This window comes from Paraburkholderia sp. UYCP14C, from assembly GCF_004197395.1.
Classification (GTDB): domain Bacteria; phylum Pseudomonadota; class Gammaproteobacteria; order Burkholderiales; family Burkholderiaceae; genus Paraburkholderia.
In genome coordinates, this window is the sequence record NZ_SELS01000002.1 from 56,927 (window position 1) to 114,597 (window position 57,671).

Here is a 57,671-nt window from a genome sequence, read left to right on the forward strand (position 1 = left end):
CCGGGCCGTCCGGACATGAACGGCGGCGACCGTCGCGTCGAGCAGGCGGCCGGGGTTCGATACAGGTACGACGACGTACCGTTCGGCGGACCTCAGCCACGGTGACGGCAGCCCATCCCGCTCGCTCGTCACGATGACGGGCAACGGAGCGCAGGCCGGCCGCCCGGCCAGCACCTCCTGAAGCTGCTCGGGCGACATGCCGGCCAAGCCATCACCGTCGATCACAAGCGCATCTATCCACTTCGATGCCAGCTGGCGCAATACCTCGTCGCCCGAGGCGGCGGAGTCTATCGCGACGCGATCGTTCGCCAGGCGCTCGATGAGCCTGTCGCGCTCTGGAGTCGGTGCCAACGACACAAGCAGCCGACGCGAGTCCGCTTCGACGTATTTCATCAGGCTGCTCAACGCATCGTCGAGTTGATCGCGTGACTGGAGCGGCTTGGCAAGAAAGCCGAAAGCACCCAAATCGAATGCGCGCTCGCGCGACTCGTCGATGGAGATCACGCAGACCGGCATATGACGCATCGCGAGATCGTGCTTCAGGCGTGATAGCACGCGCCAGCCATCCATATCGGGCAGGAACAGGTCCAACGTGACTGCGTCGGGCTTGAACTGGTCCGCGAGCGTCAATGCGACCGAACCGAACGCCGTAACCAGACCCTTGAAGCCTTTTTCGCGCGCTGCATCCAGCAGGAAGTCCGCAAATGCGCGGTCGTTCTCCACGATCAACAGCACGCGATCGCCGAGCGCGATGTTGCCGCGATCGTCGCCTGCATCCTCGACGAGGTTGCCAACCTCTTCCACCGCTGCCGCCACGAGATCCTGCACGGCGGGGTCCCTCGCCGCCTGCAAACGCGCGGCGCGCTCCGCACCGGATCCGGAGCCACGCACGTCATCGCGGATGGCGCTCCTGCGCCCGGCTTTGGCGGAATCGCTCCCCGACGGGAGATACAACGTGAAGGTGCTGCCCTTGTCAGGCAAACTGACGATCCTGATTTCACCGCCCAGCAGCTTCGACAGTTCGCGGCTGATCGCGAGCCCCAGCCCCGTGCCGCCGTATTTGCGGCTCGTGCTGCCGTCAGCCTGCTGGAACGCCTCGAAAATGATCTGCTGTTTCTCGACCGAAATGCCGATTCCGGTGTCCGACACGGAGAACGCGATCACCTGATGCGCGCGGTTCAGCCCTTCATGGTCGGGGCTCCAGCCATTGAATGCCTGTTCGATCGTGAACGTGACACGCCCTTCATGGGTGAACTTGAATGCGTTCGAGAGCAGATTCTTGAGGATCTGTTGCAGGCGCTTGGGATCGGTATAGACGGACACGGGCAGTTGCGAATCCGTGTGAATCATGAAATCGACCTTGCGCGCTTCCGCGACATGGCGGAACGTTCGTTCGACGTACAAGGTCAGGTCTTCGATGCGATGCTCCGCGATGTCCACCACCACCGTCCCCGACTCGATCTTCGAAAGATCGAGGATATCGTTGATGAGCATGAGCAGGTCATTGCCTGATGAATGGATCGTCTTCGAAAAATCGACCTGCTTCGCCGACAGATTGCCGTCCGGGTTCTTGCACAACTGGTCCGACAGAATCAACAGGCTGTTGAGCGGCGTGCGCAGTTCATGAGACATGTTGGCGAGAAACTCGGACTTATATTTCGAAGTCAGCGCCAGTTGCTCGGCCTTTTCTTCGAGCGCCTGGCGCGCCTGCTCGACCTCGGCGTTCTTGCGCTCGACCTCTTCATTCTGGTGCGCGAGCAGCTGCGCCTTTTCCTGAAGCTGCTGGTTCGTGCGCTGCAATTCCTCCTGTCGGCTTTGCAACTCGTTCGCGAGGGTTTGCGACTGTCTTAGCAAGTCCTCGGTGCGACTGTTGGCCTCGATCGTGTTGATGACGATGCCGATGCTCTCCGTCAGCTGGTCGAGAAACGCCTGGTGCGTCGGATTGAGCCGCTCGACCGATGCCAGCTCGATGACGCCCTTGACCTTGGCTTCGAACACGACGGGAAGCACGAGCACATTGTGGGGCGCGACGCTGAGGAGACCCGACATGATCCGGAACGGCTCGGTAGCGGGCGGCTCGAGGAGGATCTTGCTTCTTTCGACCGCGCACTGACCGATAAGCCCCTCGCCGAGACCGACCTGCTTGCCGTGCGCCGCGCGTCCGCTCGATGCGTAGCTCGCGGTCAGTCGAAGCGAAGGCGGCTCGGACGCCGTATCGAGCACGTAGAACTCCGCGTGATGCACGCCGACCACGGGCGCGAGTTCGGACAGGATCAACTCGCCGACCGCGACGAGGTCCTTCTGACCTTGCAACATCCGGCTGAACTTGGCGAGATTGGTCTTCAGCCAATCCTGCTCCGTATTGACCTGTGTCGTGTCCTTCAGATTACGGATCATCTCGTTGATCGTATCCTTGAGCACGGCCACTTCACCCTGCGCTTCCACCGTGATCGAGCGCGTCAGGTCGCCCTGCGTGACTGCCGTTGCAACTTCGGCGATGGCGCGTACCTGGGTCGTCAGATTCGCGGCAAGCTGGTTGACGTTTTCGGTCAAGCCCTTCCAGGTGCCCGAGGCGCCCGGCACCTTGGCCTGGCCCCCGAGCTTGCCGTCGACGCCGACCTCACGCGCGACGGTCGTCACCTGGTCCGCGAAGGTGGCGAGCGTGTCGGTCATGCCGTTGATGGTATCGGCGAGCGCGGCAATCTCGCCTTTCGCGTCGACGGTCAACTTGCGATCGAGATCGCCGTCCGCCACGGCCGTCACCACCTTTGCGATACCGCGCACCTGACTCGTCAGGTTGCCCGCCATGAAGTTGACGTTGTCGGTCAGGTCCTTCCAGGTGCCGGCCACGCCCTGCACATCGGCCTGGCCGCCGAGCTTGCCTTCCGTGCCGACTTCGCGCGCGACGCGCGTGACCTCGGAGGCGAACGAGCGCAACTGGTCGACCATCGTGTTGATGGTGTTCTTGAGTTCGAGAATCTCGCCCTTTACATCGACGGTAATCTTCTTGGAAAGGTCTCCGGCCGCGACGGCCTTGGTCACATCCGCAATGTTGCGAACCTGGCTGGTGAGGTTGCCGGCCATGAAGTTCACGTTGTCGGTGAGATCCTTCCATGTGCCTGCCACGCCTCGCACGTCGGCCTGGCCGCCAAGTTTGCCGAGGGTGCCGACTTCGCGCGCAACCCGGGTGACTTCCGAGGCGAACGAACCGAGCTGATCCACCATCGTGTTGATCGTGTTCTTCAGTTCGAGAATCTCGCCCTTTACATCCACGGTGATCTGCTTCGACAGGTCACCTGCCGCCACGGCCTTGGTGACGTCCGCAATGTTGCGCACCTGGCTCGTGAGGTTGCCGGCCATGAAGTTCACGTTGTCGGTCAGGTCCTTCCATGTGCCGGCCACGCCCTGAACGTCGGCCTGGCCGCCAAGCTTGCCTTCGGTGCCGACTTCGCGCGCCACCCGCGTCACTTCCGATGCGAACGAACGGAGCTGGTCCACCATCGTATTGATCGTGTTCTTCAGCTCGAGAATCTCCCCCTTCACATCGACGGTGATCTTCCTCGAGAGATCGCCCGCGGCCACGGCCGTCGTGACATCCGCGATATTGCGCACTTGCGCGGTCAGGTTGCTGCCCATCGAGTTCACGGAGTCGGTCAGGTCCTTCCAGGTACCGGCTACGCCCTGGACGTTCGCCTGGCCGCCGAGCTTTCCGTCGGTGCCGACTTCACGTGCCACGCGGGTGACTTCCGAAGCGAACGAGCCGAGCTGGTCCACCATCGTATTGATCGTGTTCTTCAGCTCGAGGATCTCGCCCTTCACGTCCACGGTGATTTTCTTCGAGAGGTCGCCCGCTGCCACCGCGGTCGTGACCTCGGCGATGTTGCGGACCTGCGCGGTGAGATTGCTGCCCATCGAGTTGACGGAGTCGGTCAGGTCTTTCCATGTGCCGGCGACGCCTTGCACGTCGGCCTGCCCGCCGAGCTTGCCTTCGGTGCCGACCTCGCGGGCGACTCGCGTGACCTCCGAGGCGAATGATCGAAGCTGGTCCACCATCGTGTTGATGGTGTTCTTGAGTTCGAGGATTTCGCCCTTCACGTCGACGGTGATTTTCTTGGACAGGTCGCCGGCGGCGACCGCGGTCGTTACGTCGGCGATGTTGCGCACCTGCGCGGTGAGATTGCTGCCCATCGAATTGACGGAATCGGTCAGGTCTTTCCATGTTCCAGCGACACCCTGGACATCCGCCTGTCCGCCGAGCTTGCCTTCGGTGCCGACTTCGCGGGCCACACGCGTGACCTCCGAGGCGAATGATCGAAGCTGGTCCACCATCGTGTTGATCGTGTTCTTCAGTTCGAGGATTTCGCCCTTTACATCGACCGTGATCTTCTTCGACAGATCGCCGGCCGCAACCGCCTTCGTGACTTCGGCGATGTTGCGGACCTGGCTCGTCAGATTGCCCGCCATGAAGTTGACGTTGTCGGTGAGGTCCTTCCATGTGCCGGCGACGCCCTGGACATCCGCCTGCCCTCCAAGTCGGCCTTCCGTGCCGACTTCGCGAGCCACCCGCGTCACCTCCGAAGCGAACGAGCGAAGCTGATCGACCATCGTGTTGATGGTGTTCTTCAGTTCGAGAATTTCGCCTTTGACATCGACCGTGATCTTTTTCGACAGGTCGCCTGCCGCGACCGCCTTGGTCACTTCGGCGATATTGCGGACCTGGCTGGTCAGATTGCCGGCCATGAAGTTGACCGAGTCGGTCAGGTCCTTCCAGGTGCCGGCGACGCCCTGAACGTCCGCCTGTCCGCCGAGCTTCCCTTCCGTTCCCACTTCACGCGCGACGCGCGTGACTTCGACGGCGAAGGTGCCCAGTTGATCGACCATCGTATTGATGGTCCGCGCCGTGCGCAGGAACTCTCCCTGCAAAGCCCGACCGTCGGCTTCGAGCGCCATGCTCTTCGAGAGGTCGCCCTGAGCGACCGCGCCGATCACGCGCGCAACCTCGCTCGTCGGGTGAACCAGATCGCCGATCAGCGAGTTGACCGCGTCGATCGAGTCGCGCCAGAATCCGCGCGCTGCATGCAGAGCCGCTCGTTGATTGAGGCGCCCCTCCTTGCCGACGACCCGGCTCAGACGCGCGAGCTCTTCCGACAGACGCAGGTTGTGGTCGACCAGTTCGTTGAACACCTGCGCGAGCCTGCCATACAGGCCGGGCCATTCGGCCGGAAGGCCCGCGGTTTCGCCGTTCTTGAGCGCGGTCAGCGCCAGCAGGATCGTCTTTGCGCAACTGGTAGCGGGCTCGCCGCGCTGAATGATCGAATTGATATTTGCCACATGGTCCAGCCAGAAGCCACCGAGTGCTTCGCCGGATAAGCGCTGTGCGATGTCGCCGGAGGCTGGGACTGAAAGGTCGCTGGCAACATCGCGAAGCTGGAGCGACATCCGCCCGCATTGCGCTGCCAGCGAGTTGAACTCGGCAGCGACCAGACCTGCGGGCCCCTCCCAGTCGTCCGGAAGCCGCATCGATGCGTCACCGCGCCGGAAAGCTGCCAGCGTACGAGAGATACGCTCGAGCTGCGCTTCTTCGGTCGCTTCTGGAGTAGCCGTGCAAGTGTCCATGTTTCCTCCGCTCGGGTAGGAGAAGCTGAACGTCATTGATGGCAGGTGGCCCCATGAAGTCGCCACTGAATAATTCGCTGAGCGACACCTTTCTCACCCGACTCGTGGCCAATCCAGCCCAAGCGTCAAGCCGAGGCACAAGCGATGTGAGGACGCAAGAAACGGACCTGAGGGAAACATGCCGGGTCCGCGAAGCCGGCGTGGCCGCCGGATGCCTTTGTGGAAGGGCTTGAAGAGATGGTTCGTAGCTATGACCGTGCGTCCGGAACCGACCACGTGCGTGCAAAAGTTGCCAATCAATCGTACTTGGGACGCCGTTTTTTTCAGAGCTACTCATGAGGACTATAGCTCGCAGCAGCGTGATACCCCAGCGAGAAAAGCTGAAGTAACGTGGCGAAAGACGTGTCGTTGCCGCGATCGCGACGACCCGCGCAAGCCCTTTTTTAAGGATGCACCGAAGAGCAGCCACAGCGCGAGCGAACCCGTCGACACGGCGCCCAGCACGAGAAACGCGGCCGCGTACCCGAAACGTTGCGCGCACACGCCGCCGAGCGCCGGGCTCAGCGCCGCACCCATGCCCTGCACCGTCATGACCACGCCCTGTCCGACGTTCACGCGTCCAGTGCCTTGCAATAGACGAACGACGAGCGCCGGAACGGCCACGCTTTGCAGACCCGCGCCGATGCCATCGAGCGCCTGCACCGGCCACACGGCCCAACTCGTGATGAACATCGCCGCGACCAGCCCGCGCAGCGGCAGCGCGAGAAAAGTGATCAGAATCACGCCCCAGTATCCAATGCGCTGGACCAGCCGGTTGGCGAAGAACGCCGCGGCGACCATGACGAGCTGCGCGACCACGATCGTCTGCGCGGTGAAGGCGCTCGGATCGCCCTGGTGCGCGGCCACGACCGCAAGGCCGTAGAGCGGCACATCGCGGCATTGCCGAGACGGAACATCGCGAGCGCGCGCGCCAGTTGCGCCGGATCGATCACCGGCTGCGTCGTATAGGGCGGAATGTCGACGCCAAGTGCGATCTGGCGGCTTTCCGCCGCTGATTCATACGTCTGAATGATGTCGGTCAGCCACGCTTTCAGATCGACCTCACACGCACACACCGTGACCGGTTGCGTGAGCGCGAGCAGGCTCGTCACCTGCGACTCGATGCGCCCGATCTGCTCGATGATGGTCTTCAATGCGCGTTCGCGACGTGCATTGTCGCCCGCAAGTGCGTTTTCAGCCTTCAGGCGCATGGCACCCATCGGATTGCGGATTTCGTGGGCGATCTGCGCGGCCATTTTTCCCAACGCGCTGAAACGTTCGGCCTGGGCCAGTTGAGTGCTCAGTACGCTCGCCTCGCGCTGCAGGCGGGCGGCGCGTTCGACGTAGCGATTGAGTGCATCGACGACCTGGTCCAGATCTTTTTCGCCAAGCCGGTCGAGCCCCTTACCCTGCTCGAAGGGGCCGTCGGACGCGAGCGCGAGTTCCAGCCGCAAGAGATTGCGCTTCCAGCGTCTGAACGGACGGCCTGGTTCATGCCGTGGCGCTTCCTTTTGTAAAAGCCGGCAATACTCTTCAATTTCAATTGCGGCCCCGCCCCGTTGGCGGATTGCGTGGCCACGAAGAGGAAGATAATAGTAATTTCGCCCTCGTTCCACCCGTTCCTGAACCACGCCCGGGGTTTCAGGCAGCCCGCTGTTCGGCGGGCAGCTTTGTGTAAGGGACTCGCCGTTGCGATTCCTACTTTGCCTCCAACGTCGAAGCGCTTTGCCCCCTCAGACACACGCAACGAAGCAAGTGCGGGTAATTGGACATCTTTGCAGAAAGATGGAAGGTCCGGGCTCGGTGGGTCGCATCGCTAGGGCGACTGTTCTGAGGTGTGGCGCGGCAGTCGCACGGCGAATACCGTCCCGGTCTCGTCGGACCGAGCTTCGATCGCGCCGTGATGCGCTTTGACGATTTCGCTCGCGATATACAGCCCGAGCCCGAGGCCTGGGTCATCCTTTTCGTTCACCCCACCCTCGCCCCGGCTGAGCGGATCAAAGATTCTCTCGAGCGTCGGCCGCTCGATGGCGGGGCCGCTATTCCTGACCTCGAAGCGCACTTCCGCACTATCCGCTGTCACTACAACCTGTACCGGCGCGTCTGGCGCTCCGTACTTGATCGCGTTCAGCACCAGATTGCCGAGCACTTGCTGCAGACGCTGGCCGTCCCAAACTCCGTGCGTGTCGCCCTCTATGTCGAGATCAATCCGGCGGTCTGGGTGAACTGCGCGTAGCTGGTCCACCTCATCGGCAAACACTTCAGCCAGATCGACGTGGTCCGGCGTGATATTGATACCCAAACCCAATTTCGTTCGATTGAAATCGCACAGATCGTCCAGAAGCGTCTGCATGCGGGCGCCACTTCTAATCAGTCGGGCGGCGGCGTCCGATATTTTTTCACCGGCGTTCAGCGCCGCAAGATACGACGCGGTCATCTGAATGGTCTGCAGTGGGCTGCGCATATCGTGTCCAAGCATTCCGAGCAACAGGTCGCGAGCCTGCTCTACGCGCTCATTAAAAAAGCCCACCGATTCCGCAATCGCCTGATCAATTGCCTCGTTGAACCGGATCATGTCCTCCAGATCCGGGACACCAAGCACACAGTCGTCGATCCACAGGCGCAAGACGCTGGCACGAAGCGCTCGATACTCGGCGGCCAGCTGGTTGATGCTGAAGCCGCCTCGTGCGCGCAGCAGCGCATGTGTTTGTGCTGCTGTCTCCGGCGCATTGATCAGTTTGGGGGCTCGCCCCATTGATTTTTCGCGCTGTGCCTCCTTCGTTTGCGGAGTCGATATATCCTTGACCACGGCCAGCAGGATTTGCTGCGCGTGGTCGCGCAATGCGAGCGAGTCCATGCTGGCCGCAGCCGGCAGCAGGGTGGCTGCAAAGGCCTCCCATTGCGCCAGAATGGGCTCAGTATTCCGCACAATGAAGTCAGCCAGTCGCATGTCTTGACCACCTGTTTAAGTAGAAGACCCTACAGGTAACTAGTACAGTCTAGATTACGCGACCCGTGAATGGCAGGCGGAAACGGGTGCCGAGATGGTCGGTGCTGGAACCACGTCGGATGTACCGTGAACGTTCTATAGAGCTGACCTTCGAGTCTTCGACGACACCTTTCCAGTCCCCTCTCCTCAAAGCTTCAGCGAATTCTCTTTGCTGCGAAAGATCAGCGGCCGCTCGTCCATGGCTTTGGGATGGCGCGCCAACTGCACCGTTCGCACGACCTGTCCGTGATGCGCCGACTTGGCGCAGACGGGATCGGCCGCGGCCGGGTCGCCGGTCAACATGAAGGCCTGACAGCGGCAACCGCCGTGATCGGCATGTCGTTCATCGCAGTCGCGGCACGGCTCGCGCATCCAGCCGTCGCCACGAAACGCGTTGAACGCGTCGCTTTCATACCAGATCTGCCTGAGCGACATGTCACGCACGTTGGGCAGCACGAGCCCCGGCAGCGAACGCGCCGCATGACACGGCAGCGCGGTTCCATCCGGCGCGACACCGAGAAACACCGAGCCCCAGCCGTTCATGCACGCCTTCGGACGCTGCTCGAAATAGTCGGGGACGACGAACAGGATCCGGCAGCGCTCGCCAATCAGCTTGCGATAGCGCTTCACCGTGTCCTCCGCTTCGGCGACCTGCTCCGCGCTCGGCATCAACTGCTCGCGGTTGAGCATGGCCCAGCCGTAGTACTGCGTGTTGGCGAGTTCGAGGTAGTCGGCGCCAAGATCGAGCGCCATCTCGATGATCTGCCCGACATGCGGCAGGTTGAACCGATGCAGCACGCAGTTGAGCACCATCGGATAGTCGTGCGACTTGATCAGCCGGGCGACCGCGCGCTTCAGCTCGAACGTGCGCGTGCTCGTCACGAAGTCGTTGAGTTCGCGCGTCGAGTCCTGCAACGAAAGCTGGATATGGTCGAGTCCCGCGCGTTTGAGCCGCTCGATGCGCGCCGCGCTCAGGCCGATACCCGAGGTGATCAGGTTCGTATAGAAGCCGATTGCGCGCGCATGCTCGACAAGCGCTTCGAGATCGTCGCGCTGCAACGGCTCGCCGCCCGAAAAGCCGATCTGCGCCGCGCCTAGCTCGCGCGCCGCGCTGATGATCTCGATCCAGCTTTCGGTGTCGAGCTCCGCGCCGTGCCGCGCGAAATCGACCGGGTTGTAGCAGAACGCGCAGTGCAGCGGACACCGGTAGGTCAATTCGGCGAGCAGCCACAGCGGCGCGGATGGACGGGGATGGTCGTGTGCCATATCAGTCCAGCCAGCCGCGCAGCCGCGCGTGATCGAGAAAACGGTAGACGTCGGGCGCAAGCTCGGAGCTGCTGAAAAGCCGCTCGAGTTCGCCGATGATTTCGTCGAGCTCGTGCTGTCCGTCGCAACGCGCGAGGATCGCGCCGGCGCTCGTATTGAGCTTCACCATCCCTTCCGGATAGAGCAGCACGTAGGCGTCCTGCGCCACTTCCCACTGCAGACGGAAGATGCTCCGCAGGCGGGGGCGCAGCGGCACGCCGCTGTCCGCGTCATGCGTATTCATAGGGGCCAGGCCTTTTCGACCGCATCGAGGATCGACCAGAGAATATCGAGTTTGAACCGCAGGATCTCGAGCGCGCGCTGTTGCGCCTCGGGCGTACGGAAATGGTTCACCGTGACTTCGAGACCGTGCTCGACGTCGCGCTGCGCGAGCGGCACGCGGCTGCGGAAATACTGCAGCCCGTCCTGCTCGATCCACGGGTAGTGCGACGGCCAACCCGCCAGACGGTCGAGATGGATCTGCGGCGCGAACATCTCGGTCAGCGACGAGCACACCGCCTCCTGCCACGGTGCGCGGCGCGCGAAGTTCACGTAGGCATCGACTGCGAAACGCACGCCCGGCAACACGTGCTGCTGGCTCCACAGCTCGTCGGGATCCAGGCCCACCGCCTCGCCGAGGCGCACCCATGCCTCGATGCCGCCCTCGCCGTCGCGCTGACCGTCGTGATCGACGAGCCGCTGAAGCCAGCGCCGGCGCGTGGCCCGGTCCGGACAATTGGCGAGGATCGCGGCGTCCTTGAGCGGAATGTTGACCTGATAGTAGAAACGGTTCGCGACCCATCCGCGGATCTGCTCGCGCGAGCATCTGCCGCTGTTCAGGCGCTGGTTGAACGGATGATGGATGTGATAGCGCGACTCCAGCGCGCGCAGCCGCGCCTCGAATTGCGCCGGCGTAGAGGCCGTGTCGTGCGAGGCCGGCGAAGAGATCTGTGCGTTCATGGTCATAGCAGAAACATCATGCCGTCGTGCGCGACGGCGATGCCGCGTGCACGCAGTTGCGCATGCTCCGCGGAGTTCAGGTCGAGAATCGGATTGGTGTTGTTGATATGCGTGTGCACCTTGCGCGTGACGCGCGGCAACGTATCGAGCCAGTCGATCATGCCGCGGCGGCCGCTCTCGCCGCATTGCGCGAGATGCCCCATGTCGTCGGCGTGTTTCGTGGAGATGCCCAGCTCGATCATCTCCGTGGCCGTCCAGAATGTTCCGTCGACGAGAACGAGATCCGCCCCGCACATCTCGGCGTGAATTTCGTCCCGCATTTGCGCGAGGCCCGGCGCATAGAACGCGCGGGTTCCTTTGTTCCATTGCGGCAGCCCACCGCCCGCGCCCGATCCCAGGATCTTGATCTTCATGGTCGTTGGTTGCGTGCGCCGCCCGCTCCGCCACTCGGGCATTGCGGGCGGCACGCCGCAGTCCGCTCAGCGATTGGCGATATACATCGTGACTTCAAAGCCGAAACGCAGGTCGGTGTACGACGGGGTGATCCATTGCATGGCATGTCTCCTTGTTTGCGACTGGATGGAAGAACCGCACTCGATGCGCGGCCGTTCCCTTCAAAGCAAAGGACATGCCGATCTCAGGACGCGAGGCACACGAGGCGCGGTCGGCTCGCACACGAGCCTTCGCGAGGGTGTTGGCAAGGACATCGTCAATTCGCTGAGATAAGCGGGACGAACGCGTCGACGCACGACGCGTTCGGGAGACGGACAGTGTTGAGTTCTGGAACACTGCTGCTGCGGGACGCAACAGCGATCGCAACACCGTTGTGACAGCACGCTGGCGAAACAGGCGTGCCGCTGCAAGCGGCGCGGTCGGATCAGAAGTCGTCCACCATTCGATCCGGCTCGACCGCGGGCATCTTGCGGTAGATCGTGTTGCGCGACACGCCGAGCTCGCGCGCGGCCGCCGAAACGTTGCCGCCATGTCGCGCGAGCGCCGCAGCGATCACCGACACGGTCACGTCCTGCAGGCGCGCGCACTCCGGCGCGACCGCATTGCCCACGCCTCGCGCATCCGCCGCGCCGCCCGGCGAAACGCCGCAGCGCAGGTCGTCGAAGAAGTCATCGGGCAAGTGCTCGCGCCGGATCTCGCCGTCCGCGTCGACCATGGCCGCCGCGGTGCGCAGCAGGTTGCCGAGCTGCCTGAAGTTGCCCGGCCATGGACAGCGCTCGAACATCGCCATCACATCGGGCGCAACGTGAAGCGGCTGCCCGCTCGCGCTGGCGATCGATTCGCGCAGCAGCATCTTCTCGATCACGACCGCGAGATCGGTACGGTCGCGCAGCCGCGGCAGACGCACCACGAGGCCGTTGAGCCGGTAGTAGAGATCCTCGCGGAAGCGGTTTTGCGTGATCATCTCGCGCAGGTCCCGGTGCGTCGCGCAGATGATCGCGACGTCCACCGCAATGCTTCTCGTCGAGCCGAGCGGGTTGACGACGCGTTCCTGCAACACGCGCAACAGCCGCACCTGCAGCGAGTACGGCATGTCGCCGATCTCGTCGAGAAACAGCGTGCCGCCGTTCGCCTGCAGCAACTTGCCGATTGCGCCCTTGCGCCGCGCCCCGGTGAAGGCGCCCTCCTCGTAGCCGAACAGCTCGGATTCGATCAGCGTCTCCGGAATCGACGCACAGTTGACCGCTACGAACGGCCCGGCGCAACGCGGCGAATCGTTGTGGATCGCCTGCGCGAGCAGTTCCTTGCCCGTGCCGGTCTCGCCGTTGATCAGGATCGGAATGTCCTTGCCGATCACCCTTTTGACCTTCGCAATGACCGCGGCGACCTGCGGGTCGCCCGTGTCGAGATGGCTCAGACGCGAGAGCCCGGCAGCGGTCTGCGCCGGCTCCTCGCGCGCCGCCGCGCGCGCGCCCTCGTGCACCGCGACCGGGCGGCTGCCTTCGGCCAGCGAGGCGCGCCTGAACTGCACGCGCGCGCAGACCACCGCGCCGCTCGTCAGGTTGAGCATCAGATGCGGGTCGAGGCTCGCGCGCATGCGATCGATCAGCTGCGCGCTGGTAGTCTGGAACAGCGACGACAGCGTATGCGCGCGCAGCCCGGCGAGCGACATGCCGAGCTGGAACTGGGCACTCCGGTTGGCCGACAGAAAGCGTCCGTCGCTCGTGAACGCCACGATGCCTTCCATCAGCGTGCCGAGAAACTCAGGACGACTATGGAAGGACACTTGCAGCGTTTTGTGGAAGGTGGTCGTAAAGAGATGATTCTCGATCATCTGCACCGACATCCTGGCGAGCGCCATCGTGTGCTGGTGATAGCTGCGGTAGTCGCCCGTCACGTCGAGCACGCCGATCGCGTCGCCATACGGGTCGAGAATCGGCACGCTCGAGCAGGTCAGGAAGCGGTTTGCCGCGAGGTAGTGCTGGTCGCCGTGCACGACCATCGCGCAGCGCTCGGCCAACGCCGTACCGATCGCATTGGTGCCCTGGCGGTCCTCGGCCCAGTTCGCGCCCGGGCGCAGCGCGACTTTCTCCGCGCGCGCGAGGAAGTCGTCGTCGCCGATCGAATGCAGGATCAGCCCTTCGGCATTGGTCAGCACGATCATGCTTTGCGTGTTGGCGATCTGTTCGTGCAGCGTCTCCATCACCGGCATCGCGTGCGCGCACAACACCCGGTTCTGCTCACGTTTGAGCACGAGTCCCGCGTTCGAAAGTACCTCGTAATCCGGCCGTGCCGACGCGCTTAGACCAAACGTTTCGGACCGTTCGTGCGCTTTCTGGATTGCCGGCGCGGGAAAGTCATTGGACCGTGCGGCCGTCTGAGCCACGGCCGGGTGAACGTCATCGCGCATTGTCTCCCTCCTGGAAAGCCTGGTACCTTGCCAGACTTTTCTCCGTCTTCTTAAGCAAGCTCCGGGCCATCCGATTCAGCGACGTTGGCGATGCGCGCCCGCGCTCCGACTGTCCTCTTTCTCAACACTGCGCCGCCCGCGGTTGTACCGGGATGCAACACATGGAGCGCCGCGCGGGCAATGTGGACAGCCCCACATTTCAGGCGCGCCGCCCTTTCGCACTCGCTCGCAAAAATGGCATGCGACTTGCAGTAACGGCATCGCAACCGGATCGACACAGAACAAAGGGGCGACGCCTCTCCCGGCACTGCATCGACAAACACTCAGGAGACGACCATGAAGAACCGTTCGCCCGCCGCAAGCCGGTTGGCTATCCTTGGAGCGAGCATCGCGAGCGCGATGGCACTGAACGTGGCTCCGGTGGACGCCGCCCCGGATTATCCCCCCGTGACCTACGAGCGCCTCTCTCAAGCACAGAGCGACCCGGGCTGGCTCACCTACTACCGGAGCTATAGCGGCCAGTCGCATTCCCCGCTGAAGCAGATCGATGCATCGAATGTCGCCGGACTCAAGCAGGCGTGGAGCTATCAGTTCCCCGCGGATCTGAAGCAAGGCTTCGAAGCAACCCCGATCGTCAACGGCAGCTATCTTTTCGTCAGTACGCCGAAAGACAACGTCTACGCATTCGATGTCAAAACCGGCACGCAACTGTGGAAATACGAGCCGAAGCTCGGCGCCGAGTCGTTCAAGACCGCATGCTGCGACGTCGTGAATCGCGGCGTCGCGTTGTATGGCAAGAACGTCTATGTGGCGATGCTGAGCGGCGAGGTCGCCGCAATCGATGCGCAGAGCGGCAACGTCGTGTGGAAGAAGCAGATGTTCGAACCGGGTCTCGGCTACGCGTTCTCGCTGGCGCCGCTCGCGCTCGACGGCGCGATCGTGGTCGGCACGTCGGGCGGCGAGTATGGGATCCGCGGCTATATCGCCGCGCTCAATCCCGACGACGGCTCGATTATCTGGAAGCGCTACACGATCCCGAGTGCCGGCGAAAAGGGTAGCGACACATGGCCCGACGGCATGCAGGAACATGGCGGCGGCGCGGCATGGCTGACCGGCACCTACGACGCGGCCACGCAGACGCTCTATTGGGGCGTCGGCAATCCGGGGCCGTGGCTCGCGGCGCTGCGTCCCGGCGACAACCTGTACTCCGATTCGCTGCTCGCGCTCAACCCGAAAAACGGCGAGCTGAAGTGGCACTACCAGTACACGAATAACGACACGTGGGACTACGACGGCGTCAACACGCCGGTGCTCGCCAACATCAGCTACAAGGGCAAGAAGTATGACGCGATCATCCATGCCGACCGCAACGGCTTCTTCCACGCGATCGACCGCAAGACCGGCAAGCTGATCTACGCCGAGCCGTTCGTCAAGGCGCTGTCGGTGACGGGCTACACCGCCGACGGCAAGCCGATTCAGGATGCAAGCCGGTTTCCCAAGGCCGGCACGACGATCAACACCTGCCCGAGCTTTCTCGGCGGCAAGAACTGGTGGTCGACCTCCTACGATCCCGAGCGGCACATCGCGGTGGTGCCGTCGCTGCATGCGTGCATGAGCCTGTCCGGCAAGTCGGTCAGCTACATGGAAGGTCTGCCCTACCTCGGCGAAGGCTTCGAGATCCAGCCTGAACCGGGCAGCCAGGGTTATGGCGAGTTGCAGGCGATCGACGTCAATACCGGCAAGAAGCTGTGGGGTCACTGGACCAAAATGCCCTGGAACGGCGGCGTCGCCACGACCGCCAGCGGCCTCGCCTTCAGCGGCTCGCTCGACGGCCATCTGTACGCGTTCGACGTGACGACGGGCAAGGTGCTGTGGGAGAGCCCGCAACTCGCGAGCGGCATCATCGCGCAACCTTCGGTGTTCGAGGTCGACGGCAAGGAGTACGTGGCCGTGCTCGCGGGCTACGGCGGTGCGAATCCGATCTGGGGCGGCCCGATGGCCGACGTCGCGAAGGACGTTCCGCGCGGCGGCACGCTGTACGTGTTCGCGCTCGATCGCAGCTGAGCGCAGCCACCGCATCCGCATCCTTGCGCAACTCAGATTCTCTTAGCTGCATCTCTCCGCGCCTGCACGCAGATCATGCGGGCGCGGTGTTCCGCCATCACAGGAACGCACCATCATGAACATTCGACTCACTCAGGTTGCTCTCGCCAGCGCGCTGGTCGCCGGCGCCGCACAGGTTGCCGCCCACGCCGCCGCGCAGACGTCGTCCAGCGTGCGCGTGTGCACGATGCCCGGCAGCCCTTCGGCCGAGCTGGACAAGTCCGTTGCACGCGCGGTGTTGAGCACCGCGGGCATTGCCGCGACGTTCGCGTCGCGCGGCATCGACGATGACGGCGGCGACGACGGCATCTCCGCACACGAGCTCTCGAAATCGCTGCAGCGCAACTGCGATGTGATCGCGGGCTTTCCGCGATCGAGCATCGCTGACGGCTCCGATTCGCACCTGCTGTTTTCGCAGGGCTATCTGCACTCCGGTTATGTCAGCGTCACGCTGCGCGGCGCGCATGCGGCCAACACCGGCGCCGCGGCGCCGGACGGCAAGATCACGATTGCCGCCACCTGGTCGAGCCCGTCGCAACTGATCGCGGTCCAGCAGAAGAACGCGCGCTTCGATCTGGAAACCACCTCCGCGCTGACCGTCGACGCCCTCGCGAAGGGACGCGCGCAGCGCGCGATCGTCTGGTACCCGGCCGTGGTCGCGTATCGGCATGCGCACCCGCAGCGGCACTTCGACGTCGCCGCCGCCGAATCGCCGTATGCCGACTGGAATCTGGTGTTCGCGTCGGGACCCGACAAGCAGCCGCTGCAAAAGCGCATCGACGACGCGCTCACGCGCCTGCGCAATGATGGCCGGCTTGCGGCGCTGACGCGCAACTGGACGCTGCCAGCCACCATCGCAAGCGGCTCGGCGAGCACGCCCACTCCGCTCACCACCCACGCGAACCTCGAGCGCAATCCCGCGCGTTACCTCGACGGCCCGACGCAGGCGTCGCCGCGTGCGGACGTATGGCGCGTGAGCGGCATGCCAGCTGCCGGCGGCTTCATCAAGGTTGCGGCGACGACCGAGGCACCGTCGTTCGATCACGACCAGGTCAGTCACGGCGAACATCTGTATGCCGATTCGTGCGCGAAATGCCACGGCGAGAAGCTCGAAGGCAACACCGCGCCGTCGTTGATGGGCCCGGCCTTCGCGCCAGCGGCGAACTCGCATCTGACGATCGGCGGCATCTATCAGTACATGTCGACCAACATGCCCGCGGATCATCCCGGCAAGATGAGCGACGAGGAGTACGCCGATCTGATGGCCTTCCTGCTCTATACGAATGGCTACGACACCGGCAGCGCGAAGCTGACCGCGCAGGCCGCGCAATCGTCGAAAACACCGCTTAACGCCGGGCCGCGCCACTAACACGTTGCTTCCGATTGCATTACGACGCCACGCCGCTTCAATCGAATGCGGCATGGACGACCCATTTCTTTTCTCAGGGCATCATCATGGTCTCTCACAATCGCAGACACTTCATTCTTCAGGCCGCTGGCCTGTGTGCCGCGCTCGCCGGCGCCGACCTCGCGTTCGCCGCGCTGCCCCCTGTCGATGAAAACGACGCCGCGGCCGGCTCGCTCGGCTATCGTGCGAAAGCGAGCAGCGTCGACACCGCGAAGTTCCCCAAGTACCACGCGGGCCAGACCTGCGCGAACTGCCGCTTCTACACCGGCGCAGCGGGCGAGGCCTCCGGACCCTGCCCGATGTTCCCCGGCAAATCCGTTGCCGCTGACGGCTGGTGCAACGTCTATGCGCCACGAGTTTGAGCGCTGGTCGGTGGGTGCGGCGCGAGTCGGCACGCGCGCGACGGCGGCCGAGGCCGCCCCCGACGATACGGCGACCGTGCCGGCAGGCGAAGCGACGTCGCCCCCTCTCCAGGGGCTGATCGAACTCGGCCTCGCGCGCGGCTTCCTCACGCGCGGCGACATCGTCGACGCCCTCCCGCAGCATGCCGACGACGACGCGCAAATCGCCGCGGCCACGATGACGCTGCGCGAGTTGGGCATCGCCGTGCGTGAGGCTGCCGCCACCCAGCCGGCATGGCCGCCCGAGCGGCATTTCGTCAACGCCGACGCCGTGCCGGGCGCGCCGCTCGATCTGCTCGTGGGCCACACGAGCGATCCGGTGAAACTGTATCTGCGCGAAATGGGAACGACGCCGCTGCTCGAGCGCGAAGAGGAAATCGCGCTCGCGCTGCGTCTCGAGCGCGGACGGATCGCGTGCATCGAAGCGTTATCGGGCGATCCGGATGCGCTCGACGCGCTCGTGTCGATCCAGCTCGAGATCCGTGCGGGTACGACGCCGGCCACCTACTACGCGAGCGGGACCGTGAGCGCGCCGCTCGCGGATCGACCGTCCGTGTCGGATGACGAGGCGGCCGAACGACCCGCCGACGAAGAAGCGCCGCACGAAGCGACTCACGACAGTCAGGTCATCAACGAAGCGGTGATCGCGCGGCTCGAACCCGCCAGCCCGCTCGCCATCGCGATGCGCGACGCACTGGGGAGCGCCGGTCGCACCACGGGGGCCTACTGGTCGCTCAAGCGGCAAAGCGCCGGCATGATGCGCCCGTTGCGATTGAATTCCCGGTCGATCGAGCAGATGAGCGCACCGTTACGCCAGCGTGTTGCCGAAGCGCGCCTCCTCGCGCAGCGACTCGATGCGCTGCTGGCCGAAGCGGGGGTGGCTGCAACGACACACCCTGCCGCGCTCGTCGCGCCTTCCAGCGACGCCGACGCATGGGTCGCAACCTGCGTCGCGGCGTATCCGGAACGTCGCACGGCACTGCTGCGACGCGCGCCGGCACTCGCGGACGTGTACCGCGCGCTCGCGCGGCTTGCCGGTTCATCGAGCCTGCCGCTCGCGACGGCGTTCGCGCTCGACGCGCGGCTCGCCCGCATCGAACGCGCCGTCCAGGAAGCCAGACAAACGCTCTTCAGAAGCAACCTGCGGCTCGTCGTTTCCGTCGCCAAACGCCATACCGAGCGGGGCATGCCGCTGCTCGACCTGATCCAGGAAGGCAACATCGGTTTGATGAAAGCCGTCGATCGCTACGACGTCCGACGCGGCTTCCGGTTCTCGACCTATGCGACCTGGTGGGTGCGCCAGGCGATCACCCACGCGCTTGCCGACCAGGGGCGCATGATTCGTGTGCCGACGCACACCGCCGACGCGCTCGGCAAGCTGTCGAGACTCGCCCGCGAACATGCGCAGCGTGACGGCAGCGCGGCCGCGCCCGCCGCACTGGCTGCCCGGATGGGTGTGTCGGTCGACAAAGTCAGGGAGCTGATGAGCATCGTGAAGGAGCCGCTCTGCGCGGACCTTCCCGTTACCTCGGAAAGCGACCAGACCTTGACCGACACGTTCGCTGACCTGGATACGCCCACACCTGAGGACCACGCGAGCGCCGCGCAGTTGCGTGCCGCCGTGGCGTCGGTGATCGGCAGCCTGCCGCGTCGCGAGGCCTGGATTCTGCGCCTGCGCTACGGTATCGACGTTGCCTGTGAGCATTCGCTGCGCGAGATCGGCGAGCAGTTGCATCTGTCCGCCGAGCGGGTCCGGCAGATCGAGGCCGCCGCGCTCGAACGGATCCGGGGCTTCGACCACCTGCCGACGCTGCGCTCGCTGATTCGATGCGATCGCTGAACGACGTTCGTGCTCTGCTAAGCTACGGTCCGCCGCACCTATTCCTCGCGTCACCAACAAACAGCGGGATCATTTGAACCGGAGAAGATCGGTGTCGACTCCCTGGACGGGCCGCTGCCTGTGCGGCGCGGTGCAATACGAAGCTGGCGGCGATGCACTCGCGCAACTGATCTGCCATTGCCGCGACTGTCAACGCGCTTCCGGTTCCGCGGGATTGCCGGTCGTCGTCGTGAGCGCCGCAGGGTTTTCCTTCAAAGGCGAGATCCGGCCTTATACGTTGATCGGCGGCAGTGGAATGCCGACCACCCGCAACTTCTGCGCTCATTGCGGCAGCCTGCTCTTCGCTACGCCGCATCATGCGCCGGACATCGTGACTCTCTATGCCGGCACGCTCGACGAGCCTGCGCGGTTCAAGCCCGAGTTCGTTCAGTTCGTGTCCGAACGCCATCATCTGGACGCCCACCAGCCCGACATTCCTCACCATCCGCGAAGAGCGCCCTGACCCACGCAATCAAAGATGCCTCGTTTCCGCAGGCGGATTGCCCCAGTCGTTGCGCAGCCCATCCCGATAGGTCACCGGCGCATTCAGCGCCATGTCGAGATCGAGTTCATCGACGCACATGATGTTCACGTTGATATACGGATACCCGGTGCCGTTCGGCATATCGATGCGATCGAATACGTGGACCCCGCAGCGTTTGCAGAACGGATGATGCGCGACCGCATTGTTCCCCTGATATTCGCTCAGCGCGGCTTCATCGGAAAGCAGACGAAAGTCCTCCCGGCGAACCTGCACGTGCCAGAACCGCAGCTTGCTGCAGTAACTGCAATTGCATTTCGACGTGCCCGCGTCGAAATCGATGCGAGCCTCGAACTTCACGGATTGGCAGTGGCAACTTCCGAGGTACGTGCGCAGCATGGGGTTCTCCGGGGTTGAGGGATGCCGCAATTATGGACGGCACGACTTCGTGCTGCCAACGCACGAGCCGTCGCATCCCTCGCAGTAATGGCGGTCGCGCACCGCGCGATCCACGCGCCAGACGTTCTCCGCAACCGGCGTCGCCGTACCCGCCGAGCGCCCGTTTTCGCGCGCATGAAACGTCGGCTCGCCCGCCTTGCCGCGGCGAATCGCTTCATCGATGCCCGCTTCGCCGAACACCGCTTTCAGTTCGGCCACGAACGCCGCGATCTCGGGCATCGGATGCCCGGCCGGCTTGCGCACTCGCATATCCATTCATCCGCTCCCGAAAAAAGTGCCTATTCGCGATATCTTGAAAACGATGTAGGATACTGTATATCCATACAGGTATTTTCGCAAATGACAGCCGCAGCCGCCCTGCCAGCACCGGAAGCCATTCACCCGTCCCTGTGGCGGGCGTCCCAGTTGGCGCACGGCCGCGGCCGCAGCGTCGATACCGGCTATCCGGCGCTGTCGGCGGAGTTGCCCGGCGGCGGCTGGCCGCTCGGCGCGCTGGTCGATCTGCTGGTGCAGCAGGCCGGCGTCGGCGAACTGCGGCTGTTGCAGCCGGCGCTCAGCGCCGTCGGCGAGCGGCCGGTCGCCTTCGTGCAGCCGCCGCACACGCCGGACGGCCTCGGGCTCAGCTACATCGGCCTGTCGCTGCAGCAGGTGCTGCGCATCAATGCGCCGAAAACCGCCGACGCGCTGTGGTCCGCCGAGCAGATCCTGCGCGCCGGCAGTTGCGGCGCGTTGATCTTCTGGGCGCAGTACGCGCAGGCGTCGTCGCTGCGCCGTTTGCATCTGGCCGCGCAGTCGTCCGAGACGCTGTTCATCATGGTGCGGCCGCTCGCCACCGCGCAGGACGCGTCGCCCGCGCTGCTGCGGCTCGCGCTCAGGCCATCGGCCGAAGGTCTCACCATCGACATCGTGAAACGACGAGGGCCCGCTCGCGCAGAGCCCCTGTCGATTCCCCTGCAACCCACCCCCATTCTGCTTTCCCGACATGCGCGTCTTTCTCGCCGTTCATCTGCCAAAGTTGCCGCTCGAGGTCTTCAGACCGAAGTGGTCGCCTGAGCCCGCGCATGGCTGCGCGGTGCTGGAGAAAGACAAGGTGGTCATGGCCGACCCCGCCGCGCGCTCGGCAGGCGTGCGGCCGGGCATGAAGCGCGGCGGCGTGCTGACGCTGTCGCCGGAGACCGAAATGGTCGAGCGCGACAGCGGCCGCGAGGCGGCGGCCCATCGCGACGTGGGGATCGCGCTGATGCGCTTCTCGCCCGAAGTCGCGCTGCTCGACGAAGCGACGGTCGTCGTCGAGATCGGCGCGAGTCTGCGGCTCTTCGGCGGCCTGCTCGCGCTGAGCCGCGATGCGAAGGCCATCCTCGCCGCGCTCGGCTTCACCGCGCGCATCAGTGCCGCGCCGACCGGCCAGGGCGCGTGGCTGCTCGCGAAGTTCGGCAACCGGCGCGTGCTGAAGCTCGCGTCGCTCGAGCAGCGCCTGTGCGCGCTGCCGATGCTCGCCGTGCCCGAAGTCCGCCCGTTCGCCGACTGGTTCACGGGCCTCGGCTGCGAGCGCATCGCCGATCTGCGCCGGCTGCCCCGCGCCGGCTTGCAGCGCCGCTGCGGCGAACATCTGCTCGACTCGCTCGACCGCGCGTTCGGCAGCGCGCCCGAACTGTTCGACTGGCTCGAACTGCCGCCCACGTTCGCGGCGCGCATCGAGATGCCGGACCGGCTCGAACACGCCGATGGCGCGGTGTTCGGCGCGCAGCGGCTCGTCGTGCAACTGTGCGGATGGCTGTGCGCGAAACAGCTGGCGGTCAGCGGCATTCGCCTGTCGCTCGAACACGAACGCGGCCGCGACGCGATCGAGCCGACCCCGATCGACATCGCGCTCGGCGAGCCGACCTGGCGCGAAGAACATCTGATGCGGCTGCTCAAGGAGCGGCTGCACCGTATCGAGCTCGCCGCGCCCGTGATCGCATTGCGGCTCGACGCATCGAACGTCGAGTCGGCCGCGCCCGCGTCCGCGACGCTCTTTCCCGAACCGGGCGGCTCGAAGGAGGATCACGAGCGGCTGCTCGAACTGCTGGTCGCGCGGCTCGGCGAACAGAACGTGCTGAAACCCGCGCCGAGCGCCGATCATCGCCCGGAGATCGCGAACCGCTGGCTGCCGGTGTCGCAGCCGTTCAAGCCCACAGCGCTGCCGCAGAATCTGCCCCGCCCCACGTGGATGCTCGACACGCCCGTGCGTCTCCTGATGCGTCAGCATCGCCCGTTCTATGGCTCGCCGTTGCGCATGGTGTCGCCGGGCGAGCGCATCGAGAGCGGCTGGTTCGACGGCGAACTCGTCACGCGCGACTACTTCGTCGCGCAGGCGGACGACCAGAGCTGCTACTGGATCTACCGCGAACGCGTGAGCAGCCGCGACGCGGAAGAAGAGCAACGCTGGTTCCTGCATGGCCTGTTCGGCTGACAGGCGCGGCTGATATGCGCGGATGAACGGCCATGGACACCACTTTCACGATGCTGCCGGCGTATGCCGAGCTGTTCTGCTTTTCCAACTTCACGTTTCTGCGGGGCGCGTCGCACGCTGAGGAACTGGCCGGGCGTGCCGCGCAACTCGGCTACTCCGCGCTCGCGATCACCGACGAGTGCTCATTGGCGGGTGTGGTGCGCGCTCATGTCGCGGCGAAGGAAGCGAAGCTGCCGTTCATCGTCGGTGCGTATTTCCGGCTCGTCAATGCCGATGGCTCGCCGGCCTTCGGCCTGATCCTGCTCGCCCGCAACCGCAACGGCTACGGCAATCTGTCCGAGCTGATCACGCTGGCGCGCATGCGCGCGCCCAAGGGCGAATACCGGCTCACGCCGCAGGATCTGTCGCGGCCCGAGAAGGCATATCGCCACCTGCTCGGCATGCCCGACTGCCTCGCGATTCTGGTGCCGGATTTCCCGGCCGGCGAAGACGCGCTCGACGCGCAGGTCGAATGGCTCGACGACACCTTCACCGGCCGCGCATGGGTCGGCCTCGTGCTGCATCAGCGTGCGATGGACGACATGCATCGCGGCGCGGTCGAATTCGTCGCGAAGAGCCGCGACGTGCCCGTCGTCGCGCTCGGCGAAGTCGTGATGCACGTGCGCTCGCGCAAGCCGCTGCAGGACACGATGACCGCGATCCGGGTCGGCAGACCGGTGCATGAATGCGGCTACGATCTCGCGCCGAACGCCGAGCAGCATCTGCGCTCGCGCTTGCGGCTCGCCAACCTGTACCCGGCAGACGCGCTGGCCGCGACGCTCGACATCACGAGCCGCTGCACGTTTTCGCTCGACGAGCTGCGCTACGAGTATCCCGACGAGCTGGTGCCGGCCGGCCATACGCCGGCCTCGTATCTTCGCCAGGAGACCTATACCGGCGCGCAGCGGCGTTTTCCGTCGGGAATTCCGCATCATGTGCAGCAGCAGATCGAGCACGAACTCGAACTGATCGCGGACCTGCAGTACGAGCCGTATTTCCTGACCGTCTACGACATCGTCCGCTTCGCGCGCAGCCAGCACATTCTGTGTCAGGGGCGCGGGTCGGCCGCGAACTCGGCGGTCTGCTACTGCCTCGGCGTGACCGAAGTGGACCCCGCGCGCGGCAACATGCTGTTCGAGCGCTTCATCAGCAAGGAGCGCGGCGAGCCGCCGGATATCGACGTCGACTTCGAGCATCAGCGGCGCGAAGAAGTGATCCAGTACATCTACCGCAAGTACGGCCGCGACCGCGCCGCGATCGCGGCGGCGGTGTCGACCTATCGTCCGCGCGGGGCGCTGCGGGAAACGGGCAAGGCGCTCGGCGTCGATCCGCAGATCGTCGATGCGGTCGCGAAGTCGCATCAATGGTTCGATGGCCGCCGGGATCTGCTCGCGCGCTTCGCGGAATCCGGCCTCGACCCGGACAAGCCGCTGATCCAGGCGTGGGCGAAGCTCGCCGCGCAGCTGTTGAATTTTCCGCGCCACCTGTCGCAGCATTCCGGTGGCTTCGTGATCAGCCGCGGCAAGCTTACGCGGCTCGTGCCGGTGGAAAACGCGGCGATGGCCGACCGCTCGGTGATCGAGTGGGACAAGGACGATCTCGAATCGTTGGGCTTGCTGAAGGTCGACGTGCTCGCGCTCGGCATGCTGTCCGCGATCCGGCGCACGCTCGACCTGGTTTCGGAGCAGCGCGGCGAACGCTTCGAGATGCAGGACATTCCGTCTGAAGATCCGGCGACCTACGCGATGATTTCAGCCGCCGATACGGTCGGCGTGTTCCAGATCGAATCGCGCGCGCAGATGAGCATGCTGCCGCGCATGCGGCCACAGACCTTCTATGACCTCGTGATCGAAGTCGCGATCGTGCGGCCGGGTCCGATCCAGGGCGGCGCCGTGCATCCGTATCTGCAGCGCCGCCAGGGCTTCGAGCCCGTGACCTATCCGAGCGACGCGTTGAAGACCGCGCTGGGCCGCACGCTCGGCGTGCCGATCTTCCAGGAGCAGGTGATGCAGGTGGCGATTCTCGCGGCCGGCTTCACGGCCGGCGAAGCCGACCAGCTGCGGCGCGCGATGGCCGCGTGGAAACGCAAGGGCGGACTCGAAAAATACTACGACCGCATCGTGCTCGGCATGCAGGAGCGCGGCTACGAGCTGGCCTTCGCCGAGGCGATCTTCGAGCAGATCAAGGGCTTCGGCGAATACGGCTTCCCCGAAAGTCACGCGGCCAGTTTCGCGCTGCTCGTCTATGCGAGCAGCTGGCTCAAGTGTCACGAACCCGAGGCCTTTCTCGCCGCGATGCTGAACAGCCAGCCGATGGGCTTCTATTCGCCGTCGCAACTGGTTCAGGATGCGCAGCGGCACGGCGTCACGGCGTTGCCGGTCGATGTGACGGTGAGCGGTTGGGACTCCTCGCTCGAACCCCGTGCGGGGGCGACGCGCCCCGCCGTGCGGCTCGGTCTTTCGCTGCTGCGCGGCATGAAGGACGGCGCCGCCGAACGGATCGAGAACGCGCGCGCGGTTCGTCCGTTCGCGAACGTCAACGATCTGGCGCGCCGCGCGCAGCTCGACCGCAAAGACCTGCATGCGCTCGCGGATGCGAATGCGTTGGCAGCGCTCGCGGGAAACCGCCGCGAAGCGCTGTGGCAGTCGGTCGCCGCGGTGCCGGACAAGGATATGCTCGCGGCCGCGGCGACTCAGGACGACACGCCCGAACTCGGCGCGCCGAGCGAAGCGAACGACATCGTCGCCGACTACCGCTCGCTCGGCCTGACGCTCAACCGTCATCCGCTGGAACTGCTGCGGCCGCAGTTGCTCGCGAACCGGCTGATGCCGGCCTCGACGCTGCGGACCTATCGCGATGGCCGCCTCGCGCGCGCCTGCGGACTGGTGACGGTGCGTCAGCGTCCCGGCACGGCCAAGGGCGTCGTGTTCGTCACGCTCGAAGACGAGACCGGCAACGTCAATGTGATCATCTGGCCGAGTCTGCTCGAAAAGCAGCGCAAGGAAGCATTGGGCGCCGCGCTGCTCGCCGTCTACGGCACATGGCAGTGTCAGGGCGAAGTACGGCATCTCGTCGCGCAGCGGCTCGTCGACATGTCCCATCTGCTGGGCGAGCTGCAAACGACGAGCAGAAACTTCTGCTGACGCGCGCGCGCAAATGCGTATCATCGGAACGGCAAACGGAGGCATCCATGTGCTATTCGGCTCAGATTCTGGCGGACTACCGGCGCTACGTCCGCATGTTCGGCGCGCAGATGAGCATCGAGGAATTCGCGCGTCTTTTCTTCGAACGCGCGGAAGACAATCAGGCCAAAATTCCCAAAGCGATGGAAGACGCTTTCTCGGAACCGCAGTCCGATGCGGAACGGGAAGTCTGGGCGCTGATCGAGCGCTTCAGATCGCAGCAGACCGTGAAGCTCGAACAGGAACTGTTCAAGCAACGCACCCGCTTCGCCGATGCCGAGCGCGCTCTGCAGACCAAGGTCACCAAAGCGGCGACCGAGAGCAAACGGATCGCCAAAGACAAGATCGACCGCACGCTCGAGCGGCTCGACGACCTCGGGCGAGCCGATCCCCAACCAGCCGACTCGCGCATCTTCCCAGGCTATTACGCCCCGGTGATGGTGATGGAAAACGGCCAGCGCGTCGTCAAGCCGATGCGCTATCAGTGCCGTCTCGCCGGCAAGCCCGCCTCGTACGACACCCGCTATCCCGGCACGTACAACGCTCGCCGGGACAGTCTCGAAGGATTCTGGAAAGCGCTGTTCGGCTATTCGCATGGGCTCGTGCTGGCCAGTTCCTTCTATGAGAACGTGTCGCGCGCAAAGCTGGAAGGCCGTGCACTGGCGCCCGGCGAAAAAGATGAAAACGTGCGGCTCGAGTTCAGGCCCAATCCGCCTCACGACATGCTGATCGCATGCTTATGGTCCCGCTGGAGCGGCAAGGGCGAGCCCGATTTATTGTCTTTCGCGGCCATCACCGACGAGCCGCCACCCGAGGTTGCCGCCGCCGGGCATGATCGCTGCATCATTCCGATCAAACCCGAGCATATCGACGCGTGGCTGAATCCCGATCCGCGAGATCTGGCGGCGATGTACGCGATTCTCGACGATCGGGACCGGCCGTTCTACGAACATCGGATCGCGGCCTGAATGCGCAACGCGGTTTCGCCAGCCGCGCGATACGGTGTCGGATCATCCTTGCAATCTCCGCGCAGTAACATATTCTGCGTTATGAATCTTTAAGGCTGGCGAACAATCCCCGGTTGTAGAGGTCCGCCGACAGGCGCGACTCGGACCCCATCGAGCATCGAAGCGCCTCTCGCAGCGCACCCGACGCGTTCCCCACCTTCGGGTTGCCGCTGCAAGCACAGGAGACGTCGGTATGGGCAAACATCCCGCCGCGGACGCTTCGCAGCAGACCGCACTCGGCAGCGACGACCTTCAGCTGATCGATGCGTGGTGGCGCGCATGCAATTACCTTTCGGTCGGCATGATCTATCTGCTGGACAACCCGCTGCTGCGCGAGCCGCTGAAAGTCGAACACGTCAAGTATCGCCTGCTCGGACACTGGGGCGCGAGCCCGGCGCTATCGTTCGTGTGGGCGCATCTGAATCGCGTAATCAAACGCGACGACCTCGACGTCGTCTTCATGGCCGGCCCCGGACACGGCGCACCGGGCGTGCTCGGCCCCACCTATCTGGAAGGCACCTACTCGGAGATCTATCCGGACAAGAGCGCGGATGCCGAGGGCATGCAGAAGTTCTTCAAGCAGTTCTCGTTTCCCGGCCATATCGGCTCGCACGTGACGCCGGAGACGCCCGGGTCCATCCATGAGGGCGGCGAGCTCGGCTATAGCCTGTCGCATGCGTACGGCGCCGTGCTCGACAACCCGGACCTGATCGTCGCCTGCGTGGTCGGCGACGGAGAAGCGGAGACCGGGCCGCTCGCCACCGCGTGGCATTCGAACAAATTCATCAACCCGGCCCGCGACGGCACCGTGCTGCCGATCCTGAATCTGAACGGCTACAAGATCGCCAACCCGACCATCCTGTCGCGCATCAGCAGCCGGGAGCTGGAAGCCCTCTTCGTCGGCTATGGCTACACGCCGCATTTCGTCGAAGGATCGGATCACGCGGAAATGCATCAGAAGATGGCGCACACGCTCGACACCGTGCTCGGCGAAATACGCGCGATCCATCAGCAGGCACGCACCAAGGGCAATCTCGAGCGGCCGCTGTGGCCGATGATCGTGCTGCGCACGCCCAAGGGCTGGAGCGGACCGAAGCAGATCAACGGGCACAAGGTCGAAGGCTCGTGGCGCTCGCATCAGGTGCCCTTCTCCGATGTGCGCAACAACTCCGCGAATCTCGAAGTGCTCGAAGCGTGGATGCGCAGCTACCGGCCCGACGAACTTTTCGATGCCGAAGGCCGGCTGATCCCCGAACTGAAAGCGCTATCGCCCGAAGGACCGCGGCGCATGAGCGCCAATCCGCATGCGAACGGCGGCATCCTGCGCCGCGAACTGAAGCTGCCCGACATCCGCGCATACGCGGTGGATGTGCAGCACGCGGGCAAGGTGCTGCAGGAGAACACGCGGCCACTCGGCGAATTTCTGCGCGACACGATGCGCGCGAACATGAACACCTTCCGCGTGTTCGGCCCGGACGAAACGGCGTCGAACCGTCTGCAGTCGATCTACGAGGTCAGCAAGAAGGTGTGGATGGCCGACATGCTTCCCGAGGACGAGGACGGCGGCGAACTGTCGCGCGACGGCCGCGTGATGGAGATGCTGTCCGAGCATACGCTGATGGGATGGCTCGAAGGCTATCTGCTGACCGGCCGCCACGGCTTCTTCCACACTTATGAAGCGTTCGCGCACGTGGTCGATTCGATGTTCAACCAGCACGCGAAGTGGCTCGACATCAGCAGGAATCATGTGCCCTGGCGCGCGTGGGTGTCGGCGGAAAACATTCTGCTGTCGTCGACCGTGTGGCGGCAGGATCACAACGGCTTTTCCCATCAGGATCCCGGCTTCATCGATCTGGTCACCAACAAGAGTCCGTCGGTCACGCGCGTCTACCTTCCGCCCGACGCGAACACGCTGCTGGTGGTCGCCGACCACTGCCTGCGCACCACCGACTGCATCAACGTGATCGTGGCCGACAAGCAGAAGCACCTGCAGTTCACCACCATCGACGAAGCCGTCGTGCACTGCGCCAAAGGCATCGGCGTGTGGCGGCGCGCGAGCAACGACGAGGACGTCGAACCGGACGTGGTGATGGCCTCGTGCGGCGACGTCGCCACCCAGGAAGCGCTGGCGGCGACGGCGATCCTGCGCGAACGCCTGCCCGAGCTCAAGCTGCGTTTCGTCAACGTGGTCGACCTGTTCAGGATGCAGCCGGCGAGCGAGCACCCGCACGGCTCGACCGAGCGCGAATTCGACAGCCTGTTCACGACCAGCAAGCCGGTGATCTTCAATTTCCACGGCTACCCATGGCTGATCCACAAGCTCGCTTATCGCTTTCGTAATCACGAGAATCTGCACGTGCGGGGCTACAAGGAGAAAGGCAACATCAACACGCCGCTCGAACTAGCGATTCTCAATCAGGTGGACCGCTTCAATCTGGTGATCGACGTGCTCGACCGCGTGCCGCGCCTGCAAGGCAGATCCGCGCATCTCAGGGAGGACATGAGGAACGCGATCGTCAGCAATCTGAACTATGCGCATACGCACGGCACGGATCGCGCCGAGGTCGCCGACTGGGTCTGGCCGTTCTGATCGTCACCCGCAGCATGCACCGGGGCACGCACCATGGCCGAATCTCCCACCACGACCTCGCCGCAAAACACGGATGCGGCGCGCACCGGCCTGAGCGCGACTGAGCTCCGGCGCGGTGTACTCGACAATCTGCTGTGCCTGCGGGGCCGCTATCCGGCGATCGCTTCGCCGCATGACTGGTACATGGCGCTCGCGTACAGCGTGCGCGACCGACTGCTGGCCCGCTGGGCGGCATCGGTACAGACCTACGCCGAAGGCGATGTGCGGGTCGCCTGCTACCTGTCCGCCGAGTTCCTGATCGGCCCGCAACTCGGCAACAACCTCGTCAATCTCGACATCGAGACCAGCGTGCGCGAAGCGCTGGGCCCGCTCGGCGTCGACCTCGACACGCTGCTCGAGATCGAGGAGGAGCCGGGGCTCGGCAATGGCGGGCTTGGACGGCTCGCGGCCTGCTATCTGGATTCGCTCGCGACGCTGGAAATCCCGGCTATCGGCTATGGCATCCGCTACGAGTTCGGTATCTTCGACCAGCAGATTCGCGACGGCTGGCAAGTCGAAACCACTGATTTATGGCTGCAAAAGGGCAACCCCTGGGAGATCGTGCGCGCAGAGGTGGCCTACTACGTGGGCTTCGGCGGCAGCACCCACTATGAAACCGATGCACGCGGGCACCTGTGCGTGCGCTGGACGCCTACACGGCAGGTCAAGGGCGTCGCTTGCGACACGCCGATGCCCGGCTATCACGTCCACACGTGCAACACCTTGCGGCTGTGGAAGAGCGAAGCGGTCGAGTCGTTCGACCTGCAAGACTTCAACGCCGGCGACTATTACGAGGCCGTCAACGAAAAGGTCATCTCCGAGACGCTGTCGAAGGTGCTGTACCCCAACGACGAGCCCGAGATCGGCAAGCGCCTGCGCCTCGCGCAGCAATACTTCTTCGTGTCGTGCTCGCTGCAGGACATGCTGTGCCTGCTCGAAATCAAGGGCGAACCGATCGGACACTTCCCGCAGTTGTTCAACGTGCAGTTGAACGACACCCACCCGTCGATCGCGGTCGCCGAGCTGATGCGTCTGCTGGTGGACGACAGGCGGGTGCCGTGGGACGAGGCCTGGGACATCACGCGGCGCTCGCTCGCGTACACCAATCACACGCTGCTGCCCGAGGCGCTCGAAACCTGGGGGTTGCCGCTGATGCGCAACCTGCTGCCGCGCCTGCTCGAAATCATCTACGAGATCAACCACCGTTTCCTCGACGAGGTCCGGCAGCGTTATCCGGGCGACGACGCGCGCATCGCACGCATGTCGCTGATCGACGAGCGCGGTGACAAGCTCGTGCGCATGGCGCATCTGGCGACGGTCGGCAGCCACGCGATCAACGGCGTGGCCGAACTGCATTCGGGGCTGCTCAAGCAGACCATGCTGCGGGATTTCGCCGACATGTGGCCCGAGCGCTTTCACAACGTCACGAACGGCGTCACGCCGCGCCGCTTCATGCTGCTGTGCAATCCGGGGCTCGCGCGGCTGCTCGACGAGACCGTCGGCGCCGGCTGGGTCACGGATCTCGCGCGACTGCGCAAGCTCGAAGCCTACGCCGACGATGCCGCGTTCCAGCAGCGCTGGCGTAGCGTGAAGCAGTCGAACAAGGCCGTGCTTGCCGGGCACATTCGCGCCGTCACCGGCATCGGCGTCGACATTGCCGCGCTGTTCGACGTGCAGGTCAAGCGCATCCACGAATACAAGCGGCAACATCTGAACGCGCTCCTGATCGTCACGCTGTACCGGCGCCTGCTGCGTGACCCGCACCTTGCGCTGACACCGCGCTGCTTCGTATTCGGCGGCAAGGCGGCGCCCGGCTATGCGATGGCCAAGCTGATCATCCGTTTGATCAACGGCATCGCCGAAGTCGTGAACAACGACCCGGTGGTGAACGGGCGGCTGAAGGTCGTGTTCTATCCGGACTTCAATGTGAAGAATGCCCACTTCATCTACCCTGCCGCCGACCTGTCCGAGCAGATTTCGACGGCCGGCAAGGAAGCGTCGGGCACCGGCAACATGAAGTTCATGATGAACGGCGCGCTGACGATCGGCACGCTCGACGGCGCCAACGTCGAGATCCGCGAAGAGGTCGGCGACGAAAATTTCTTCCTGTTCGGCCTGAGCGCCGACGAGGTCGAACGTGTGAAGCGCGCGGGTTATCGCCCCGCTGACTACGTGAAGGAGAACAGGGAACTGCGCGAGGTGCTGGAGCTGATCGCCGACGGCCGTTTCTCGCGCTCAGACCGCGAGATGTTCCGACCGCTCGTCGACAATCTGGTGCACGCGGACCCGTTTCTCGTGCTCGCCGATTACGCCGCCTACGTGGCGCGTCAGGACGAGGTCAGCGCCGCCTGGCAGGACACCCGGCGCTGGAGCCGCATGTCGATCCTGAACACCGCGCGCTCGGGCAAGTTCTCCTCCGATCGCGCGATCGGCGAGTACTGCGACAAGATCTGGAAGATCCGCCCGATGAGGATCACTCTTGATCAATGACCCTGAAACGGAATTGGTGCGTACTTATGCGGTTCGCTCCGGCTCGCGGTTTCCGACGGGCGCGAGCGCGGTGCCCGACGGCATCAATTTCTGTATCTTCTGCCGCCACGCGACGCGCGTCGAGCTATTGCTGTACGAGGCCGCGGACAGCCCCGAGCCGTTCCAGATCATCCCACTCGCTGCCGATCGCAACCGAACCTTCTTCTACTGGCACGTGATGGTGGAGGCGCTGCCGTTCGGCACCTGCTACACATGGCGCGTGGACGGCCCGCGCGATACGCAGTCCGGCGGCTACGCGTTCGATCCCGACATCGAGCTCCTCGACCCGTATGCCCGAGCAGTCAGCGACGTGCTGTGGACGCGGCCCCCGAACGGCCAACCTCATTCCACCGGGCACGCAACCTACCGCGCGATCGTCACGGAACCGCTGCCCTCGCCTTCAACGCGCATTTCGCGCGGACTCGACGACGCAATCATCTACGAGCTGCACGTCGGCGGCTTTACCCGTGATGCGTCGAGCGGCGTTGAGCATCCCGGCACCTTCGCCGGCCTGATCGAAAAGATTCCGTACCTGACGCAACTCGGCGTGACCCATGTCGAGCTGCTGCCGGTGATGGCCTTCGACGCACAGGACGTTCCGCCCGCGACGACGGCTCTGGGCCTGACCAACTACTGGGGTTACAGCACGCATAGCTACTACAGCCCGCACCCTCGCTACTGCCGCGATCCCGCGCGCGCACCGCAGGAGTTCCGTGCGCTGACCGACGCCATGCACGCCGCGGGCATCGCCGTGCTGCTCGACGTCGTGTTCAACCATACGGCCGAAGCGGGCGAGACCGGACCCGTGATCAACTTCAAGGGCTTCGTCAACGATATCTTCTACCACCTCGACCCGGCCGACCGGCGCCGCTATCGGGACTACACCGGCTGCGGCAACACGGTCAATTGCAACCATCCGCTGGTGACGACGTTCATCATTCGCTGCCTCGAATACTGGGTGGAAGAGCTGGGTGTCGATGGCTTCCGGTTCGATCTCGCGAGCATCTTCGCGCGCGACCAGCGCGGCGAGCTGATGGCCGACCCACCGCTGCCCTGGGCGATCGAGTCGTCGCGGGTGCTGTCGCGCGTGCCGCTGATCGCGGAGGCGTGGGACGCCGCCGGCATGTATCAGGTCGGGGCCTTTCCCGGCATGGCGTGGGCCGAGTGGAACGGCCGCTATCGGGACGTGATTCGCCGTTTCGTGCGCGGTGACCCCGGCCTCATCGGGACGGTCGCCACCTGCATCGCGGGCAGTTCGGACCTCTATGCGGACGACGGCAGGCTGCCCAACAACAGCATCAACTTCGTGACCTGCCATGACGGCTTCACGCTGATCGATCTCATGAGCTACGGCTCGAAGCACAACGAGGCCAACGGCGACGAGAATCGCGACGGCAACTCCGACAACCTGTCGTGGAACTGCGGGGCCGAGGGCGAGACCGGCGACGCCGGGACTCTCGATCTGCGGTATCGCCAGGCGCGCAATGCGATGGCGATTCTGTTCCTGAGCCTTGGCACGCCGATGATGCTCGCCGGCGACGAGGTATTGCGCAGCCAGCGCGGCAACAACAACGCCTATTGCCAGGACAACGCGCTGAGCTGGTTCGACTGGACACCCACCGAGGCCGGCTCCGCGATGTCGCGCTTCGTGCGCGAATTGATTGCGCTGCGCAAGCGCCACGCGAGTCTGCGCCGGCGACATTTCCTGACCGGCCGGCCCTCCGCCGGGCAGACCCGGCCGGATGCGGCATGGCATGGCGAGCGCCTGAACGAACCCGGCTGGCACGATGCAAGCGCACGGCTTCTCGCCGTCACGCTGGGCGGCGAAGAGCCGGGCGAGCCCGCACTGCACGCGGTGTTCAACATGGACGATTGCACGCGCACGATCCAGTTGCCCGCGCCCGACGGGCGGCATTGGAGGCGTATCGTCGATACCGCGCGCGACAGTCCGCACGACATCGTGCAGGCCGCGCAACAGGCCGCTATCGAAAGCGATCAAGCACGCGTGGCGGCGCGCAGTGTCGTGGTTCTGGAAGAAGCGAGCTGAACCCAGGTCGGGGTGGCCAGAAACAGCGGGCGGGCCTGACGGCGCGCATCGCTCAAACCGGCCAGGCGGACTATCATTGATAAAAGCTGCATTCATCGGCGCAGGAGTACATCATGACCTCCAATCCATCCGCTGAGCCGACCGGCACCTCTCACGACCCCGCGCGGACGTCCGCCGGCATGACTGGCAAGCCCGATCCGAAGGCCCCCCAAAATCCGGCCCCAGACGATCTTCCCAACGCCGACGCGGCAGAGCCCGAGCCTCATGAGCATCTCCCGTCCAGAAGCGACGACAACTGATTCAACACAACAGGTGCCGACGTCGTCCGCGTGCCGATCCACGCGGCAGGTTCACGAGTGGATCGCGCATGCTTTCGCGCCGACGCCGTGAAGTCGGGGAACGCTCGCGGTTCACGCAAATGGCTCGATGCATTGCGTCAGACAAAGTCACGGCCGGTTTGAACCGCACAGGAGCAGATCATGCAGAACGTGCTGGTAGGTTATGACGGATCGGCGTCCGCGCAATATGCGGTTGCTTTCGCGGTCGATCTCGCGAAGCGCTTCGACGCGCGCTTGCACGTGCTCGTCGTCGCGCGCACACCGGACTGGGGTGCGATCGAGCATGAGCGAAAAGACATCATCGATCTGGAAGTGCGCCATGCCACCGCGATCCTCGACGAGATCAAGTCGAAGCTCGCCGCTTCGAACGAGGCCGTGCAGTTCGATCTGGTGGTCGGGCCGCCGGCGAAGGAGATCGTGTTGTACGCGGAGCGGCATGCGATCGACCATCTGGTGGTGGGACATCGCGGACATACGCCGTTCGATCGCTGGCTGATCGGTTCGGTCGCCCGCCAGGTGCTCGCCTACGCGCCGTGCGCGGTCACCATCGTGCGCGATCCGGCGACGATGAAAAAAGCGCGGCATGAGAACTGAGCGCTATCGGCATCGAATTCGGAGCGGGTGAACCCGCCGGGCAAGCGGTCTTAGCCCTGACGATCCGGCCGCCTGCGCAGTTCAGTCATGGCTTCAGGTCTCCGGCCTGGGGCTCCTAACCGCGGCAAAGCGGCGTTGGACGGCGACGAGTTGGTCGTCGGTAGTCGCTACCAGCCACAAGCGTGCGTGCTCCGCGATTTCCCGGTTATGGTCCTTCAACGGGCCCATCGAGGTCGCGGCCTTCCAGACCACCGGGCCGGTTCGGCTACTCCTGCCCGACGGCGCGCCGACCAGCAGGCAATAAGGTCCAAGCGGAAGCGAGACGAACGGTGCCGCCGAACCCGCACGCACACGCCAGTCGATGAACGGTGTGTCGCTGATAAGCAGCGGCATAGACAGGCCGTAAAGCACGCTGAAATCGTACAGCGCCAGTTGCTCGCGCATGCCCACGTAAATACGCCGGACATCGGCGATCACTGCCGCGCGGATTTCATCCTCGAACATCGGCTCGTTTGCATAGCGCTCATAGGCGGCCCGGGCGTCCACCTGATATGCGCTGAACAGCCCGAGTTCCACGCAGTCATGAACCGCGCGATGGACCTCCGCCACGGAGCCGGCCTCATCCGGCTTGCCCAGTTGCGCTGCTCGCAAGAATCGCGCAAGTCCCGCTTCCTGGATCGCCGGGCCATCCGTGGAGGCATCGCCGTCAGCGTCCTTGCCGAGCGGCACGTAGACATATTTTTCGGCCGCGAAGCGCGATTTCTTGCCTTCATCGAACTTGATTTCGCCATCGGTGCAGTCGAGATAGCGAGTACCGATTCGTCCATGCTCCCAAACCCAATTCTTCAGGAACGGACGGAGTGGATGCAACGTGTCGTGCTCAGCAGCCATTCAAATCTCCCCATGCGTTCGGATAGTTCCACGTGGTCGCCTGTTCTATCGAGCACAGGATACCCAATCGCATCAGGGGATCGGCCTCTTCGAATCAAAATAAAGCGGCCCGGTTGACGAACCAGCGACCGGCGCGAGCGCCCGCCATCGCGATTCGCGTACGGCCCAACGGGCGATGTCGAAGGGAGACGAACCTACGACTTCCGGCAATTCAAAGTGTGCGGGCAATGCCAACAGGTATCGCGTGCCTGTTGGCCGAGGCGCGCCACGGGGCGTCCGCAGCAACTCGACCCGCGAAGCCAATTTTCTTTTTAATCAATGGCATAGAGCAATACGACGAATTGGCACGTCGCGTGCAATGTTGGCTGCAAGCCAGCGTTGCCTTGCGCCGGATGGCGTAAAACGCCATCGGAGGGACTTCGAAACACCGAAGCGCATCGGCGCCCGGCGCATCGGCGCCCGGCGCATCGGCGCCCGGCGCATCGGCGCCCGGCGCATCGGCGCCCGGTGTGGCTTCCTGGAGTTTCCCTATGCCGCTCGCTCGACTATTCTCCCGCTTTCTCCAGTGCGCGTTGGCAGCCGCCGTGCTTTTGCCCCTTGTCGCGGGCGCCGCGAACCTGCCAGACGCTTCGCAACCCTATGCATCCGGCACGCGCGACGACGGTCCCGGCGATTCCGCGACGCCTCACGCGCTGAAGGCCGGCATCGAGCGCCTGCGCACCGGCACGTGGTGGGAAGCCAACCGCAAGATCCGCCCGGAACTCGCGCAGGTCGGCGACCTGATGTTCCTGCTGCCGCTTGCCGACCGGAATCTCGAACCATCGTCGGATGCGATCGGCCGCGTGCAGCGCCTGCGCGAGGCACTGCGCAGCCACCTGACGCGCGAACCCGCCGGCTGGAGCCGCCTCGTTGCGCAGGTGCGGGCACAGCGCGTGAAGGCCGGCGATGTGTCGGCCGTGCTGCTCGCCGACGCGCTCGTCAACGAGGTCCGCTACCGCGACGGAACCGACGGCAGCTACTACCCGCCGGCGCGGTTCTTCGCCGAAAGCGGCGTGTGCAAGGATTTCGCCGTCGCCAAGTACCTGCTGCTGCGCGACGCGGGTTTCGACATCGCGCGGCTGCGTCTGGTGTCGCTCGCGCCGCGCTACAACAACACGCCGGACGACTGGCACGTCATCCTCGTCGTGCAGATCGATCGCGCGAGTGAACCGCTCGCACTCGATTCACCGAGCGCGCCGCCCGCGAAGCGTGCCGGCGATACGGCCAACGAAGCCTCGGCTTCGATCGGTCCGTCCGCGCTGCTCGGCGCGATCCTCGCCGGCCGCGAGCCCGCCGAAGCGGTGCTGCGCGCGCCCGCGGGGCCGCTTACCGCGCCGCTCAGCCGGTCGGGCCAGGCGCGGCGCCCGCTTGCGACCGTGTTCAACGAACTGGGCAGCCGGTCGTTCGAACGCGCCGCGCCGGGCGCGCCGCGGCGCGCGTCGGCGGCCGGGCGAAGCGCGAACGCGATGTATGTCGACGAAATGGGCGAGCCGTGGAAAGTCGACGGCTCCGGGACGTTTCCGAAGTGGCGCGTCGTCGATGACCAGTCGGACGCGCTGGCGAAGCGGGGTCCGGCGGCAAGTTTGGTACGCGTGGCGGCACGCTGACCGAGGTGTGTATGGCGCGCGTGCGGCAAGCAAGCCGTAGCACCGGTCTGCAGGTTGTATTTGCAGCGAGTAACCCCGGGGAACTGCGCGCCGCGAGTGCTATTGCCCGCTGCCGCGCCGAGCGTGACGCCGCTTTTCGCGCTCTTTCGTCAGATGCGGCATCACTTCCTCGATGTACTCTCTTGCATCGCCGCGCGTCGATACCCGACTGAAGCGCCGGTGCGCCTTGTCCTTTCCCACTAGCTCCATGTGGGCCTTGCGCAGCACGTGCAGCAGCGCTATCAGCGTGCCGCTTTCGGGCACAGGTTCGTGATCGCGCGGATGTGCGGGAGTCGTCCGAGTCATGTTCCTATCCTCTCCGGGCAGTCCGTGCGGCAGGTCTGCGTGATTAGCGACAGCAGATCGTTGGCGTTCCTGTCGCGATCCGTTAGCGGCGGAAGACCGAACAGGCGCTCGAGGGTCGCGAGCACGGAACTGTGATCGTAAGTCGTGTCGTCGACCTTGCCTCGTGCGACCCAAGGCGACACGACGATCGCGGGAACGCGCACGCCGTACACGTTGAAGCCGAATCCGCTCGCGTTCAGCGTCCCGGTAGCACCGTCGTTCGGTGGTGTTGCGGGACCGGGCGGCACCGAGTCGTAGAAGCCGCCGTGCTCGTCGTAGAGAATCACGAGCAGGCTGTTGTCCCACAACGGGGAGTTGCGAATCGCGTTGTACACGCGGGCGACGAGCTGGTCGCCTGCGGTGAGGCCATCCATCGGATGCTGCGAACTGCCTCTCTCGTAGGTGTCGTTCACCACGTCGCCGTAGCTCGGCTCGATAAACGTATAGCGGGCGGTGTAGCCTGCGGCGAGGTCCGTTTCGAAGTGCAACAGGTCGTCGACGTCGCACAGGCCGATGCCCTTGATCGACGCGACCTGCGGAATGCGGCCGAGCGGATCGCCCAGGTGGTCCTGGTACAGGCGGTAGTTGTCTTTGCCGAGCTCGTCGAATATCGATCCTTTCGGAAAGACGAAGCCATCCAGCGCTTCCCATTTGCCCATTTCGGCCGCGGTCGGCGAATGATCGAGCCCGGCCGACGACGCGCCATGCAGGAAGTAACGGTTCGGCCAGGTCGGGCCCGGCAGCGACGAATGCCACGCATCGCACAGCACGAACTGAGTCGCGAGCTGATACAGCGCGGGGGACTGCGTACGGGCGTCGACTCCGCGCATGATGTCGTCCACCTGCCCGCTTTGCGGCGGTGCGCCTTCGGTGCGGGCAGTCGCGTAGTTCGACACGAAGCCGGAATTGTTCACGGGCGGATAGAGCTGCCCGCTCTGGAACTTCACGCCCGCGCCGCATAGCTGCTCGAGCACGTCGGCGAATTCATGCCCGGGGTCGGTGGGCATCTGGCCGGGTGCGCCGTCGCCGAACGCGTAGGTGGTGCCGTCGTAGGTGTTCGCGTTTCCGGTGGCGGTCGCCGCGGTAATGCCGGGGATGCCCGACAGCGCGAACAGATGGTCGAAAGACCGGTTCTCCAGCATCAGCACGAAGACGTGCTGGATGATCTGGTCCAGACCGGCCGCGGCCGCTGCGTTTGCGTTCATGAAGCGTGCTCCTGTCGTTCGCTTGACGTCCGAGCTGCTTTCCTGCTTCGTTCTTCGTTGATGACTCGCCGATCCGTTCGGGACGCACTCGTAAATAAGACGCGCTGGCGGCAGCCTTTTTTCAGCGCACTGGACCGCCCGGCTTCCGGCAAAGACTGCACGGCCTTGCCCGTAACAGAAGCCCTCCCCTCATTCACGAATCACCTGGATACGCCCCGCCTTGACCGCCGCTTTCAACACCGTCCAGTCCGCCTCATTCTGTTCCGCGTAAGCGAGCGCGAATTGCACGACGGCTTCGTCGAATGCGTCCGACTTGCCGACATATCCGCAGAGCAACGCGGGATCGCCTGCTTTCGCCATCGAATGGGCCAGCGCGTGAGCGCAGGACACCGCGTATTCGCCGAGATCTTCGACGTCGAACGTGGTGAAGTCGAACGCGCCCTTCATGTCGCGCAATTGCCGCACATAGAAGTCATTGCCGGTGTGACGCATCTTCGACCAGCCGAGGAAAATGTCGCTGGCCGACTGCAGCAGACGCTGCCCGTTCACTACACGCTGGCCGTGATTCGGATAGCGGCTCGGCGTCAGATACTCCTCCAGCACGGAAGCCCGCGCCTCCTTGAGCTGCAGGAACAGCGGGCACTCGCCGTCGGCCATGAAAAGCGCTTCGTAGCACCGCGTTCCCACCGAGCCGATGCCCACCACGCGAATCGCGACATCCACCAGTTCATAGCGATCGAACAGCGCGCGCCGGTCATCGGGAAGCGTTAGCCGATAGTCGGCGAAGAACCGCCGCACCATCGACTGGTACTGCTTCTGGTCGTGCGGACTCTCTAGCGGGACGTGGTACACGAGCGGGGGAGCGTCCTTGATGCGCAGCTTGCCGTTGACCATCTCGGTTGCGTGCGTCATCACGGTGCGCGACGACTGCTGCTTCGCCTTTTCGATGACCGCCAGTTCCATTCTTCTCTCCTCCAGCGTATCGGCAATCGCCAGCATGCTGGCCGCCTTGAACTGGCAATACCAGACGTCGAGCGTGTCCATGCCGCTCAATTCGGCGAGCCGCAGCCGGAAGGTCTGGCACAAGCGGCGCACCACGCCGCGTTGATCGCGAATCGCAAAGCCGCGTTCGCGCGCGGCTATCACGAACGATGCGGCGAGCCTGCGCACGTCCCAGTCGAACGGACCCGGCAGGGTTTCGTCGAAGTCGTTGGGTCCGAAAAGAATGCGCCGTTCCGGACTCGCGAACAGTCCAAAATTGGCCAGATGCGCGTCGCCTCCCAGTTGCACGGTCACCTTGGAGTGCGGCAGCTTCGACAGGTCGTGTGCCATCAGCGGCGCGGCACCCCGATAGAACGCGAACGGACTCGCGACCATGCGTCCGTAGCGGATCGGTATCAGCTCCGGCACCCGGCCCACGTTGGACGCGTCGAGCAGAGCGATAGGATCGCGCTCCGCGATCTTGCAGGTCGCCAGCTCCGCGCGCGGCGCCTTCTTGCGCGCCGCCTTGCCCTGCTCGATGCGCGCGGCCAGCGAGCCTCGCCCGGCGAACAGCGTGGACGGATCTTCTTGCGCCGCCTGCGTCTTCGGATCAGCTTGATCCGTGGCGGGTTGGGTCGGCTTTGCAGCAGCGGGATCAGACACGCGTCACTCCTTGTTCGAATCGGGATCAAGCGGCTTTGTCACTTTATTTCATCGCGGTTTGTCGGCGTCCGGTGCGGCCGCGTACGCGGATGGCGACACATCGCGTAGTGCGTCGATCGCCGCGTCGATCGTCGCGAAGATCTCGCGATGCGTGCCAGTCACCCGCAGTGCCTTATACCGCTCGAGCTCCTGCCGCACGCCGGCCGGAACCGCGACCACGGCGATGCCCAGGCCGCGCTGGTCGAGCTCCACGCCCAGCTGAAGCAGCGTCTTGGCCGCCGTGTAGTCGATATTGTTGATCTCGGTTGCATCGATCACGATCCAGCGCAACGGAACGCTTGCCTCGTTGACGAGTTTCATCACTTCCTCCGTGAAGCGCCCCGTATTCGCATAGAACAGATCCGCCTCGAACCGGTAGACGACGATGCCGGGTGCCGCGAGCAGATTCGGCTCGACGCGATGTGCGACCCAGTGGCCGGTGGGGGTGCGCGTCAACACGCGCGTGCGCAACCGGTAGCTATGCCGCGCATGCGCGATCAGCGACAGCACGACGGCGGCCAGAATACCGTGCATCACATCGACGAACACGACCACGCCCGCTGCGAGCAACGCAACGACGAATTCGTCCTTCTGCATGCGAAAGAGTTCGGCCATCCCCTTCACGTCGATCAGCTTCACACCGATCAGGAAGACGATAGCCGACAGCACGGCGGCAGGCATCAGGCTGAGCGGCCTCGTGAGGAACAGCAGCACCAGCAGCACGATCACGGCCGTGGTCAGATGGGCGACCTGGGTGCGCCCTCCCGCATCGTCGACGATTTCGGTCTTGGTCGGACTGCCGTTCACGACGAAGGTGCCGGTGAACGCCGCGGCCGCGTTCGCCGCCGCGAGGCCGATGATGTCGGCATTGTCGTCGCCCTTCTCGTTGTGGCGGGTGGCGTAGGCACGCGCGGTCGCCGCGCTCTGCGCGATGATGACGATGAAGCACGAAGCCGCCGTCGCCAGCACCTGGTTGATGTCGTTCATATGCAGCGGCGGCATGAACAGCGACGGCAGTCCGCTCGGCACTTCCCCCGTCACCGCGATGCCACGTCCCGCGAAATTGAACACCCCGCTGGCCACGATCGAGCCGATCACGGCGATCAGCGCGCCGGGCGCGCGCGGCGCGAGGCGCTTGCAGCCGATGATCACCGCGAGTACGACGAGCGAAATGATCGTGGTCGGATAGTTCGCCTCGGCGACACGTTGAACCACGCTCACCAGTTGCATGACCGGGCCGTGCCCCTGCTTCGCGAGCCCGATCAGCCCGGCGAGTTCCCCCGCCGCGACCTGCACGCCTACTCCGGTCAGAAAGCCGATCAGTGCGCTGCGGGAAAGAAAGTCGGCCAGAAAACCGAGCCGAAAAATGCGCGCAATCACCAGCAGCACGCCGACCGTCAGGGCCACCGTGCTAGTGAGGCCGATGTATTCCTTGCTGCCCAGCGCCGCCACGGTCGTCAGCGTACCGGCAAGGATCGCGGCCGTTGCGGAGTCCGCCGCGACCACCAGTTGACGCGAAGCGCCCAGAATCGCAAACGCCACCAGCGGCAACAGGATCGTATAAAGACCGGTGACGGTGGGCGTGCCGGATATCTTCGTGTATCCCATTACCTCGGGAATGCCGAGCGCCGCCAGCGTGAGTCCGGCGATGATGTCGTGCGGCAGCTGAGCGGAATTGAACGGCAATAGCCCCTGCAGAAAGGGCGAGTGATGCGGATGAGACTGCGAGGAAGCCGCTGGTTTCATGGGCCCACCTCCACTCGGGTCGAGATTATGTCGACGAGCGCATTCGCGATGATCTCGTTGGCGATCACAATGAGATCGAGCCCATTCCACAGCGATGTAAGTATTTTGTTTGGGAATGAGGTGTTGGACTGATCGAGGATCGGCAGCCCGGCGGTAGCACATGCGAGCAGCACAACGAGAAGGCCGATCGTATGACGCGCACGGCGGTGCCATTCTCGAATACGGATTACCCCAAGACGAGGCTCATCCACACGGAAGATCCACATCGTTACCTCGGATAGTTGGTCTGATCGAGACAACAGCGAACCCAAGCCAAGACAATCAAGGTCCCCCTTTTCGCGCCGGTAGTCAATAGTCAAGAGCCCTGAAGGATCGTCGCCTGAACCGGCCGGTTACCTGCGCATCTGGTCAACCCCGTTGGCCTGTCCGTCCGCCTCCGCCCGATGCGCTGCCTCCTGCACGCCTCGCACGGCCGCGGCGACGAACAGCCCGGTGAACACCACTCCGATCAGCCCGAGGCAGACCGCGTCGATCCGGCCGAACGTCGAAGTGGGCACGACATCGCCGTACCCGATCGTGAGCGCCGTGATTGCGCAGAAGTACACGGTTTCACCCATCGCCGACGGTGTCCGGTTCGCTGTCTCGACAGGCGCGCCCCAGTAGTACATACCAATCGTCAGCAGGACGAACAGTAGCAGCAGGCCGAGCAGAATCGCCCGCAGATACCACACGGTGAGCGCCGTTTCCTTCAGGATCTCGCCAGCGTGAAGACGGCCAGCGCGACTGCTCGTCGCATTTCCCATTGCACGCTCCTCTACGATCGCCGGACCGGGTCACTCCACACGGCGGTGCTGCTCGAAAAGCAGAAGCATCAAACACGCATAGACCGTGACGGCCAGAAAGAGCCCCATTCGCACGGCAAACGCGGTGTAGACATCCTTGCCCGCCACGCTGTCCTGCACCGATTGACCGAGCAGAATGATCATCGTCACGAGACTGTTCAGCCAGAATCCCGGCGAGCAACGCGTCGGTTGCAGGCCGTACAGCTTGCGTCCCACCAGCAGGCCGAACAGCAGCATCCACAGAAAGAACATCCACAGATGCACGAACAGCCGCAGCGCAAACCAGAACGCGATGGCGAGCAGACCGCCGAGCAGCGTCGAGCCGATCAGATCGCGCGCGGCGCCGCGGGCCGAGGTCGTGCAGGTTTGTCTGCCGAGGCTGACGGACTTCATGATGATCGGCATGTAGCTGGCCGGATCGGTCATCGCGAGCAGATAGGCCGGCATCACGACGAGCGCGGCACGCAGCGCGAGATAGGCCGCCTTGTCGTCCGCCATGACTGCCGCGACGGGAGGTTCTCGCGCATCCATGCGTTCCGGAAACAAGCTGTGCGCCAGCGTCGACACCAGCACCGCAAGCAGCAGTCCCTTCGCCAGCGCGCCGACCACAGTCAGGGCCAGCTCGAAGTCGGACGTGCCCGCGGCTGAAATCATCGTCAGTCCCGCGACCAGAAAAGTCGCGACGAGATTGTTGCCGCCGCGCAGTCCATAACGAAACGCGAAGAACAGCATCAGCCCGACGATCAGCACGCCGGCCAACGCGTAATGCCGCAGCAACGGAACGAGCAGCAGGCCGCTGCCGGTGGTCGACGCCACGACCAGCGAAAGAATCACGCCGGCCTTCAACGACAGCGGACGATTCTGCGTGGCCAGCAAAAAAACCGCGAATACCGGCGCGACGACGGGTATCGGGAAATCGAATCCAAAGCTGACGGCGACGGCGAGCGCCGTTCCCAGCGCAACACGTATCGCGCGATAACCGAGGCGCTGGATCACGGGCTGCATAGCATGCTCAATAGATGTAGGAAAGCCAGCTCATCAGCCGTATGAACGCATGCCCCAGCGGATTGAGCGGATTACCCTGGGTCGGAAACGCCATCACTTCGGCCTGCCCGCCTACCCGCAGATCGCGCAGACGCGCGCGCTCGCTGTCGTCGAACTCGACGATCACCGGAAAGCGTTGCGCGGGACGCAGCCAGTCGCGGCTATTCTGCACGGTGGGCAGGCCGCCGGCCGGCGTGCTCTGGCCCACGCTCACGCCATAGCCGACGCTGCGAACCCGGCCGCCGAACACTTCGCCGGGCAGCACGTCCAGTGCGATCTCGACACGCGTGCCGGGTTTGAGATGGCCCAGATTGTTCTCCGTCATGTCGGCGCTGACCCACACGTCGCGGATCGCGATCAGCGTCATGACCGGGTTGCCCGCCGCCGCGAACTGACCGACTTCGGTGCGCAGATCGGTCACGACGCCACTCGAACGAGCGCGAATCCTCGCATTGGCGAGATCGAGTTCGGCCTTTTCCAATGCGCCGGCGGCGCTGCGCAACTGCGCGTTCTCCGCTTCGCTGCCGCCCTGCTGCTCCCGCGCGCGCTCGACCTCGGCACGCGCTCCGTCGACCTGGCTCAGCGCCTGTTCATGCGTGGCCCGCGCGACCTCGAGGCGTCGCAGCGAGACGGTGCCCTCGTCTTCACGATAGAGCCGCTCGAGACGGTCGCTGTCCTGGCGCGCCTTGACCTCGTTCGCGATGGCGGCCCGCAACCCCGCGAGTGCCGACTCGATTCCGGCCGTGCTGGCACCGACCTGACGGCGCGTGGACTCCAGATCGGCGCGCGCCCGGTCGGCGGCAATGCGGTACGGTTCGCTATCGACTTCGAACAGCACGTCCCCCGCATTGACATCCTGGTTGTTATGGACGAGCACCCGCGTCACGCGTCCCGACACCTCGGCGGCGACCGGCACGACATAGGCCTGAATCCGCGCCTGTTGCGTGTACGGCGTGAAACGGTCGGCGAGCAGATACCAGATCAGGCTCAGTACGATCACGCACACGACCCACTTGACCGCCCTGCCCGAAGGGTCGGCCGCAGGCGCCGACGGCTTCGGCGGGGCGGACGCCGGAGGCTCGCGGCTATCCTGGGTATCGCTCATCGTGGCGCCCCTTCGGCTTGCCCAGGCGCAACGGAAGACGGCGTCGCTTCATCGAGCAGGTCGCCCCAGTCGGTGCGCTGCCGCATCTGCGCGCGCGTCGCCGCATCGACGAGCGGCTGCTCGGTCTCCCAGCCGCCTCCGAGCGCCTTGTAAAGCGCGATCACACTGCCGACTGCGTTGCTGCGATTGACCACGTACGCGTCCTGCTGCGCGAACAGCGCGCGCTGCGCATCGAGTACCCGCTGAAAGTCCGAATAGCCTTCCCGATAGATCGTATTGGCGAGCGTGAGCGAGCGCCGCGCCGCGCCTTGCGCGTCATTCAGAATGGTGTCGCGCTGCAACGCGGCGATCAGCGCCGTGGCGGCGTCATCGGCCTCGCGTGCCGCGTCGCGCACCGTGTTCTGATAAGCGACCGTCAACTCCTGCAGCCGCGCGTCCTGAACGCGCACGTTGTTGGTGATCCTGCCGTAGTCGAACACGTTCCACGTCACGCTCGGGCCCGCGGCGAAGAGCAGTGTGCTCGGTGCGCCCGCGAGCGAACTGGCGGTCCACGTGAGCGTGCCGAGCAACGATACCGATGGGTACAGGTCCGCTTTGGCCACGCCGATCAGCGCCGACTGCGCAGCCATCTGATACTCGGCAGCGCGAACGTCGGGCCGGCGCAACAGTAGATCGGCCGGCACGTCCTGCAGCACCGCATGATCCACGAGCGGCACCACGCCTTCCTTGCCCGCCTGCACGTCGAGTTCCGGCAGCGGACCCGGCGCTCGCCCGATCAGCCCCGACAGCGCATGACGCGCCAGCACGATCTGGCTCTCGAGATCGGGGATGCTGCTCAAGGTCCCCAGGTACTGTGTCTTCGCCTGCTGGAAGTCGAGTTCATCGGACTCGCCGGCCTTGAAGAGCTTTTGCGCGATGTCGTAGCTGCGCTTTTGCAACTGCGCGTTCTCGCGCGCGATGCGTAGCCGCGCCTGCGCGACCCGCAGCGTGAAATACGTATCCGCGACCTGCGCGTGCAACAGAACCAGCGCATCGTCGCGGTTGGCTTGCGCGGCGAAGAACGAGGCGTCGGCCGATTCGATCGCGCGACTGAAACGCCCCCAGAAATCCAGCTCCCAGCCAACGATGAAGCCCGCGCCGTACTGCACGAAGGCCCCCGACTTCGGGTTGAATCCACCCGAGCGCTTGCGCGCCGAAGGCAGCACATCGGCATTCACCTGCTGCACCTGCGGATAGCGTCCCGCGAGCGCGATGCCGAGCTGTGCGCGTGCCTCGAGCACGCGCAGTCCGGCGATCTTCAGGTCGCCGTTGTTCGCGTCGGCTGAAGCGATCAGACGTTCGAGATTCTGGTCGCCGAAGATCAGCCACCATTGGCGCACGTCGGGCTGTGCGCCCTGTTGCGTGACCTGCGTGATCGATGCGCTGCTCCAGTGCTCGCTCCACGCTTCATGCTGCGGCTTGAAGTCCGGCCCTACCCGCATGCATCCGCTCAGGCCGACCGTCCCGAACAGCACTGCGATCCCATACGGACGCATCAACGGTGACACGGAGCCATCCTCGAGCTTCAGGTCTGCTTCTGTTCGTGGCTCTGTTTGGATTGCGGCTGGTCGCGGACCCAGCGCCAGAACAGCTGATAACCGACGGCCAGCATCACGGGCCCGACGAACAGCCCGATCACGCCACCTGTCACCATGCCGCCGAGCGCGCCGATCAGCACGACGGGCATCGGCACCGCAACGCCGCGGCCCAGCATCAAAGGCTTGAGCACGTTGTCGGCGAGGCCCGCGACGAACACGTAAACCGAGAAGATGATGTTGGCGGTGGTCACGCCGTCCGTGACGATCACGAAGGCGATCACCGGAATGGTGATCAGCGTGGCCGGCAGTTGCATGATGCCGAGCAGCAGCACCGCCAGCGCGAGCAGCCCTGCGCCGGGTATCCCCTTGACGACGAAGCCGATGCCGATCAGCAGCATCTGGATGAACGCGATGCCCACCACGCCCTGCGCGACTGCGCGAATCGTCGCCGTGCACAAATCGGCGATCTGAGTGCCGTTCTCGGGGCCCGAGATGCGCGAGGCGATTTCCACCGCGCTGTGATAGCCCTTTTCACCATGAGCCATCAGGATTCCGGCGACAATCAGCGCGACAAAAAATATCACCAGCCCGGCACCGAGACCCGTCACCGTTGAAAGCACAACGAGGCCGGCCTCCTTCAGCTGCGGGCCGAACTTATGCACGAGGCCGGTCAGGTCCGTCGATGCCTGTTGCCAGAAGTCGTACACACGCTGGCCGACCAGCGGCCAACTCGCGACCGACTCCGCGGGAGGCGGAATCCGGAACTCACCGGCCTTCGCAATGGCGATCGATTTCTCGATCGAATCCGCTACCGCGAGACCCATCGCATACGTCGGCACCAGAATCACGGCAAACGCGACAAGGACGATCAGCGTGGCGATCAGGCCATCCTTGCCGCCGAGCATGGAGCGAAGCATGACCTGGAGCGGATAGAGCGTGATCGCAAGAATCACCGACCAGGCCATCAGGTTAAGAAACGGAGCGAAGATCCGAAAGCAGAACACCGCCAGGATCGCGATGAGTCCGGCGCGGATCAGCACGTCGAGCATCTCTCGGGACTGAGTCCGTTGAGGAACCGGTGTGAGTAGCATAAGTTGTTCTCCCGCCAGGTCGCGTCGCGGTTCGGCGGCGACGCCGTGATAGGCCTGCAATCGCGAAAACTCAAACCCACTGGAACGTTTTTGACGCCAATACCAAGGCCTGCCCGCAATTCCGGCATCTTCAGGAAGAGAATCGCGCCGGCTTCGTCGTCGACAAAGCCCGGCGTTTCACTACTATTGAACCCGCACCCGGAATATTCAATTGGACTTTGGTCTCATAGGCTCGACCCGCCCGGCGTTCAGCCCGGCGCCGACAACCATGGAGAACCCCGTGAGATTGATGGCCCTCGTCACCGTGCTTCTGGCCTTGATGCCGTGCGTCCCAGTCCTCGCCGCCGGGGTCGGCTTTCAGAAGGTCGACATTCCGAATGGCGCCGAGCCGCCGCTCACAGCGGGAATCTGGTACCCGACCGATGCGCCGGCGACGCCGCGCGCGTTGGGCAACGTCACCCAGACCGTCGCCGTCGACGCTCCGATCGCGGGGGAGCACCTGCCGCTGGTGGTGCTGTCGCACGGCGGCGGCGGCTGGTACGGCGCCCATTACGACACCGCTCTGGCGCTGGCTCGTGCGGGCTTCGTCGCGGCGGCGCTCAGTCACGCCGGCGACACGTTCGACGACCAGAGCCGCGTGCTGCAACTGTGGCGCCGGCCTGCCCAGCTTCATCGGCTGGTGGACTACATGCTCGACGAATGGCGTGGGCACGAGCAGATCGATGCAAACCGCGTCGGCGCATTCGGCTTTTCCAACGGCGGCTTCACCGTGCTGGTGGCCGCGGGCGGCATGCCGGATCTGTCGACGATCGCTTCGTTTTGCGAGGCCCACCCGGATCATGACCTGTGCGCAGCGTTGCGGCATGCGGGCGTCGACGTCCCTCTCGGCGCGGACGTTCCCGCCGGCGTCTGGGTCCACGATGCACGCATCAAGGCCGTCGTCATCGCGGCGCCCGCGTTCGGCTTCGCATTCGGCCATGCGGGCTTGAGCGGCGTGCGCGCCCCGGTCCAGCTGTGGAGCGCCGCCGACGATCGTCACCAGCCGCATCCCTGGTACGATGAGCCGGTGCGTGACGACCTGCCCCGCGCTCCCGACTATCGCGTGGTGGCCAACGCAGGTCACTACGACTTTCTACCACCCTGCGAAGCGCGTCTTGCGCGGCTGCGCCCGGAGATCTGCGGCAGTGCACCGGGCTTCGACCGGGCGGCGTTCCATCAAACATTTAATGCCGATGTGGTGCGGTCTTTCGAGTCGATGCTGCGATAGGCCAGAGACTTAGCCGAATTCGTCGTGTTGCGGCAGTTGGTCCGTGATCGAATACCACGGCGCCTTTGAACCCACGAAAATATGGGCGGTGGGAGACATGGTGGGCGAATCCGTCAGTGTTCCCAGTGTGACGTGAACGTATTCGCCGTTACGCACCACCGAGAACATCAGGCTTCCACATATTTTGCAGCGCACATCGTGCGATGCGCGTTCATCGCCGAAAATCAGCAGGCTGTCTTCGCCCCGAGTGATGCGCAGCTTGTCGCGCTCGATTCCCGCGAATGGTTTGAACGCCGAGCCGGTCGCACGCCGACAGCTCGAACAGTGGCAATTCAACGCATAGACGAATTCGTCCTTCACCGAGTAGTGGACGGCACCGCAAAGGCATTGGCCGGCAAGCAATGGTTTCATGGCTGCTTTCGAACAGAAGGTAGGTCGCAAATTGGAAAGTGAGGCAGCCGTGATTATTCGCGAGTCGAAGCGCGATGTCGAACCGCCGGACCCGGCCGAACCCGGCCGATGCCGGATGGATAATCTGGCGTCGCCCTGGTATCGGCCTGAGCCGCTAGCGCTTGAACATCACCTGCGCCGTGCCGCCCTCGATCGGAGACGACGTGTGCTGGTGGACGATCTTCCATCCATCGGCCTGCTGCCGCAGCGTCATGGTCAGGCGATTGTCCATCGAACGCAGTTCCTGACCGTCGGCGTTGACGGCCTGGTATGTCGCGAAGGCGTGGACAACGGCGAGGTCCGCGGCGACGACCGTTTGCGCGTCGCTGAAATTCACGATCACGCGTTCTCCCCCCAGCGAACCGAACCAGCCCTCCGCCATTGCGCGCCACGATGCGATGCCGTTGTACGACCATGTACCCCACATGTCGAAGATCACCGCATCACGGTCGTATAGCGCGATGAACGCGTCTACGTCTTTGGCCAATACCGCGCCTTGGTAGCCTTCCAGAACTTGCAGGATCGGATTGTCGGGTTTGTTCACGGCGTGTGCTCCTGAGTCGGATTGAGATGGCGGCCAGAACCGGGACAAAACGTCGGCTCCGAAGTTCTCGACCGATTGTCTTACCAGCTAACGACGATCGACGAATCACCGGATCGACATCCAGGCGGAAAAATCTGGAACGCGATTGCATCACATTGATCAGATCACGCGCAGGTCGCGGGCGTTCGGGCTGGGGAAGCCCGAACGCCGCGCAAACTACTGGGCGGTCTGCTGACGTTGATACTCGTTGTGCTTCATTTGCATATAGTCGTCGCGGCTGACCTCGTGCAGTTGCCGCGGATACTGCTCGGTCGCATCGAACCAGTCGGCGAAGCGTTTGTCGACGCGCGCGTCGGCCGGGCTCGAAAGCGCGCCAAGATAGGCCTCGATGGCGAGGTAATAGCGCATCGTATTGCGTTCCACCAGACCGCGCACGCCGCCGATGTATTGCGGATCGCTCGCCGACGAATCGGGCGTCGTGGAAAAGCCGACCTTGTCGCTGCCGATCGTCGCCAGATAGGTCTTCATCGCAAATCGTCCCGCCGTGCCGTATCCGTACGCGTAGGTCAGATGAATGAAGGTGCGGTTATCGCCCACGGGTATCGCTTCCAGCACGATACGGTAGTCTTTGGTGCTCAATGGACCCGTGGCCGCGCTCAGCTCGACACGAAAATAATCAGGGGTGCTCGCTACCGGGCGAAACTGAAATTGCACGCGGTACGACGATGAAAGAGATTCCTCGGTTTTCTTGCCGATGTTCACGGTGAGGACCGTACCGCTATCTCCGGTCGACGCGTGGCAGTACTTGGTGTTCAGATGCAGGATCAGCACGTCGCACCAGTTGGCCGGACCCCGAACCGGGTCGCCGAGCGCGCCGCTGACCACCGCGAAAGGATGGTTGAGCACACCGTAAATATCGCCCTTCAGCGCCGACGGCAACTCCTGCGATTCGAGGTACAGCGGCCGCTGAAACTGGTTATGCGCGAGTTGCTGCGTCAGACTTTGATATTTCGTGCGCAGGCGGGCCGCGCTGTCGTCGGCCTGCACCAAGGCGCTCTGACATAAGAAGCAGAACACCGTGGTCATCACGATCATCCACCACGGTCGCGTCCGCCGGTTACCCGCCGGGGATCTGGTAAGCCTGCTCATGGTCCTCCTCCTACTTTGGCTCAAGTTGCGGCGCACCGGATCTCGATCCGATCGTGGCGCCCTCTTTGCTCCCGCATTTCCGCAGGCGGTGGCGTGGAACGTACCAACAACATCGATGTCGGCTTCCAGCGTACTACTCGCGGCCGCATCGTCGGGTCTGCGCGCACATCTTCACCGCCGTCACACCACCCTACGCAAATACCGGGCCGCGGACCTCGAACCCTGATCACTGGCCCGGCTCCCATTCCGGACTGTAGCCTCCGAGCGTCGGGTGATACATCTCGTCTCCGGAGTGCTGAGTGAACTCGACGTTCAGTCGGTCCTCGCGCAAGCCCAGAATCTCGATGCAGAGCGCGCAAAGGGCCTTGGCCACCTCCATGCGCAACTCCGGCGCTCGCCCTCTTCTGATATCGAGCATCAGCAACGCAACGGGCACCGGTTCGCCGCCTTCCTCCGCAATGCGCCAGACGCTGCCGAGACCGAGTTCGCGTATGGCTACGGTGATTCGCCTGACGTCGACCGACATCATGCGGGCATACGTCTCACTCATCTTCGCTGCGAGCAGCCTTTTACTCTCCACAGAGTATTGATCGTTTACATCAAGCTGTAGATAAGGCATCGCGTCGATCTCCGGGGAAAGTGTTTCGCACGCGCCAACAACTATATGCCGCGCCATGACATCGATCAAAAGCGTCAGCGCACCCTGGCAAGCGATGGGTCGCCTGACTCGCCTGCGTCGAGTTCGATTATGACCTCGTCATTTGCGGGTTGCTCCTGTCATCAGCGGACGACCGCTCAAACGATTCTGGCGTATTGCGTGGCTGACGGGAACTCTGTTTTGGCCAATCGCCTTTGCATAATGGTCTTCACCATCTACACGAAATCCCGGATCAACGAGATACGTTCGTTGCCGGGAATTCGCCACCCGCATTCAACAGCCATGAGTCGTTTATTTCATTGGCTGTCCTATCGTTTGTTCACCTTCTCGCCCGCAGCGTGTGCGCTGTTAAATCGATCATCAGGAGAATCGTCATGAATAAGATGCTCACCGTCGCTGTCGCAGCGTTTTGCATTGCGTCCTTTTCGCATGAAAGTCGCGCGTCTGGCGACGATGACGTTCCACAAGCCCGATGCACGCTGCCGCAAGGTACGGTCGCATGGGTGGAAAAGCAGTTGCGTGTGGTCGTGAATCTGTCCGATGCCAATGGCGGGATCTTCAAGCCCAACCGGATGTGGGCGGCCATTGTCGATCGGCAGGGACATCTCTGTTCGGTGATCGTGACCGGAGATGCCTGGCCCGGTAGTCGGGCTATCGCCATCGCGAAGGCTTATACCGCGAACGGCTTTAGCAACGATGCACTCGCGCTCTCGACGGCAAACCTCTACGCGGCCACCCAACCTGGCGGCTCCCTTTATGGGCTGAACAATTCGAATCCTTTTGACGCGCGCTTCCTCGAACAGGGCAGCGGCATCGGACACACGCTCGGCGGCGTGATTACCTTCGGCGGAGGCGTCGCACTTTATGCAGGAAGGAAAGTGATAGGAGGATTAGGCGTGAGCGGCGATAGCGCCTGCGCCGATCATGCGATCGCGTATCGCATGCGCAAGCTCGCGGGGCTCGACACCGTGCCCGGCGGCGAAGGCCCGAACAACACGGATAACATCGTTTATTCAACCAGCGGATCTCCGACGGGCTTCGAGCATCCTCATTGCTTCCCGAGCGACCTGAGCGCCGCCAAAATCGAGCAGATACCTTCGCACTGACGGTGCTTCGCACGGTTGGCCGACCGACACCCACGGGCGACGGCAATCATCGGCCCGTGGCGAGGTTTCAGCGGACGACCGTCAAATCACATCGGGCTTCCGGACAACGCGCCGGAAGCCCGCATCGAGTTTCGGACAGCCGCAGTTGGACTCCCCTGGCTTACCCCGCAGACTCATGCGGTGAAAATCGTCAACGCATCTGCCCGTCGATTTGCTTGCGCAGACGGTTTTCCTCGTCCTGAAGCTCGGGCGTAAAAGCTTCGCCAAAGTCCGCGGGCTCGAAGAACGGGCGAATCTCGATCTCCGAATCACTGACCATCGGATTCGGGCAGCGCTTGACCCATTCGATCGCTTCGTCCATCGATTGAACTTGCCAGAGCCAGTACCCGGCGATCAATTCCTTGGTTTCCGCAAACGGTCCGTCAATCACGATGCGGTCCTTCCCTGAGAACCTCACTCGAACGCCTGCCGAACTCGGCTCAAGCCGTCGCCGCCCTGCATGATGCCGGCCTTGACCAATTGCTCGTTGTACTGCCCCATCGCCGTGAGGAGTTCCGTACTCGGCATTTGCCCGGCTTCCGATTCGGGGGTTGCCTTGATGATGACCATGACGCGCATTTGGTTTTTCCCTTTGAAGACGAAAATGTTCTGGAGGCAATGGCGCCTCCAGTGACTTCGACGAATGATCGTGGGAGAAATCGACATTCGCAATACATGATTGCGCGATTTTTCAGAGTGCTGCGAATGTGGTCATGCATTGGCCGCCAGGAAACGCCCTCACGTGCAGGCTGTCCGGCCGATGCGGCGCGCCCTTGACGCGCTGCATCAATCAACCCGGCGCGGACGGCAGATGCACCGACGTCGGCGGTCCATCGACACCCTGAACACGCAGCAGGGGCTCCGCATCGCCAGGCACGAGATGGAGTCGTGAGGAAGATCGCACACGCAAAACCGCGGCAAACGCGCGCTCGAAGACGTCGGAATCGTCGTCGGCAGGCATGATCGCCGCGAGCGCCTTGGCGAAGCCCGATGCGCCTTCGATCTCCGCGCTGCTGAAAGCGCTGCCGCCGAGCGAAAAGACGCGCTGCACGTCTTCTTTCAGCTTCTGAAGGGCCGCGGCGACCTTGTCACACGCGTGAGCAGGCGCTCCGACGTCGTCCTGAAGCTCGACTGTGTGCATCGCCGGCATGAGCGCGAGCACGTTCCTGTTGAGATCGACGCGCGCAGCAAGGGTCTTGATGTAGGCCACCTCCACTGGGGGAAGAACCTCGCGCCGGCAACAGCACGCGTGCGCGCGCGCGGCGCCGAGCGTCGCCGATGCAAAACTCGGGAAGTCCTCGAATTGCAGATACCTCGCCGCACAGTCGAGCACGGCGTCGGGTGGCAATTGGAGCTCGTGAGCGACCGACAGGCTGGTCTTCATCACGATCAGGACAAGCTCACCCCACTCGTCCTGACGACAACCTCTGATCGAGCTCGCGGACATCGTAGGCCCCTATATGCATGCCCCGGCTACACGTCACCCGCACCTGCCTGTCCAGCGACCCGAATAGTCGCCCATTGCTCATGCAAACCCGCCGGCGCGCGACGACGCGTCGGGCGGTTGGGCTCACGGCACCGCGACCGCCTTGTGCGCCACCTTTTCGCCCGTATCGGCCGGCCATTGTGAGCGGATCCTGGTCACGACCAGATCCGGCAGCGGTATGTAGTCCAGCGCGCTGACCGTCGGTCCGCCATGACTCAACGCCCAGTCGAAAAACTTCAGCGTGGCTTCGTCGTGGCCGGGCTTGTCCGGTATCGCGGGAAGCAGCACATAGGTCGCGCCCATCACCGGCCAGGCATCCTTGCCCGGCTGGTTGGTCAGCAACTGGAACAGAGAACCCGACCAGTCGGCGCTCGCCGCCGCGGCCTCGAAGGTTGCGGCGCCGGGCTGAACGACGTTACCCGCCGCATTGGTCATGGCCACGTACTTCAAGCGGTTCTGTTTCGTGAAATCCCATGCGACATAGCCGATTGCGCAAGGCAGATAGCCGACGTACGTGGCGATGCCCTCGTTGCCTTTGCCGCCGATGCCGAGCGGCCATCGCACGCTGGTACCCTCGCCGACCCTGCGCTTCCATTCCGGGCTGACCTGCGCGAGGTAGTGAGTCCAGATCAGCGTCGTGCCGGAGCCATCCTGGCGGCGCACCACCGCAATCGGGTAGTTAGGCATCTTGATCTTTGGATTCAGCCGCACGATGGCGGGGTCGTCCCAGAACTGAATCTTGCCGAGAAAGATTTCGGCGATCACCGGCCCCGTCAGCATCACCTCGCCGGCTTTGAGCCCCGGCAGGTTCACGACGGGCACCACGCCGCCGATCACGGTTGGAAATTGCCGCAAGCCGTGGCGGCTCAATTGATCGTCGGTCAGTGGCGCGTCCGATCCTGCGAAGTCGACTTCCCGGGCGATGACCTGCCTGAGCCCATCGGATGAACCCGTGCCCTGATAAATCACCTTGCTGCCCCCCGACTTCTGATAGTCGGCGGCCCAGCGGATGTAGAGAGGAGCGGCGAAGGTGCTGCCGGCTCCCGTAATGTCGGCGGCGTAGGTCACGGCTGCGCATGAACAGCAGATCAGCCCCGCCACGATGGCACGCAATGTTTTCACGGATGTCTCCCGTTGGTTCTTGTTCCGGGACATCGCTGATCCAGACTTGCCAATGCGTCAACTCGTTGGAGGGCGACCGTGCCGGTGATTCAATTTTCAGTTTTCATCGGCTGTGAAGGTCTCCTGCATGGCGCGCCATATCGCACATTAAAGAACGGTGACAGGCCGAATGCCAGTTAAATCGTGCTATCGAACGCACCATGCCCGGCGGCCTCTTCCGCGATCGCGGCAAGCCCGTTTCCGCAATCCCGAGACACGTCAGTCGTCCCCTTCGCGTCCTGTCCCACGGTCGCACGACGGAAAACGCGTCGACCAGAAAACCGATTGCGTCGACACGAGAGTCCCTTCCGTTTCGTCGACGTCTTCGAAGATTTTGCCTTGCATCTAGCATTCATAAAAACCGAATGATGTGGCCATGTTTTTGGTCTTTCTGTCTCAAGAACGAAAACTTGTAGTTCGTCTCAACGGACCGACGCATTGGGCATCGGCCGATGATCAAACCGGAGATTGAACATGCAACGCTTGACAGGAAAAGTTGCTATCGTCACGGGCGCCAGCGCGGGTATCTCGCTGATCGACGGTGGGGCTTCGATTACGCGCACCTGAGTTTTTTGACGCTGATGAACGAACTCGTTATCACAAAAAATAAGCGGCTACCGTGCGGTTCCTCACCTACTCTTTGATCAGCTGAGCCGCGAAAAGTGAATCGCGTCTCAGCCGGAGTCATCAACCAGGAGGTGGGCCATCATGAAGACGTTAGTCCACACAGCTTGCGCGGTCGCCGTCATGGCTTTCCCGATTGCATCGTTGGCGCAATCGGACGGCGGGCTGACGCACGCACAAGTGCAGGCAGAGATTGCACAGCTCGAGCAGGCCGGCTTCAATCCGGCCAATGCGAATACCGTCGACTTTCCTACCTATATGCCGACCACCAGCGCCAGTGCCGCAGGCCAGAGCAGCGGCTACGGCCCTGCGATGAGCGGTACGCAGCAAATGGGCCATCCGGCCGGCACGAGTGGGATGAAGCCGGTGTTCTTTGGCGGATCCTGAACTTGCTCGCCTGACCAACTCAACGATGCAAAGCTTGGCTTCCCTGCCTGGGACGGCGTGAAACGCCTTGCTATGCGCGTTCTCGACAACGCGCTGCAGAAGAAAATCACGAACCTGGTTGCGATTACGAATGGGCTTCTCAATTGATTTCGGACACAGCCCACCCGCGCGCCATATCGCATGGCGCCTGCTGAATTATCAGCCCTCTTTCGCTGAGCGCCGGGGCGCGAGCAGCGAACACCTCATCAGCGCTTCTTGACGTCGAC

General features: G+C 64.0%; 44 protein-coding genes and 3 pseudogenes (2 of these 47 running past the window's edge). 17 read left to right on the forward strand and 30 right to left on the reverse strand.

Translation table 11 applies throughout. The features are described 5' to 3' along the window. The 9 genes and pseudogenes from EVC45_RS02055 to EVC45_RS02100 all read right to left on the reverse strand — a co-directional run. A protein-coding gene (locus EVC45_RS02055) for a HAMP domain-containing protein (protein ID WP_129956378.1) crosses the window boundary here: on the reverse strand, positions 1-5,616 show its 5' portion. 429 nt of this gene lie to the left of the window's left edge; the window shows 5,616 of its 6,045 coding nt (coding positions 1-5,616); it begins with the start codon at positions 5,614-5,616; its stop codon lies off the left edge, out of view. A 329-nt stretch (positions 5,617-5,945) separates the two neighbouring features. After that, positions 5,946-7,130: pseudogene (locus tag EVC45_RS46550) on the reverse strand (MFS transporter); the annotation flags it as partial. Positions 7,131-7,471: 341 nt separating this feature from the next. Further along, positions 7,472-8,605: a sensor histidine kinase KdpD gene (locus EVC45_RS02070; RefSeq protein WP_129956380.1), complete on the reverse strand. Its 1,134-nt coding sequence runs from the start codon at positions 8,603-8,605 to the stop codon at positions 7,472-7,474. A gap of 186 nt (positions 8,606-8,791) precedes the next feature. Then, a complete protein-coding gene (pqqE, locus tag EVC45_RS02075; protein ID WP_129956381.1) occupies positions 8,792-9,910 on the reverse strand; it encodes a pyrroloquinoline quinone biosynthesis protein PqqE in 1,119 nt (372 codons plus the stop codon). A gap of 1 nt (position 9,911) precedes the next feature. After that, the gene (pqqD, locus tag EVC45_RS02080; RefSeq protein ID WP_129956382.1) at positions 9,912-10,193 is read right to left on the reverse strand and encodes a pyrroloquinoline quinone biosynthesis peptide chaperone PqqD; all 282 of its coding nucleotides are present in this window, start codon (positions 10,191-10,193) and stop codon (positions 9,912-9,914) included. Further along, positions 10,190-10,909, reverse strand: coding sequence for a pyrroloquinoline-quinone synthase PqqC (gene pqqC, locus EVC45_RS02085; RefSeq protein ID WP_129956383.1), 720 nt, complete (start codon positions 10,907-10,909; stop codon positions 10,190-10,192). Before pqqC ends, pqqD begins: the two co-directional genes overlap by 4 nt. 2 nt (positions 10,910-10,911) lie before the next feature. Beyond that, a pseudogene (locus EVC45_RS02090) lies at positions 10,912-11,265 on the reverse strand (MBL fold metallo-hydrolase); the annotation flags it as partial. Between the two features lie 123 nt (positions 11,266-11,388). Beyond that, positions 11,389-11,463 (reverse strand): pyrroloquinoline quinone precursor peptide PqqA, encoded by a 75-nt coding sequence (gene pqqA / locus EVC45_RS02095; RefSeq protein WP_084743473.1) that lies wholly within the window; start codon positions 11,461-11,463, stop codon positions 11,389-11,391. A 323-nt stretch (positions 11,464-11,786) separates the two neighbouring features. Next, the gene (locus EVC45_RS02100) at positions 11,787-13,772 is read right to left on the reverse strand and encodes a sigma-54-dependent Fis family transcriptional regulator (RefSeq protein WP_129956384.1); all 1,986 of its coding nucleotides are present in this window, start codon (positions 13,770-13,772) and stop codon (positions 11,787-11,789) included. 336 nt (positions 13,773-14,108) lie between these two features. Here EVC45_RS02100 and EVC45_RS02105 point away from each other — a divergent pair, with 336 nt between their 5' ends. The 5 genes from EVC45_RS02105 to EVC45_RS02120 all read left to right on the forward strand — a co-directional run bounded on the left by EVC45_RS02105 (position 14,109) and on the right by EVC45_RS02120 (position 20,026). Further along, positions 14,109-15,836, forward strand: coding sequence for a methanol/ethanol family PQQ-dependent dehydrogenase (locus tag EVC45_RS02105; RefSeq protein ID WP_129956385.1), 1,728 nt, complete (start codon positions 14,109-14,111; stop codon positions 15,834-15,836). A gap of 115 nt (positions 15,837-15,951) precedes the next feature. Continuing rightward, on the forward strand, positions 15,952-17,244 hold the full coding sequence (locus EVC45_RS02110; RefSeq protein WP_129956386.1) for a c-type cytochrome: 1,293 nt from the start codon (positions 15,952-15,954) through the stop codon (positions 17,242-17,244). A gap of 86 nt (positions 17,245-17,330) precedes the next feature. Then, positions 17,331-17,645 carry a high-potential iron-sulfur protein gene (locus tag EVC45_RS46555; RefSeq protein WP_248295006.1) on the forward strand — a complete coding sequence of 105 codons (315 nt, stop codon included), beginning with the start codon at positions 17,331-17,333 and terminating at the stop codon, positions 17,643-17,645. Beyond that, entirely contained in the window at positions 17,629-19,524 is a 1,896-nt protein-coding gene (locus EVC45_RS02115; protein WP_248295007.1) for a sigma-70 family RNA polymerase sigma factor, read from the forward strand. Before EVC45_RS46555 ends, EVC45_RS02115 begins: the two co-directional genes overlap by 17 nt. Positions 19,525-19,615: 91 nt before the next feature. Continuing rightward, positions 19,616-20,026, forward strand: coding sequence for a GFA family protein (locus EVC45_RS02120; RefSeq protein WP_129956388.1), 411 nt, complete (start codon positions 19,616-19,618; stop codon positions 20,024-20,026). A 9-nt stretch (positions 20,027-20,035) separates the two neighbouring features. Here EVC45_RS02120 and EVC45_RS02125 read toward each other — a convergent pair whose 3' ends face one another. Both EVC45_RS02125 and EVC45_RS02130 read right to left on the reverse strand, forming a co-directional pair. After that, positions 20,036-20,443 carry a GFA family protein gene (locus tag EVC45_RS02125; RefSeq protein ID WP_129956389.1) on the reverse strand — a complete coding sequence of 136 codons (408 nt, stop codon included), beginning with the start codon at positions 20,441-20,443 and terminating at the stop codon, positions 20,036-20,038. A gap of 30 nt (positions 20,444-20,473) precedes the next feature. Then, a complete protein-coding gene (locus EVC45_RS02130; RefSeq protein ID WP_129956390.1) occupies positions 20,474-20,758 on the reverse strand; it encodes a hypothetical protein in 285 nt (94 codons plus the stop codon). A gap of 84 nt (positions 20,759-20,842) precedes the next feature. Between EVC45_RS02130 and imuA the strand changes: the two genes are divergently transcribed. The 8 genes from imuA to EVC45_RS02175 all read left to right on the forward strand — a co-directional run bounded on the left by imuA (position 20,843) and on the right by EVC45_RS02175 (position 35,320). Further along, positions 20,843-21,556, forward strand: coding sequence for a translesion DNA synthesis-associated protein ImuA (gene imuA, locus EVC45_RS02135; protein WP_129956391.1), 714 nt, complete (start codon positions 20,843-20,845; stop codon positions 21,554-21,556). Continuing rightward, positions 21,486-22,955 (forward strand): DNA polymerase Y family protein, encoded by a 1,470-nt coding sequence (locus EVC45_RS02140; protein ID WP_211193358.1) that lies wholly within the window; start codon positions 21,486-21,488, stop codon positions 22,953-22,955. Before imuA ends, EVC45_RS02140 begins: the two co-directional genes overlap by 71 nt. 32 nt (positions 22,956-22,987) lie before the next feature. Further along, positions 22,988-26,137, forward strand: a complete 3,150-nt coding sequence (locus EVC45_RS02145; RefSeq protein WP_129956392.1) for an error-prone DNA polymerase — start codon at positions 22,988-22,990, stop codon at positions 26,135-26,137. Positions 26,138-26,184: 47 nt separating this feature from the next. Next, positions 26,185-27,144 (forward strand): SOS response-associated peptidase family protein, encoded by a 960-nt coding sequence (locus tag EVC45_RS02150; RefSeq protein ID WP_129956393.1) that lies wholly within the window; start codon positions 26,185-26,187, stop codon positions 27,142-27,144. 232 nt (positions 27,145-27,376) lie between these two features. Beyond that, positions 27,377-29,773, forward strand: coding sequence for a phosphoketolase (locus EVC45_RS02155; RefSeq protein WP_129956394.1), 2,397 nt, complete (start codon positions 27,377-27,379; stop codon positions 29,771-29,773). A 33-nt stretch (positions 29,774-29,806) separates the two neighbouring features. Next, positions 29,807-32,302, forward strand: coding sequence for a glycogen/starch/alpha-glucan phosphorylase (locus EVC45_RS02160; RefSeq protein WP_129956395.1), 2,496 nt, complete (start codon positions 29,807-29,809; stop codon positions 32,300-32,302). After that, positions 32,292-34,388, forward strand: a complete 2,097-nt coding sequence (gene glgX, locus EVC45_RS02165) for a glycogen debranching protein GlgX (protein ID WP_248295008.1) — start codon at positions 32,292-32,294, stop codon at positions 34,386-34,388. The genes EVC45_RS02160 and glgX overlap by 11 nt, the downstream gene beginning before the upstream one ends. A gap of 479 nt (positions 34,389-34,867) precedes the next feature. Further along, positions 34,868-35,320, forward strand: coding sequence for a universal stress protein (locus EVC45_RS02175; protein ID WP_129956397.1), 453 nt, complete (start codon positions 34,868-34,870; stop codon positions 35,318-35,320). A gap of 93 nt (positions 35,321-35,413) precedes the next feature. On the opposite strand, the gene EVC45_RS02180 is transcribed toward EVC45_RS02175, so the two are convergent. Beyond that, entirely contained in the window at positions 35,414-36,211 is a 798-nt protein-coding gene (locus EVC45_RS02180) for a hypothetical protein (protein ID WP_129956398.1), read from the reverse strand. Positions 36,212-36,741: 530 nt separating this feature from the next. Here EVC45_RS02180 and EVC45_RS02185 point away from each other — a divergent pair. Further along, positions 36,742-37,857 (forward strand): transglutaminase-like domain-containing protein, encoded by a 1,116-nt coding sequence (locus EVC45_RS02185; protein WP_129956399.1) that lies wholly within the window; start codon positions 36,742-36,744, stop codon positions 37,855-37,857. Between the two features lie 99 nt (positions 37,858-37,956). Here the strand turns inward: EVC45_RS02185 and EVC45_RS02190 are convergent, their stop codons facing one another. The 10 genes from EVC45_RS02190 to EVC45_RS02235 form a co-directional block, all read right to left on the reverse strand. Continuing rightward, positions 37,957-38,202: a hypothetical protein gene (locus tag EVC45_RS02190; protein WP_129956400.1), complete on the reverse strand. Its 246-nt coding sequence runs from the start codon at positions 38,200-38,202 to the stop codon at positions 37,957-37,959. Beyond that, positions 38,199-39,446 (reverse strand): alkaline phosphatase family protein, encoded by a 1,248-nt coding sequence (locus EVC45_RS02195; RefSeq protein ID WP_129956401.1) that lies wholly within the window; start codon positions 39,444-39,446, stop codon positions 38,199-38,201. The genes EVC45_RS02190 and EVC45_RS02195 overlap by 4 nt, the downstream gene beginning before the upstream one ends. A 189-nt stretch (positions 39,447-39,635) precedes the next feature. Then, positions 39,636-41,090 carry a DUF2252 domain-containing protein gene (locus tag EVC45_RS02200; protein ID WP_129956402.1) on the reverse strand — a complete coding sequence of 485 codons (1,455 nt, stop codon included), beginning with the start codon at positions 41,088-41,090 and terminating at the stop codon, positions 39,636-39,638. A 48-nt stretch (positions 41,091-41,138) separates the two neighbouring features. Further along, the gene (locus EVC45_RS02205; protein WP_129956403.1) at positions 41,139-42,875 is read right to left on the reverse strand and encodes a SulP family inorganic anion transporter; all 1,737 of its coding nucleotides are present in this window, start codon (positions 42,873-42,875) and stop codon (positions 41,139-41,141) included. Further along, on the reverse strand, positions 42,872-43,141 hold the full coding sequence (locus EVC45_RS02210; RefSeq protein WP_248295009.1) for a hypothetical protein: 270 nt from the start codon (positions 43,139-43,141) through the stop codon (positions 42,872-42,874). Before EVC45_RS02210 ends, EVC45_RS02205 begins: the two co-directional genes overlap by 4 nt. Positions 43,142-43,267: 126 nt before the next feature. Then, positions 43,268-43,678 (reverse strand): potassium channel family protein, encoded by a 411-nt coding sequence (locus EVC45_RS02215; RefSeq protein ID WP_129956404.1) that lies wholly within the window; start codon positions 43,676-43,678, stop codon positions 43,268-43,270. Positions 43,679-43,708: 30 nt separating this feature from the next. Continuing rightward, entirely contained in the window at positions 43,709-44,722 is a 1,014-nt protein-coding gene (locus tag EVC45_RS02220) for a DUF2955 domain-containing protein (RefSeq protein WP_129956405.1), read from the reverse strand. A 7-nt stretch (positions 44,723-44,729) separates the two neighbouring features. Next, complete coding sequence (locus tag EVC45_RS02225; RefSeq protein ID WP_129956406.1) at positions 44,730-45,866, reverse strand: HlyD family secretion protein; 1,137 nt, start codon at positions 45,864-45,866, stop codon at positions 44,730-44,732. Next, positions 45,863-47,401, reverse strand: coding sequence for a TolC family protein (locus EVC45_RS02230; protein WP_211193359.1), 1,539 nt, complete (start codon positions 47,399-47,401; stop codon positions 45,863-45,865). Before EVC45_RS02230 ends, EVC45_RS02225 begins: the two co-directional genes overlap by 4 nt. A 29-nt stretch (positions 47,402-47,430) precedes the next feature. Beyond that, positions 47,431-48,534, reverse strand: coding sequence for an AI-2E family transporter (locus EVC45_RS02235; protein WP_129956408.1), 1,104 nt, complete (start codon positions 48,532-48,534; stop codon positions 47,431-47,433). 289 nt (positions 48,535-48,823) lie between these two features. Here EVC45_RS02235 and EVC45_RS02240 point away from each other — a divergent pair, with 289 nt between their 5' ends. Then, positions 48,824-49,801 carry a dienelactone hydrolase gene (locus tag EVC45_RS02240; RefSeq protein WP_248295010.1) on the forward strand — a complete coding sequence of 326 codons (978 nt, stop codon included), beginning with the start codon at positions 48,824-48,826 and terminating at the stop codon, positions 49,799-49,801. Between the two features lie 9 nt (positions 49,802-49,810). Here EVC45_RS02240 and EVC45_RS02245 read toward each other — a convergent pair whose 3' ends face one another. The 4 genes from EVC45_RS02245 to EVC45_RS02260 all read right to left on the reverse strand — a co-directional run bounded on the left by EVC45_RS02245 (position 49,811) and on the right by EVC45_RS02260 (position 52,563). Continuing rightward, positions 49,811-50,212 carry a GFA family protein gene (locus tag EVC45_RS02245; protein ID WP_129956410.1) on the reverse strand — a complete coding sequence of 134 codons (402 nt, stop codon included), beginning with the start codon at positions 50,210-50,212 and terminating at the stop codon, positions 49,811-49,813. 154 nt (positions 50,213-50,366) lie between these two features. Continuing rightward, complete coding sequence (locus tag EVC45_RS02250; RefSeq protein ID WP_129956411.1) at positions 50,367-50,795, reverse strand: nuclear transport factor 2 family protein; 429 nt, start codon at positions 50,793-50,795, stop codon at positions 50,367-50,369. 216 nt (positions 50,796-51,011) lie between these two features. Continuing rightward, positions 51,012-51,944, reverse strand: coding sequence for a hypothetical protein (locus EVC45_RS02255; RefSeq protein WP_129956412.1), 933 nt, complete (start codon positions 51,942-51,944; stop codon positions 51,012-51,014). A gap of 226 nt (positions 51,945-52,170) precedes the next feature. After that, the gene (locus EVC45_RS02260; protein ID WP_129956580.1) at positions 52,171-52,563 is read right to left on the reverse strand and encodes a tautomerase; all 393 of its coding nucleotides are present in this window, start codon (positions 52,561-52,563) and stop codon (positions 52,171-52,173) included. Between the two features lie 233 nt (positions 52,564-52,796). On the opposite strand from EVC45_RS02260, the gene EVC45_RS02265 reads away from it, so the two are divergent. After that, positions 52,797-53,708 carry a heme-binding protein gene (locus tag EVC45_RS02265; protein ID WP_248295011.1) on the forward strand — a complete coding sequence of 304 codons (912 nt, stop codon included), beginning with the start codon at positions 52,797-52,799 and terminating at the stop codon, positions 53,706-53,708. A gap of 190 nt (positions 53,709-53,898) precedes the next feature. Here the strand turns inward: EVC45_RS02265 and EVC45_RS02270 are convergent. The 3 genes and pseudogenes from EVC45_RS02270 to pstS form a co-directional block, all read right to left on the reverse strand. Beyond that, a pseudogene (locus tag EVC45_RS02270) lies at positions 53,899-54,326 on the reverse strand (YciI family protein). A gap of 211 nt (positions 54,327-54,537) precedes the next feature. Beyond that, positions 54,538-55,194: a hypothetical protein gene (locus EVC45_RS02275; RefSeq protein WP_129956413.1), complete on the reverse strand. Its 657-nt coding sequence runs from the start codon at positions 55,192-55,194 to the stop codon at positions 54,538-54,540. A gap of 123 nt (positions 55,195-55,317) precedes the next feature. After that, positions 55,318-56,355 carry a phosphate ABC transporter substrate-binding protein PstS gene (gene pstS, locus EVC45_RS02280; protein ID WP_129956414.1) on the reverse strand — a complete coding sequence of 346 codons (1,038 nt, stop codon included), beginning with the start codon at positions 56,353-56,355 and terminating at the stop codon, positions 55,318-55,320. Between the two features lie 747 nt (positions 56,356-57,102). On the opposite strand from pstS, the gene EVC45_RS02285 reads away from it, so the two are divergent. Further along, positions 57,103-57,405: a DUF4148 domain-containing protein gene (locus tag EVC45_RS02285; protein WP_129956415.1), complete on the forward strand. Its 303-nt coding sequence runs from the start codon at positions 57,103-57,105 to the stop codon at positions 57,403-57,405. A gap of 245 nt (positions 57,406-57,650) precedes the next feature. On the opposite strand, the gene EVC45_RS02290 is transcribed toward EVC45_RS02285, so the two are convergent. Next, positions 57,651-57,671 carry the 3' end of a hypothetical protein gene (locus EVC45_RS02290; protein ID WP_129956416.1) on the reverse strand. The gene runs 168 nt beyond the window's last position, so only the last 21 of its 189 coding nucleotides appear in the window; the start codon falls outside the window, past its right edge; it ends in the stop codon at positions 57,651-57,653.

Excerpts from the sequence above, each read along its gene's own strand:
- EVC45_RS02070 (WP_129956380.1), bottom strand. The coding sequence starts at position 8,605 with ATGCGACTGGCTGACTTCATTGTGCGGAATACTGAGCCCATTCTGGCG.
- pqqE (WP_129956381.1), bottom strand. The coding sequence starts at position 9,910 with ATGGCACACGACCATCCCCGTCCATCCGCGCCGCTGTGGCTGCTCGCC.
- pqqD (WP_129956382.1), bottom strand. The coding sequence starts at position 10,193 with ATGAATACGCATGACGCGGACAGCGGCGTGCCGCTGCGCCCCCGCCTG.
- pqqC (WP_129956383.1), bottom strand. The coding sequence starts at position 10,909 with ATGAACGCACAGATCTCTTCGCCGGCCTCGCACGACACGGCCTCTACG.
- EVC45_RS02100 (WP_129956384.1), bottom strand. The coding sequence starts at position 13,772 with ATGCGCGATGACGTTCACCCGGCCGTGGCTCAGACGGCCGCACGGTCC.
- EVC45_RS02105 (WP_129956385.1), top strand. The coding sequence starts at position 14,109 with ATGAAGAACCGTTCGCCCGCCGCAAGCCGGTTGGCTATCCTTGGAGCG.
- EVC45_RS02110 (WP_129956386.1), top strand. The coding sequence starts at position 15,952 with ATGAACATTCGACTCACTCAGGTTGCTCTCGCCAGCGCGCTGGTCGCC.
- EVC45_RS46555 (WP_248295006.1), top strand. The coding sequence starts at position 17,331 with ATGGTCTCTCACAATCGCAGACACTTCATTCTTCAGGCCGCTGGCCTG.
- EVC45_RS02115 (WP_248295007.1), top strand. The coding sequence starts at position 17,629 with ATGCGCCACGAGTTTGAGCGCTGGTCGGTGGGTGCGGCGCGAGTCGGC.
- EVC45_RS02125 (WP_129956389.1), bottom strand. The coding sequence starts at position 20,443 with ATGCTGCGCACGTACCTCGGAAGTTGCCACTGCCAATCCGTGAAGTTC.
- EVC45_RS02130 (WP_129956390.1), bottom strand. The coding sequence starts at position 20,758 with ATGGATATGCGAGTGCGCAAGCCGGCCGGGCATCCGATGCCCGAGATC.
- imuA (WP_129956391.1), top strand. The coding sequence starts at position 20,843 with ATGACAGCCGCAGCCGCCCTGCCAGCACCGGAAGCCATTCACCCGTCC.
- EVC45_RS02140 (WP_211193358.1), top strand. The coding sequence starts at position 21,486 with ATGCGCGTCTTTCTCGCCGTTCATCTGCCAAAGTTGCCGCTCGAGGTC.
- EVC45_RS02145 (WP_129956392.1), top strand. The coding sequence starts at position 22,988 with ATGGACACCACTTTCACGATGCTGCCGGCGTATGCCGAGCTGTTCTGC.
- EVC45_RS02150 (WP_129956393.1), top strand. The coding sequence starts at position 26,185 with ATGTGCTATTCGGCTCAGATTCTGGCGGACTACCGGCGCTACGTCCGC.
- EVC45_RS02155 (WP_129956394.1), top strand. The coding sequence starts at position 27,377 with ATGGGCAAACATCCCGCCGCGGACGCTTCGCAGCAGACCGCACTCGGC.
- EVC45_RS02160 (WP_129956395.1), top strand. The coding sequence starts at position 29,807 with ATGGCCGAATCTCCCACCACGACCTCGCCGCAAAACACGGATGCGGCG.
- EVC45_RS02175 (WP_129956397.1), top strand. The coding sequence starts at position 34,868 with ATGCAGAACGTGCTGGTAGGTTATGACGGATCGGCGTCCGCGCAATAT.
- EVC45_RS02180 (WP_129956398.1), bottom strand. The coding sequence starts at position 36,211 with ATGGCTGCTGAGCACGACACGTTGCATCCACTCCGTCCGTTCCTGAAG.
- EVC45_RS02185 (WP_129956399.1), top strand. The coding sequence starts at position 36,742 with ATGCCGCTCGCTCGACTATTCTCCCGCTTTCTCCAGTGCGCGTTGGCA.
- EVC45_RS02190 (WP_129956400.1), bottom strand. The coding sequence starts at position 38,202 with ATGACTCGGACGACTCCCGCACATCCGCGCGATCACGAACCTGTGCCC.
- EVC45_RS02195 (WP_129956401.1), bottom strand. The coding sequence starts at position 39,446 with ATGAACGCAAACGCAGCGGCCGCGGCCGGTCTGGACCAGATCATCCAG.
- EVC45_RS02205 (WP_129956403.1), bottom strand. The coding sequence starts at position 42,875 with ATGAAACCAGCGGCTTCCTCGCAGTCTCATCCGCATCACTCGCCCTTT.
- EVC45_RS02210 (WP_248295009.1), bottom strand. The coding sequence starts at position 43,141 with ATGTGGATCTTCCGTGTGGATGAGCCTCGTCTTGGGGTAATCCGTATT.
- EVC45_RS02215 (WP_129956404.1), bottom strand. The coding sequence starts at position 43,678 with ATGGGAAATGCGACGAGCAGTCGCGCTGGCCGTCTTCACGCTGGCGAG.
- EVC45_RS02220 (WP_129956405.1), bottom strand. The coding sequence starts at position 44,722 with ATGCAGCCCGTGATCCAGCGCCTCGGTTATCGCGCGATACGTGTTGCG.
- EVC45_RS02225 (WP_129956406.1), bottom strand. The coding sequence starts at position 45,866 with ATGAGCGATACCCAGGATAGCCGCGAGCCTCCGGCGTCCGCCCCGCCG.
- EVC45_RS02230 (WP_211193359.1), bottom strand. The coding sequence starts at position 47,401 with ATGCGTCCGTATGGGATCGCAGTGCTGTTCGGGACGGTCGGCCTGAGC.
- EVC45_RS02235 (WP_129956408.1), bottom strand. The coding sequence starts at position 48,534 with ATGCTACTCACACCGGTTCCTCAACGGACTCAGTCCCGAGAGATGCTC.
- EVC45_RS02240 (WP_248295010.1), top strand. The coding sequence starts at position 48,824 with ATGGCCCTCGTCACCGTGCTTCTGGCCTTGATGCCGTGCGTCCCAGTC.
- EVC45_RS02245 (WP_129956410.1), bottom strand. The coding sequence starts at position 50,212 with ATGAAACCATTGCTTGCCGGCCAATGCCTTTGCGGTGCCGTCCACTAC.
- EVC45_RS02255 (WP_129956412.1), bottom strand. The coding sequence starts at position 51,944 with ATGAGCAGGCTTACCAGATCCCCGGCGGGTAACCGGCGGACGCGACCG.
- EVC45_RS02260 (WP_129956580.1), bottom strand. The coding sequence starts at position 52,563 with ATGCCTTATCTACAGCTTGATGTAAACGATCAATACTCTGTGGAGAGT.
- EVC45_RS02275 (WP_129956413.1), bottom strand. The coding sequence starts at position 55,194 with ATGTCCGCGAGCTCGATCAGAGGTTGTCGTCAGGACGAGTGGGGTGAG.
- EVC45_RS02285 (WP_129956415.1), top strand. The coding sequence starts at position 57,103 with ATGAAGACGTTAGTCCACACAGCTTGCGCGGTCGCCGTCATGGCTTTC.